Raw genomic sequence first — 57671 nt, 5'->3', positions numbered from 1 at the left:
GTTCGTCGCTGCGCCATTGCCATCGGTGCCCAGGCCCGACAGACCGGTCCAGACCTCTTTGATCAGGCCCGTCGAGGTTACGTTGTTACCGGCGACATTCAGCGTTGGCGCATCCGCCACCGGGGTGATGTCGACTTTCAGGGTCGCTTCAGTGCCCTGATTGAAGCCGTCGATAGGCTTGAACTGAATCTGTGCGTAATCCGACGCTTTGTTACCTACGCCGGTTCCGCCGAAACCATCGGCGCCTGATTCATTGGCGGCGGGCACAAAGGTCAGTTTGCCCAGCGCGATATCCGCCTGGCTGATGGTCTGGCCCAAGGTGACCTGCGCGCCGTTGAACAGCAGGGTGCCACCGCCCGATACCTGGGTAATGGTGATACCCAGAGGGCTGTCGTTATCGAGGTCGGTGACCTTGAAGTCGTTCCAGCTCAAGGTGATGGTCGAATCTTCGAGACCGGCGACAGCACCGCCGGCAGACACAGGCGCGTGGTCGTTGTCGGTGATGGTGACGCTGGTCTTGTCGGCGCTCAGTACCAGGTTTTCGAAGGTGTTGGTGCCCGAGACGCCCGTCAGTTGATTAACCACCGTCACCGGCTGGTTGACGTAGTGGTTGTCCTGGGTGGTCACCACGGTGCTGCCGCTGGTTTGGTTGGCCGCGACCTTGACCACGGTGCCGTCAGTCAACGTAAAGGACAGGTCGCCATGGTTATTGACCGGCAGGCCATCGGCGTTGGTCAGGGTCACGGTGTAGGTGACTTTGCCGCCTTCGGTGACGCTGGCGTTATCCACCGTCAGTTTGGCGACCACGTCGTTGATCGTGTCAGTGATGTCCGTGGACACCAGCGACTTGTCCGGCACCAGGCTTTCGAATTTGCCGCCGCTGACCTCATCGATGCTGGCGGTGACTTTGCCGGCGTCCAGGTACACGTCGTCTTTCGGTGCGTCCACGCTGACGTGGCCGGACACAGCATCCTTGAGGATGGTGATGATCGCGCCGTTGCTCAGTTTCACGGTCATGTCGCTGCCGGCGGCATGGGACAAGGTCGCGGTGTAGACGATTTGCCCGCCTTCCTGCACCGAACCGCTGGCGCTGAGGGTCAGGCTGGCGGTGTCGGCGGTGTCGGTTACTTTGGTGACGACGGCGGAGCGGTCGGTGTCGAGTTTTTCGAAGTCGCCGCCGGTGCTGTCCGCGATCGCTGCGCGGACAACCGGTGCGCCGGTGTAGACGTCATTCGGCACGGTGTACGGCACCGAACCGCTGGACTCGCCGGCCTTGATATTGATCACCAGGCCGTTGTTCAGCGTCACAGTCATCGCCGTGTCGGCCGGGTGGCTCAGGGTAGCGGTGTAGAGGATCTGGCCACCTTCGCCGACGGTGCTCACGTCTGCGCTGAGCTTCAGCGTCGTGGTGTCGAGGGTGTCATTGACGGTGGTCGTGTGCGTGGTCTGGCTGACGTCGAGCTTCTCAAAGTTGCCGCCGCTGGTGCCGGCGATGCCGACGGTGATCTTGCTGCCGTCCTTGTAGACGTCATCGGCTGGCGCCGGGAGGGTGATGGAACCCGACTTGTCGCCGGCCTTGATCACGACGCTCTCGCCGTTGCTCAACTTGACCGTCATGTCAGTGCCGGCAGCGTTGCTGAGGTTGACGGTGTAAGTGATCGTGCCGCCCTCGACCACGTAGTCGCTGGCGGTCATGGTCACCTTGGTGGTGTCCACGGTATCGCTGACAGCGGTGTCCGCCGGTTTGCTGTCGATGCTAAGTTTTTCGAAGTTACCACCCTTCGCATCATCAATCTTCACGCTCAGCGAACCGCCACCCGCCAGGGCATCGTTCGGTGCGGTGAAGTTCACGCTGGCACTGCTGGCGCCGACCGGAATGGTGATGGTCTGGCCGTTGGACAAGGTCACGACCACTGGCGAACCGGTAACCTCGGCAGACACCGACGCGGTGTAAACCACGGTGCCGCCTTCGGCCACAGTGCCGTTGGCGGTCAGACTGACCGTCGATGTGTTGATCGTGTCGCTCACCTCAGTCACTGCCGCCGTCGGGCTGGTGACCAGGTTTTCGAAGTTGCCGCCGGTGGCGTCCTTGATGGTCGCTTCGACTTTGCCGGCGTCTTTGTACACGTCATCGGCAGGCGCCTTGACGGTCACGGAGCCGCTGGTAGCGTTGGCGGCGATGGTGATTACGGCGCCGTTGCTCAACGTGACGGTCACCGGTGTGCCGGCCGCGTGGGTCAGGTTCGCGGTGTAGACAATCGAACCACCTTCAGCGACCGACTCAGTCGCTCTGAGGCTAACCGTCGTGGTGTCAGTCGTATCGGTAATCGAGGTGTCCGCCGACTTGCTGTTAACTTCCAGCTTCTCGTAGTTACCACCCTTGGCATCATCAATCTTCACGCTCAGCGAACCGCCACCCGCCAGGGCATCGTTCGGTGCGGTGAAGTTCACGCTGGCGCTGCTGGCGCCGACCGGAATGGTGATGGTTTGACCGTTGGACAAGGTCACGACGACCGGTGAACCAGTGACTTCAGCAGACACGGATGCGGTGTAAACCACGGTGCCGCCTTCGGCCACAGAGCCGTTGGCGGTCAGGCTGACTGTCGAGGTGTTGATCGTGTCAGTCACCTCAGTCACTGCCGGAACAGTGCTCGGGACCAGGTTTTCGAAGTTGCCGCCGGTGGCGTCCTTGATGGTCGCTTCGACTTTGCCGGCGTCTTTATAGACGTCGTCTTTCGGTGCGGCCACGCTGACATGGCCGGACACTGCATCCTTGAGGATGGTGATGGTCGCGCCGTTGCTCAGCTTCACGGTCATGTCACTGCCGGCGGCATGGGACAGCGTCGCGGTGTAGACGATCTGCCCACCTTCCTGAACCGAGCCGGTAGCGCTCAAGGTCAGGCTGGTGGTGTCGGCGGTATCGGTGACTTTGGTGACGACGGGCGAGCGATCGGTGTCCAGTTTTTCGAAGTTGCCGCCGGTGGTTTCCTTGATCGCGGTACTGACGTCCGCTGCGCCGGTATAGACGTTATTCGGTGCGGTGTAAGGCGCGGAGCCGCTGGACTCGCCCGCCTTGATGTTGATCACCAGACCGTTATTCAGGGTCACGGTCATCGCCGTGTCCGCTGGGTGGTTCAGTGTCGCGGTGTAGGTAATCTGACCACCTTCGCCGACGGTGCTCACGTCTGCACTGAGTTTCAGTGTGGTGGTATCGACGGTGTCTTTGACGGTGGTGGTGTGAGTGGTTTTGCTGACGTCGAGCTTTTCGAAGTTGCCGCCACTGGTGCTGTCGATGCCGACAGTGATTTTGCTGCCGTCCTTGTAGACGTCATCGGCCGGTGCAGGAACGGTAATGGAGCCCGACTTGTCGCCGGCCTTGATCACAATGCTTTCGCCGTTGCTCAACTTGACGGTCATGTCGGTGCCGGCCGCATTCGTCAGGTTGGCGGTGTAGGTGATGTTGCCGCCTTCAAGCACCTGACCGCTGGCGGTCATGGTCACTTTGGTGGTGTCCAGGGTGTCGCTGATAGCGGTCGAGGTCGAGGTCTTGTCGGCGACCAGGTTCTCGAAGTTGCCGCCGGTCACACCCTTGATGGCGTTGGTCAACGGCTCGTGGCCAACCAATGCGTCATTCGGGGCTTTAACGGTGATCGAGGCCGTGCTTTCACCGACCGGGATGGTGATTTTTTCACCGTTGGCCAGGGTGACAACCACGTCCTTGCCGGTGACCGGCGAGGTCACAGAAGCGGTGTACACCACGTTGCCGCCTTCGGCAGTGGCGGGCGTTGCGATCAGGCTGACCGTCGACGTATTGATCGTGTCAGTCACTGCAGTGACTGCCGCTGCCGGGCTGGTGACCAGGTTCTCGAAGTTGCCGCCGCTGGCGTCCTTGATGGTCGCTTCGACTTTGCCGGCATCTTTGTAGACGTCATCAGCTGGCGCCTTCACGGTCACGGAGCCGACAGTCGCGCCCGCCGCGATGGTGATCACGGCGCCGTTCGACAGGTTCACGGTGACCGGTGTGCCGGCAGCGTGAGTCAGCGTCGCGGAGTAGACAATCGAACCGCCTTCGGCCACGGAACCGGTAGCGGTCAAGCTAACAGTGGTGGTGTCTTTAACGTCGGTCACCGAAGTGACTGCCGGGGTTTGATTCGCCACCAGGTTTTCGTAGTTGCCACCGGTGGTGCCGTCGATTTTTACGCTCAGCGAACCACCGCCAGCCAGTGCATCGTTTGGTGCGGTGAAGTGCACGCTGGCGCTGCTCGAACCGACCGGAATGGTGATGGTCTGGCCGTTGGACAAGGTCACCACAACCGGCGAGCCGGTCACTGGCGCATTGACCGAAGCGGTGTAAACCACGGTGCCGCCTTCGGCCACAGTGCCGTTGGCCGTCAGACTCACCGTCGAGGTGTTGATGGTGTCGGTCACGTCGGTAACCGCTGGCGTCTTGTCGGCCACCAGGTTTTCGAAGTTGCCGCCGGTGGTCTTGGTGATGCTGGCTTCGACTTTGCCGGCGTCGTTGTAGACGTCATCCTTTGGTGCGGCGAAGTTGACCGAACCGGTGGTGGCGCCCTTGGCAATGTGGATCACCGCACCGTTGTTCAGCGTCACGGTCATCGCGGTGCCAGCGGCATTGGTCAGGGTCGCGGTGTAGACGATCGAACCGCCCTCGGCGACCGAGCCGGTGGCGCTCAGGCCCAGGCCGGTAGCGTCTGCCGAATCGGTGACCGTGGTGACCGCCGGCGCATGATCGACGACGACTTTTTCGAAGTTGCCGCCGCTCTGGCTGGCGATCGTAGCCTGAACTTTGCCGCCGTCGATGTACGGGCTGTTGGCCGGTGCGGCGAAGTTGACCGAACCGGTGGTGGCGCCGGCGGCAATGTTGATCACTGCGCCGTTGCTCAACTTCACGGTCATGGCCGTGTCTGTCGGGTTGTTCAGGGTGGCGGTGTAGGTGATCTGGCCACCTTCGCTGACGGTATGGCTGGCCGACAGGGACAGGGACGTCGTGTCGACCGTGTCTTTGACGGTGGTGCTCACTGACGCCTTGCTGATGTCGAGTTTTTCGAAGTTGCCACCGCTGGCATCAGTCATCGTCACGGTGAGCTTGCCGGCATCTTTGTAGACGTCATCGCTTGGCGCTGCGATGGTGACCGAACCGCTGGTTTTGCCGGCTTCGATGGTGATGGTCTCGCCGTTGCTCAGCTTGACGGTCACCGGCGTTTGCGCGGCGTTGGTGAGTGTCGCGGTGTAGGTGATGTGCGAGCCTTCAAGTACAGATTTTTCAGCGCTGAGCGTCAGGTGCGTCGTGTTGGTTGTGTCGGCAACGTTGGTCACGGCCGGGGTTGGGCTGGTGACCAGGTTTTCGAAGTTGCCGCCAGCGGCGTCCTTGATGGTGACTTCCAGTTTGCCGGCGTCCTTGTAGACGTCGTCTTTTGGTGCGTCGACTTTCACGGTGCCGGTGGTTTTACCGGCATCGATGGTGATGGTCGCGCCGTTGCTCAACGTCACGGTCACGGGTGTGCCGGCCGCATGAGTCAGGGTGGCGGTGTAGGTGATCTGGCCACCTTCTTTGACGTTGCCAGTGGCGCTCAGCGACAGGGTGGTCGTGTCGACGGTGTCGGTCACGCTGGTGCTGACCGGGGTTTTATCGGCGACCAGGTTTTCGTAGTTGCCGCCGCTGACTTTGGTGATCGAGTTGGTCAACGGCGCGTGGTCGTTGAGCACGTCGTTGGAGGCCACGGCATTGACCGTGCCGCTGCTTTTGCCAATGCCAATGGTGATGGTCTGACCGTTGGCCAACGTCACGATGACAGGCGAACCGGTGACCGGTGCGCCGACTGAGGCGGTGTAAACCACGGTGCCGCCTTCGGCCACGCTGCTGGTGGCGGTCAGAGTGACCGCCGAGGTGTCGAGGGTGTCGGTGACGGTGGTGACGGCCGCAGCCGGGTCTTTGACCAGGTTTTCAAAGTTGCCACCGGTGGCGTCCTTGATGGTGGCTTCGACTTTGCCGGCGTCTTTGTAGACGTCGTCTTTAGGTGCATCGACGGTGACGGAGCCGCTGGTAGCGTCGGCGGCGATGGTGATCACCGCGCCGTTGCTCAAGGTGACGGTAACTGGAGTCCCGGCAGCGTGGGTCAGGTTCGCGGTGTAAACGATCGAGCCACCTTCAGCAACCGACTCAGTCGCGTTGAGGCTGATAGTCGTGGTGTCCGCCGTGTCCGTAACCGAAGTATTCGCAGGCTTACCGTCGACTTCCAGTTTTTCGAAGTTGCCGCCCTTGGCGTCATCAATCTTGACGCTCAAGGAGCCGCCGCCAGCCAGGGCATCGTTTGGCGCAGTGAAGTTCACACTGGCGCTGCTCGATCCAACCGGAATAGTGATGGTTTGGCCGTTGGACAGTGTCACCACAACCGGCGAACCAGTGACTTCAGCCGACACGGACGCGGTGTAAACCACGGTCCCGCCTTCAGTCACAGTGCCGTCGGCGGTCAGGCTGACTGTCGACGTATTGATCGTGTCAGTCACATCGGTCACTGCCGGGACCGTGCTCGGGACCAGGTTCTCGAAGTTGCCGCCGGTGGCGTCCGTGATGGTCGCTTCGACTTTGCCGGCGTCTTTGTAGACGTCATCGGCAGGTGCCTTGACGGTGACGGAGCCGCTGGTCGCGTCGGCCGCGATGGTGATGACCGCGCCGTTCGAAAGGGTCACGGTGACTGGCGTGCCGGCCGGGTTGGTCAGTGTCGCGGTGTAGGTGATCTGGCCGCCTTCGACGACGGTACCGGTGGCGGTAAGGCTCAGGCCAGTGTTGTCTTTCGAATCGGTGATAGTGGTCAGCGCCGGCTCGGTACTCGGGGTCAACTGCTCGAAATTGCCGCCGGTGGTTCCGGTGATGGTGGTACTGACGGTGCTGCCATTGTTGTAGACATCGTTGGCCGCGGTGTCGACGGTCACGCTGCCAGAGGTCGCGTCGGCAGCAATGGTGATGACCGCGCCGTTCGAAAGGGTCACGGTGACTGGCGTGCCGGCCGGGTTGGTCAGTGTCGCGGTGTAGGTGATCTGGCCGCCTTCGACGACGGTACCGGTGGCGGTGAGACTCAGGCCGGTGTTGTCTTTCGAATCGGTGATGGTGGTCAGCGCTGGCTCGGTGCTTGGGGTCAGCTGCTCGAAATTGCCACCGGTGGTCCCGGTGATGGTGGTGCTGACAGTGCTGCCGTTGTTGTAGACGTCGTTGGCCGCCGTATCGACGGTCACGCTGCCGGTGGTCTTGCCCGCTTCGATGGTGATGACCGAGCCATTGCTCAAGGTCACGGTCATCGGCGTGCCGGCCGGGTTGGTCAGGGTGGCGGTGTAGGTGATCTGGCCGCCTTCGACGACGGTACCGGTGGCGGTGAGACTCAGGCCGGTGTTGTCGACCGAGTCGGTAATGGTGGTGATCGCCGGCGTGGTGCTCGGCATCAGGTTCTCGAAGTTACCGCCGGTGGCGCCCGTGATCGTGGTGCTAACGGTGCTGCCGTTCTGATAAACGTCATTGGCCGGGGTATCGACGTTCACGGAACCACTGGTTTTGCCGGCTTCGATGGTGATGGTCGAACCGTTGGACAGGGTGACCGTGACCGGTGTTTGAGCCGGGTTGGTCAGGGTGGCGGTATACGTGATCTGGCCGCCTTCGGTGACCGTCGAACCCGCCGTCAGCGTGACGGTGGTGGTGTCCGGCGAGTCGGTAATGGTGGTCACGGCCGGAACCGGGTTTGGCACCAGGTTTTCAAAGTTGCCGCCGGTGGCACCGGTAATGGTGGTGGTGACCGTGCTGCCGTTGTTATAGACATCGTTGGCCGGTGTCGGCACGTTCACGCTGCCGGTGGTCTTGCCGGCTTCGATGGTGATGGTCGAGCCGTTGGACAACGTGACGGTGACCGGCGTTTGCGCCGGGTTGGTCAGTGTCGCGGTGTAGGTGATCTGGCCGCCTTCGGTAACGTTGGCGCCGGCAGTCAAGGTGACCGTAGTGGTATCAACGGTGTCAGTGACCTGGGTCACGGCGGGGGTTGTCGGCGGGGTGACGATGATGCCGCTTCCACCCGTGGTGCCGGTGACGGACACGTTGATTTGTGTAGGGTCGTTATAGACAGTGTCATTTGGCGCGAGCGGGACGTTGACGGTACCGGTCAACTGGCCAGCCTGGATCACGATCACCGAGCCATTGGACAACGTGATGGTCAGATCCGTCAGCGGAGCCTGGCTCAACGTCGCGGTGTAAACCAGCACGCCACCGGCCTCGGTGATGGTCGGCGTGGCGCTCAAGCTCAGGGTCGATTCGCGCTGCACGTTGGCGCTGGTATCGGCAGTCTGGCCGCCGATGGTGTTCTGTGCAGCCAAAGCGGCAGTGCCGATGCCCGCAGTCGGGAAACCAATAGTCGGATCGACCCGGCCAGCGGTTGCATCCAGCATCACGAAGCTGTGACCGCCACCTGCCGCGCCGCCTGTACCAGCCGCCGTCGGGCCGGCTGCGGTGGCTTCAAGATCGGTGGTCGGGTCGGCGCCGGCAACGATGGCTTGCTGCAGTTCTTCAACCGATGGCGCGGCTTGTGCAGTGGCTTGTGCAAGGTCAGTGCTGGAATCCGGAGCGCTGCCGCTCCACTGCGTGTCGCGGCCCAGGTCCAGGGTTCGGCCGTCAGCCAGTTCAAGCGTAACGGCGCCCGCCGCGCCGGTGTCTACCTGATCGCCGACAAACAACCGATCGCCTTCAACGAGTACGCGGCGGATGCCCTCTGGGGACACCGCGAAAACCTGACCGACAATGCTTTTGACGATGGCCACAACACTGCTCATTGAAGACTCTCCGGGTGTCGCATTCAGTTGACTTCCATGAACCTGGCGGCGTGTTTGCCAAACAGTCTGGACGTTCTTTCAAACTAATTAGAGGCACAATTTTGACGTGGTTATTCGTCAACAAATTGGCTATATTTTTTCGCTATAAACTTTATGCCAAACTATTGACCTTGTGCCTGCCATCCTAAACACTCGCCCCCCTAATGTCACATTGATATTTCGGTGTCGATCTGTCCCGCAGTGTGTGACGCAGTTCCAAAATTCAAATTTCAGACAAGCGGTCATTCCGGTTGTCATCATCCGATGCAGCGGCACGTTCTGCAGTGATTCAAGACAAGTAAATCCTGGAAACTCCAACCATGCGTTTGCACCTGCTCAAGGTTTTACCCTTCGCCCTTGCCGCCAGTTTTGTTCAGGCGCAGACACTTCCGGAGGCCATGCAACAGGCACTGGATGTCCATCCGGAAATCCAGGCAGGCGTTAACAGTCGATTGGCCGCGGATTATCAGTTAAAGGCAGCTAAAGGGGGATACCTCCCACGGGTCGATCTGCTGGGCGGTTATGGTCGCGAAGGCACTGATAACGTCACCACGCGCGCCGGCGCCACCAACAATCACTGGGAAAACCTGAATCGCAGCGAGTCGAGTGTGCGGTTGTCGCAAATGGTTTTTGACGGGTTTGCGACCTCTAGTGAAGTGGGGCGTCAACAAGCCACCGTTAATTCCCGCGCGTACTCCTTGCTGGGCACGTCCGAACGCACCGCGCTCACCGTCGCCCAGGTGTATCTCGACGTACTGACCCGCCGCGAATTCGTGCGCCTGGCGACTGACAACCTGAAGAGCCACGAACGGATTTTCGACCAGATCAAACTGCGCACTCAGCGCGGCGTGGGCAGCGGCGCCGACCTCGATCAGGCCGAAGCGCGCATGGCTCAGGCCCGCAACAACCTGATCACCGAACAGACGAACCTGGCTGACGCCGAGACCAACTTCCTCAGCGCCGTTGGCCAGATGCCCGATCAACTGGAGCGTCCTTCCGATTTCATGGTGTTGTTGCCGGCCAGCCTGAATGAAGCCCGGGCGCAGATGCTGGAAAACAGCCCGATCCTGCGTTCCGCCGAGTCGGACATCGCCGCTGCCGAGGAACAGTACGCGGCAGCCAAGTCGACCTTCTACCCGCGCTTCGATGCCGAATTGGGTCGCACCGCCGACAACGACATCGACGGCCAGAACGGTCACAGCAACGAATGGCAGGCCATGTTGCGCATGCGCTTCAATCTGTATGCCGGCGGAAGCAACAAGGCGGAACTGGAATCCAAGTCCTACCTGTCCACCCAGGCACTGGATATTCGCAACAATGCCTTGCGCGTGTTGAACGAAGAACTGGGCCTGGCCTGGAATGCCTTGAACAACGCCAATGCCCAAGTGCCGATCGCCCAGCAATATGTCGATCACAGCACCAGCGTGCGCACCGCGTACCAGAAGCAGTTCAGTCTGGGCGAGCGCACGTTGCTCGACCTGCTCGACAGTGAAAACGAGCTGTTCTCGGCTTCTCGTCGCCTGGCGGAGATCAAGAACATTCAGTTATTTACTCAGTACCGAATCAAGGCGACCATGGGCGAGTTGCTCAAGAGCCAGGGAGTGGTCGCACCGTTGGCATCCGTCGTGCAAAACGACGTGAAGCCCAAGGTTCAACTGCCCGGTATGAACTGAGCAGAACCTTCATTGTTCAATTGTTAGCCAAGAGTGCCGAGCGTGGAATCAGAAGTCAGTCGAGTTCAACTCATTCATGATCCACGCGCGCTGCACGACGATCCATTGCTGGACGGCTTGCTGGCTCTTTGCACCCTGCATCAAAAACCGGCCAGCGCCGCGATGTTGACCACCGGCCTGCCGTTGCCCAAGCAGCGCCTGAGTGTTGAATTGCTGCCCCGCGCGGCCGCTCGCGCCGGCCTGCAAGGGCGGGTGCTGGTCCGCAAACTGGAACAGATCCCGGCGATTGCCATGCCGGCGCTGTTGTTGCTCAAGGATGGTCGCAGTGCCGTCCTGCTCGGTTGGCAAGGTGACGATCAGGCGCGCCTGCTGCTCAGCGAAAGCGATGGCGGCGAAAGTGTCGTCAGCCGCGAACTGCTGGCCGATGACTACATCGGCAAAGTGTTCTTCGCTCAACCCCAGCACAAATTCGACGTCAATCACGGCACGCTGATCCCGCGTGCGCGCTCGTGGTTCCGCGACACCCTCAAGCGTTCGCGCTGGCTGTACGCCGACGCCATCGCCGCCAGTTTCCTGATCAACATCATTGCCATGGCCGCGCCGCTGTTCGTGATGAACGTCTATGACCGCGTCGTGCCGAACCAGGCCGAATCCACCCTGTGGGTGTTGGCCATCGGCATCACCGGGGCTTATCTTTTTGACCTGATCCTCAAGAGCCTGCGCAGCCTCTGCCTGGACCTGGCCGGGAAGAAAACCGACCTGATCATCTCGGCCACGTTGTTCGAGCGCATCGTCGGCATGGCCATGAAGTACCGCCCCGCCCGGGTCGGCAGCTTCGCCCAGAACATCCATGAGTTTCAGAGCCTGCGGGACTTTCTTGCTTCGCTGACCCTGACCAGCCTGATCGACCTGCCGTTTACGCTGTTGATCTTCATGGTCATCGCCATTCTTGGCGGGCATCTGGTGTGGATTCCGGTGCTGGCGTTCCCGATTGCCCTGCTGATCGGCTATGCCTTGCAGAAGCCACTGGTGGCGACCATGGAGCGGACCATGGCCCTGGGCGCCGAGCGTCAGTCGAGCCTGATCGAAACCCTCGCCGGCCTCGATGCAGTGAAGGTCAACAACGCCGAAAGCGAGCGCCAATATCAGTGGGAACAGACCATCGGCACCCTCAGCCGCCTCGAGTTGCGGGTGAAAATGCTCTCCGGTCTGGCGATGAACATCACCTTGCTGATCCAGCAACTGGCCGGGGTGATCATGATCGTCTTCGGCGTGTACCAGATCATCGACGGTCACCTGAGCATGGGCGGTTTGATTGCCTGCTACATGCTCAGCGGTCGCGCGCTCAGCCCGCTGGCGTCGTTGTCCGGCCTGCTGACGCGTTACCAGCAAGCGCGGGTGACCATGACCTCGGTCGATCAGATGATGGAGCTGCCGCAAGAGCGCAATTTCGAAGAGCGTCCACTGAGCCGCAAAGTGCTGCAAGGCGCCATCGAATGCCGGCAGATGAACTTCACCTACCCGAACCAACAGAACGCGGCGCTGAAGAACATCAACCTGATCATCAAGCCTGGCGAGAAGATCGGCATCATCGGGCGCAGCGGCTCGGGGAAAAGCTCTCTGGCCAAACTGCTCGTCGGCCTCTACCAGCCGGACGATGGCGCCCTGTTGGTGGATGGCGTCGATATCCGTCAGATCGACGTCAGCGAATTGCGCCACAACATTGGCTACGTGGCCCAGGACATCCAGCTGCTGGCCGGCACCCTGCGCGACAACCTCGTGTCGGGCGCGCGTTATGTCGAAGACGAAATGGTGCTGCAAGCTGCCGAACTGGCCGGCGTCCACGAATTCGCCCGCCTGCATCCGCAGGGTTATGAGCTGCAAGTCGGCGAGCGTGGGCAGAACCTGTCTGGCGGTCAGCGTCAGAACGTCGCCCTGGCCCGTGCGTTGTTGCTCAACCCGCCGATCCTGCTGCTCGATGAACCGACCAGCGCCATGGACAACACCGGCGAAGAACGCCTCAAGCAACGCCTCGCGGCGGTGGTTGAAAACAAAACCGTGGTGCTGGTGACGCACCGGGCTTCGCTGTTGTCGCTGGTGGATCGTCTGATCGTCATCGACCGCGGGCAGGTTCTCGCCGACGGCCCGAAAGCCGCGGTGATGGAAGCGTTGAAGAAGGGGCAGATCAGTGTTGCTTAAGTCGGGTTTCAAGAATTCGATCGGCCGTTATTTCAAAGGCTCCGATTCGCTGCATGGCCAGCCACTGCCCGAGGTCAACAAAGCGCTGATCGAAGACGCCCCACGGGTGGTGCGGCTGACCATCTGGGCGATCATCGGCTTCTTCGTGTTCCTGATGCTCTGGGCCAACTTCGCCGTGATCGACGAAGTCACCAAGGGTGACGGCAAGGCGATTCCCTCGTCCAAGATCCAGAAAATCCAGAACCTTGAGGGCGGCATCGTCTCCGAGTTGTTCGTGACCGAAGGGCAGATCGTCGAAGCCGGCGCGCCGCTGATTCGCCTGGACGACACGCGATTCGCCTCCAACGTCGGCGAAACCGAAGCCGATCGACGCTCGATGCTGTTGCGAGTAGAACGCTTGAGCGCGGAAGTCGACGACCGTCCGCTGAATTTTCCGGCTGACGTGCTCAAGGCCGTGCCCGGTCAGGCCGCCAGCGAGGAGTCGCTGTACATCAGCCGCCGCCAGCAGTTGCACGATGAAATTGGCGGTTTGGAGGAGCAGTTGATCCAGCGTCAGCAAGAGCTGCGCGAGTTCACTTCCAAGCAGTCGCAGTACCGTAGCGGTCTCGCGTTGCAGCGTCAGGAAATCAACATGTCCGAGCCGTTGGTGGCCCAGGGCGCGGTATCGCCGGTTGAAGTGTTGCGACTCAAGCGTGCCGAGGTTGAAACCCGCGGGCAACTGGACGCGACCACCCTGGCCATTCCTCGCGCCCAATCGGCGATCAAGGAAGTGCAGCGCAAGATCGACGAGACTCGCGGCAAATTCCGCAGTGAAGCACTGACTCAACTCAATGAAGCACGCACTGATCTGAACAAGGCCCAAGCCACCGGCAAAGCCCTGGAGGACCGGGTCAGCCGGACGCTGGTCACCTCGCCGGTGCGCGGCATCGTCAACAAGTTGCTGGTGAATACCATTGGCGGCGTGATCCAGCCGGGCAGCGACCTGGTGGAAATCGTGCCGCTGGACGACACCTTGCTGGTGGAAGCGAAAGTTCGCCCGCAAGACATCGCCTTCCTGCATCCGGGGCAGGAAGCGACGGTGAAGTTCACGGCGTATGACTACACCATTTATGGTGGGCTCAAAGCCAAGCTTGAGCAGATCGGTGCTGACACCATTACCGATGAAGACAAGAAAACCACTTACTACATCATCAAACTGCGCACTGATCGCAGTCACCTGGGGACGGATGAAAAGCCGTTGTTGATCATCCCGGGGATGGTGGCTTCGGTGGATATCATCACGGGCAAGAAGACCATTCTCAGCTACCTGCTCAAGCCGATCATTCGCGCCCGCGCCGAAGCGCTGCACGAGCGGTAGATCTCGAGCGCGACTGAAGGCCTCTTCGCGAGCAGGCTCGCTCCCACATGGGTTCTGTGTCGGTCACAAAACCCATGTGGGAGCGAGCCTGCTCGCGAAGGCGGCCTTGAGACCGGCAAAAATCAAAAGCCATATCTTTATTCTCTAACGGTATTTAAATTTCAGTTCTTATATCTATAAAGTCACTCTCCTGCGTACCTGCCGACCAATCGGCGCGCCGCACGACACGAACCAACACGGGACCTCCGTGAGTTTCTTGATCGACGCGCGCGCCCTTGAGCGTGCCGTGCGTGGGAGTGATTTATGTCTGCAGCAACGGTTTCCCCAAGCGCCGCGAACATCGCGCCGCAAACCTTCGACATCCGCCCGTTCAGCGGCGCTGTCGGTGCCGAAATCATCGGCCTCGACCTGTCCCACCCGATCAATGATCAGGACTTCGCCCGCATCCACCGCGCGCACCTGGATCATCACGTCGTGGTGTTCCGCGACCAGCGCATTACCCCCGAGCAACACATTGCCTTCAGCCGCCGTTTCGGTGTGTTGCAGATCCACGTGCTCAAGCAATTCCTGCTGGCCGGGCATCCGGAAATTCTCATCGTTTCCAACATCATCGAAAACGGCCAGTCCATCGGCCTCGGCGATGCCGGAAAATTCTGGCATTCCGACCTTTCCTATAAAGAACTGCCAAGCCTGGGCTCGATGCTGCACGCCCAGGAGCTGCCGTCCGAGGGCGGCGACACGCTGTTCGCCGACATGCACAAAGCCTGGGACAACCTGCCCGAAGCGCTGCGCAAAGCCGTCGAAGGTCGCTCGGCCGCGCACTCCTACACGGCGCGTTACAGCGAGACCAAATTCGAAGGCAACTGGCGCCCGACGCTGACGCCCGAGCAACTGGCTCAGGTCGCCGAAGTGGTTCATCCAATCGTCCGCACGCACCCGGAAAACGGTCGCAAGGCATTGTTCGTCAGTGAGGGTTTCACCACCCGCATCGTTGGTTTGCCGGAAGACGAGAGCAAGCAACTGCTCGACGAGCTCTACGCCCACAGCGTGCTGCCGCAAAACATCTACCGCCATCAATGGCAGGCCCACGACCTGGTGTTCTGGGACAACCGTTCGCTGATTCATCTCGCCGCCGGATGCCCGAGCTACCTGCGCCGCAAGTTGTATCGCACCACCATCCAGGGCGACGCGCCTTTCTGATTTGTCGGAGAAACTCTCATGTCCAAACGTCTTCCCTTTGCACCGCTGGCCGCGGCCATCGGCCTGGGTTTCAGCCTGATCGCCGGCAGCCTGGTGGCGCCGACCGTGGCCCACGCTGAAGGTGAAATCCGCATCGCCGAGCAGTTCGGCATTGTTTACCTGTTGCTCAATGTGGTGCGCGATCAAAACCTGATCGAGAAGTACGGCAAGCAGGAAGGCATCGACATCAAGGTCGACTGGACCCAGCTCTCCGGTGGTGCCGCGGTCAACGATGCGTTGCTCTCCGGTTCCATCGACATTGCAGGCGCCGGCGTCGGTCCGCTGCTGACCATCTGGGACCGCACCCACGGCAAGCAGAACGTCAAAGCCGTCGCCTCCCTCGGCAACTTCCCGTACTACCTGGTGAGCAACAATCCCAAGGTTAAAACCATCGCCGACTTCACCGAGAAGGACCGCATCGCGGTGCCGGCGGTCGGCGTGTCGGTGCAGTCGCGCATCCTGCAATACGCGGCCGCCAAGCAGTGGGGCGACAAGGAATTCAATCGCCTCGACAAATACACCATCGCCGTTCCGCACCCCGACGCCACGGCGGCGCTGATTGCCGGCGGCACCGAGTTGACCGGGCACTTTTCCAACCCGCCATTCCAGGATCAAGAGCTGGCCAACCCTAACGTCCACGTTGTGCTGAATTCCAATGACGTGCTCGGCCCGAACTCGCCGACAGTACTGTTCGCTACCGAGAAATTCCGCGACGAGAACCCGAAAACTTATAAGGCGTTCGTCCAGGCGCTGACTGAGGCGGCCGAGTTTGCCCAGAACGATAAAGGCGCGGCGGCGGACACGTACATCCGTGTCACCAAGGCCAAAATCGACCGTGCCGCGCTGCTGAAAATCATCGATAACCCGCAGTTCGAATTCAGCGTCACACCGAAAAATACTTACCCGCTGGCCGAGTTCCTCTACCGCGTCGGCGCGATCAAAAACAAACCGGATTCGTGGAAGGACTACTTCTTCCAGGACGCCAAACCGCTGCAAGGGAGCTGACCGAGATGAACGCCCCTTTGCAAGGCCACACGGTCAGCAAACCGATCGCGGCAGCCCAAGCGCTGCTGTCGGTCGACAACGTCAGTCTCGAATACCGCACGCCACAGCGTGTGGTTCGTGCGACCCATCAGGTCAGTTTTGAAATCGATCCGGCAGACCGCTTTGTGCTGCTCGGTCCGTCCGGTTGCGGCAAATCAACGTTGCTCAAGGCGGTCGCCGGGTTCATCCAGCCGTGTGAAGGGGAAATCCGTCTTCAGGGGCAAACCGTTCATGCCCCTGGGCCGGACCGGATCGTGGTGTTCCAGGAATTCGATCAACTGCCACCGTGGAAAACCGTCAAACAGAACGTGATGTTTCCGCTGCTTGCCTCGAAAACCCTCAAACGCAAAGAGGCCGAGGAGCGAGCGCTGCACTACCTGGACAAGGTCGGTCTGGCGGCGTTTGCCGACGCTTACCCGCATACCTTGTCCGGCGGCATGAAAGCGCGGGTGGCGATTGCTCGGGCGCTGGCGATGCAGCCGAAAATCCTCTTGATGGACGAACCCTTCGCCGCCCTCGATGCGCTGACCCGTCGCAAGATGCAGGAAGAATTGCTGCTGCTCTGGGAAGAAGTGCGCTTCACGCTGCTGTTCGTCACGCACTCCATCGAAGAAGCGCTGGTGGTGGGCAATCGAATCCTGCTGCTGTCGCCGCATCCGGGGCGGGTGCGGGCGGAAGTCCACAGCCATCAATACGACTTGCACAGCCTCGGCGGCGTGGCCTTTCAGGAGTCGGCGCGGCGCATTCATCGGTTGTTGTTCGATGAAGGTCAGTCCCTGCAAACCGAGCGTGAGCTGGATTTCTCCGACATCCGCATCGCTTATTGAGCCATTGAGAGGAGTGCCCGATGAGCCTTTTATCATCCCCGCGTGAAGAATTTGAAACAGTGTTGCAGCCACTGACGAGTGTGCCGCTGGAGCGTGAATTGCCGCTCGGGCAGCGCCTGTGGCAACAAGGCTGGTTACGCAAAAGCCTGATCCTGATGTTGCTCGCGGTCCTGTGGGAGGTGGTTGCCCGTGTTCAGGACAACGACCTGCTGCTGCCGAGTTTTCTGCAAACCGGGAGCGCGCTGTATGGCGGCTTGCTCAGTGGCGAGTTGCTGGGCAAAGTCTGGATTTCGCTGGTGGTGTTGCTCAAGGGTTACCTGATCGGCATCGTCCTGGCGTTTGCCCTGACCACGCTGGCGGTGTCGACACAGTTCGGTCGCGACCTATTGAGTACGTTGACCTCGATGTTCAACCCGCTGCCGGCGATTGCGTTGTTGCCGTTGGCGCTGCTGTGGTTTGGCCTGGGGCAGAACAGCCTTATTTTTGTGTTGGTGCATTCGGTGCTCTGGGCCTTGGCGCTGAATACCTATGCCGGGTTTCTTGGCGTTTCGGAAACCCTGCGCATGGCCGGACGCAATTACGGCCTCAAAGGCATGCGCTTCGTGCTGTTCATCCTGATCCCGGCAGCGCTGCCATCGATTCTCGCCGGACTGAAAATCGGCTGGGCCTTCGCCTGGCGCACGCTGATCGCCGCCGAACTGGTGTTCGGTGCCACCAGCGGCAAGGGCGGCTTGGGCTGGTACATCTTCCAGAACCGCAATGAGCTGTACACCGACAAGGTGTTTGCCGGGTTGGCGGTGGTGATCCTGATCGGCTTGCTGGTGGAAAACCTGGTGTTCAGCACGTTGGAGCGGGTCACGGTGAAGCGTTGGGGGATGCAGCGGTAAAGTTCTATGGTGTCTGGTCTGGCCCCTTCGCGAGCAGGCTCGCTCCCACAGGTTTTGTGTCGAAAACAAAATCTGTATCCGCTCAAGATCCACTGTGGGAGCGAGCCTGCTCGCGAAGGGGCCAGGCCAGTCAACACCCAACCAAGGGATGTTTGCTAGCATTGCGTCTGCATCAATCCAGATCAGACACGAGTGCTCAGTATGCAACTCCCGGACATGAACTTGTTGGTCGCCCTCGATGCGTTGCTCGACGAGGGCAGTGTGGTGGGGGCCGCACGGCGGATGAACCTCAGCCCGGCGGCGATGAGCCGGACGCTGACGCGCATTCGCGAGGCCATCGGCGATCCGATCCTGGTGCGCGCCGGTCGTGGCCTGGTGCCGACGCCCAAGGCGCTGGCGTTGCGCGAGCAGGTGCGTGACGTGGTGGAACAGGCCGCGCTGTTGTTTCGCTCGGCCGATGCGGTGGAGCTGGGCACGTTGCGCCGTCGGTTCAGTATTCGCGCCAATGACTTTTTCGTCGGCGTTTACGGCGGAAAGCTGTTCGACACTCTGGATCGTCAGGCGCCGCACTGCGAACTGCGTTTTGTGCCGGAAGGCGATGGCGATGACGAAGCGCTGCGCGAAGGGCGGATCGACCTGAGCATCAGCAATACCCGGCCGTTGACCCCGGAAGTGAAGATTCAGAATCTGTTCTCTACTCATTTTGTCGGCCTGGTTCGCGAAGACCATCCGCTGTTCGACGAGGAGATCACGGCCGAACGTTTCGCCGGGTTTTCCCATATCAGCATGTCCCGTCGCGGCATCGCCCGTGGCCCGATCGATACCGCGCTCAACGCCTTGGGGCTGGAACGGCGGGTGGCGGTGATTGCGCCGAGTTTCCATGCGGCGATGTTTGCCTTGCCTGATTCCGATTTGATTCTGCCGGTACCCAAGGAGGCATTGCTGAGCGTCCAGCGCCTGGGTCTGAAGCTGCGGTCCTTCACGCTGCCGATTCCCTTGCCCACCCTGATGCTGACCCAGGCCTGGCACCCGCGCTTCGACAAAGACCCGGCCCATCGCTGGCTGCGCGAAACCCTAAAAGCCTGTTGCGACGCGACGTGGCTGGCCGCACAACCCGCGTGAAATTGAACGCTGTCCCCCCTGTGGGAGCGAGCCTGCTCGCGAAGGGGCCATCACTTTCAACATCACGTTGACTGACACACCACATTCGCGAGCAGGCTCGCTCCCACAGGGTTCTGTATTGCTGCGTCTGGCGCACTTATAAGCTGCCAATAAGTCAATTTTCGTAAGGTCCCGCGCTTCTTAAAATGCTTCGGTATTCAAACCCCGGAGCTTGCAGTACATGACTTCCCTCACGGTCACGGCGCCTCTCGCCGCGGCCAGCCCGGCTGCCGTTACGCCACCGGCCTTTGGTCCACGGATCATCATCGGCCTGGTGGGCGTGTTATTGGCGGTGCTGGTGTCGGGCCTGAACGAAATGGTGACCAAGGTTGCCCTGGCCGACATCCGCGGCGCGTTGGCCATCGGCTACGACGAAGGCACTTGGCTGGTTGCCAGTTACACCGCGACTTCGGTGGCGGCCATGGCTTTCGCGCCGTGGTGCGCGGTGACGTTCTCGCTGCGGCGGTTCACCCTCTGCGCCATCAGCGCATTCACCCTGTTGGGTGTGTTGTGCCCGTTCGCTCCAAACTATGAAAGCCTGCTGGTCATGCGCACCTTGCAAGGCCTGGCGGGCGGTGCGTTGCCGCCGATGCTGATGACCGTGGCGCTGCGCTTTTTGCCGGCCAACGTGAAGCTTTATGGTCTGGCCGGTTATGCCCTGACCGCTACGTTCGGCCCGGGGCTCGGCACCCCACTGGCCGGGTTGTGGACCGAACACGTCGGATGGCAATGGACCTTCTGGCAAATCATCGCACCGTGCCTGATCGCCATGGTCGCGGTGGCGTATGGCTTGCCCCAGGACCCGTTGCGCCTGGAGCGCTTCAAACAATTCAACTGGCGCGGCGTGCTGCTGGGTTTTCCGGCGATCTGCATGCTGGTGATCGGTATTTTGCAAGGCAATCGGCTGGACTGGTTCGAGTCGAGCCTGATCTGCGGATTGCTCGGCGGTGGGTTGCTGCTGTTGGTGCTGTTCCTGATCAACGAATGGTCGCAACCAATGCCGTTTTTCAAGCTGCAGATGCTCGGCATCCGCAACCTGTCGTTCGCCTTGCTGACCCTGGCCGGAGTGCTGGTGGTGCTGCTGGCGGTGATCATCATTCCGTCCAGCTACCTGGCGCAGGTGCAGGGTTATCGCCCGGTTCAGACCGCGCCGATCATGTTGCTGGCGGCGTTGCCGCAGTTGATCGCGCTGCCGTTGGTGGCGGCACTGTGCAACCTGCGCTGGGTCGATTGCCGTTGGGTGCTGGGGATCGGCCTGAGCATGCTGACGCTGTCCTGCATCGGTGGGTCGCAGCTGACGTCGGTGTGGATACGCGACGACTTCTACGTGCTGCAACTGCTGCAAATCTTCGGTCAGCCGATGGCGGTGCTGCCGCTGTTGATGCTTTCCACCGGCAGCATCAGCCCGATGGAAGGGCCCTTCGCTTCAGCCTGGTTCAACACCGTAAAAGGCCTGGCGGCGGTGATCGCCACCGGTGTGCTGGAGGCGTTGACCACCTCAAGGCTGCATTTCCACTCGGTGATGCTGGTGGACAACCTCGGCAACTCACCCCTGGTCGACACCGACAGCGCGGGCCTTGCCCACCGGCTGCATGAGCAGGCCGTGGTGCTGACGGCATCGGATCTTTATCTGTGCATGGCCGGCGTCGCACTGGCGCTGATCCTGCTGATTTTCTGGCTGCCGACGCGGATCTATCCGCCGCGCGCGCCGACTTGAATGCTTCGCTGAAACAGAAGGTTTTTATGACGACTCAATCAAAGCAAAAAGTGGCTGTTGGCGTCGCCGTGGTGGTGGCGCTCGGTGTGCTGGTGTATTGGCTGGCGCCCGGCCTGTTCGGCAAGCGCACGCAACAGAACACCAATGACGCCTTTGTCTCGGCGGACTTCACGCTGGTGGTGCCGCGCGTGGCCGGGTTCATCAAGGAAGTGCTGGTGGAGGACAACCAGCAGGTCAAGGCCGGGCAGCTGCTGGCGTTGATTGATGACCGGGATTTGCGTGCCGCCGCCCAAGCGGCAGACGCTGAAACCCTGGTGGCCAGGGCGCAACTGCAAAATGCCCGTGCGACCCTTGAACGCCAGGCTTCGGTGATCGCTCAAGCCCAGGCCACGGTCGTGTCGGCCAAGGCTGAAATGGCCTTCGCCGAGCATGAATTGAACCGCTACAACCATCTCGCCGGAGTGGGCGCGGGCACGGTGCAGAACGCCCAACAAGCGCGTACTCGCATCGATCAGGCCACCGCGCGGCTGGCTAACGTGACGGCGGTGCTGGCGGCGGAACGCAAACAGGTGGAGATCCTCACCGCCCAGCGTGACGCGGCGGAAGGTGGGCTGAAACGGGCGCAAGCGGCGCTGGAAATGGCCAGCTACGAGCTGTCCTACACACGCATCGTTGCACCTCAGGACGGTATGGTCGGCGAGCGCGCCGTTCGGGTCGGCGCCTATGTCACGCCGGGGAGCAAAATCCTCGCGGTGGTGCCGCTTGCGCAGGCCTATGTGGTCGCCAATTTTCAGGAGACTCAACTGACCGACGTGCAGCCGGGGCAGGACGTGCAAGTGCGTGTCGACAGCCTCGGCGGTGAGGCCCTGAGCGGTCGAGTCGAGAGCATCGCACCGGCCACGGGTGTGACGTTCGCCTCGGTCAAGCCGGACAACGCCACCGGCAACTTCACCAAGGTGGTGCAGCGGATTCCGGTGAAAATCGTCCTTGATCCGGGTCAGGCATTGGCCGAACGGTTGCGAGTGGGGATGTCAGTTGAGGCGAGTATTGATACGGCAAGTGCCGGACACACTTCGCGCGAGGTCACTCAGCGATGAAGATCTTGGTCGACTGTTCTGACTCCTTCGCGAGCAGGCTCGCTCCCACATTGAATCGGTTCAATGCACACAATCTCTGTACAAAAGGAGATCCCCTGTGGGAGCGAGCCTGCTCGCGAAGAGGCCGGCTGCCTCAACTCACCCTTTGTGCCTTGCTCGTTATGGGCCTTTCAGCCTGCACCGTCGGCCCGGACTTTCAAAAGCCTCAGGCACAGCCAATCGCCGAGTGGTCGACACCGTCCAGGTCTGCCGCCAGCCAAGCCGTCGCCGAGACCATGGACGAACGCTGGTGGGAAGTTTTCCACGACCCGAAACTTTCAGCCCTGACTCAGCGAGCCCTGACCGACAACCTCGACCTGAAACTCGCCAGCAGCCGCTTGCAGCAAAGCCGCGCTGTGCGTCAGGTGATCACCGCCGACCGTTACCCAAATACCGCCGCCACTGGCAGCTACGGGCGTAAACGCAACAGCGGCGAAGGCTTGAACGATCCGTCGGGACACAACGGCGACTCGGCGTACAACCTGTGGGACGCAGGCTTCTCCGCGTCCTGGGAACTGGATTTCTGGGGTCGTGTGCGTCGCGAAACCGAAGCCGCCGACGCCACCCTGGAAGTCGCGGAAAACGACCGGCGCGGTGTGCTGCTGTCGGTGCTCGCCGAGACCGCTCAGGACTACATTCAGCTGCGCGGTGTGCAAAGTACGCGAGCCGTCACCGAGGAGAACCTCGACGTCGCCCGCCACAGCCTGAAACTCTCGCAGCTGCGCCTGGCCGACGGTGTCGCCACCGACCTGGATGTCGCCGAAGCCGCCGCCCAGGTAGCGGCCATCGAATCGCGTCTGCCCGCGCTGGAGCAGCGTCAGTCGCAACTGATCAACGCCTTGAGCCTGTTGATGGGCGAGCCGCCGCAAGCGCTGTCTGCCGAGTTATCCACAGACGCCCCGGTGCCGCAAACCCCGCGTCAGGTTGCTATCGGTCTGCCGTCGCAACTGGCCGAACGCCGCCCGGACATCCGCCAGGCCGAAGCCCGCCTGCATGCCGCGACCGCGAGCATCGGTGTGGCCAAGGGTGATTTCTATCCGCGGATCACCCTGTCGGGCAACATCGGATCGCAAGCCATGCAGCTCAGCGATTTCGGCTCCTGGGGCTCGCGTTCCTTCGGTATCGGCCCGCAATTCAGCCTGCCGCTGTTTGACGGCGGTCGCCTGCGCGGCGTACTGCACTTGCGCGAAGCCCAACAACAGGAAGCCGCCATCGCCTACCAGCAAACCGTGCTGCGCGCCTGGCATGAAATCGACGATCAACTGACGGCCTACAACGCCAGCCAACTGCGTCGCGACAGCCTTGCCGAAGCCGTCCGCCAAAACCAGATCGCCCTGCGAACCGCGCAACAGCAATATGTGGAAGGGGTAGTGGATTTCGTTAACGTGCTGACGGTGCAAGGTGCGTTGTTGGCGACTCAGGAGCAGTTTGTGGAGAGTACGACCGGGGTGTCGCTGGCGATGGTCGGGTTGTACAAGGCGTTGGGTGGGGGGTGGGAGTCGGTGTATCCGCTGCAGGAGTCGGCGCAGCGTTGACTTGCTTGTATGAATCAAAACAGCTTTTCCAACGTACTGGGAACCAGCCGTCTGACTCGTAGGATCGGTCCTGATTTTTTTGTGTGGGATTTGGCCTCCCAAAACGGGCATTACTATTTCGCCCAATATGACTACCAAGCCTGATCACTTCATGACTCCAGACCCTTATGCCCCACCGATTGCAGACTGCGTTTTGGGTAACGACACGCTGTCCGCCTTCTACGTCGTGTCTAAACGCAAGCTCGCGATCTTGTTTATCGCGACCTCCGGTTTGTACACCCTGTACTGGTCGTATCGAAACTGGAAACTTTACCGGTCAGCTACTGCAACAAAGGTCATGCCGCTTGCGCGCGCAGCTATGGGGGTTTGGTTTGTCTATGCACTGTTCAGGAGGGTTGATCGTCGCATGTATGCCATGGGGCATCGATACAAGTGGTATCCGCGGTTTCTGGCGCTCGCCTTCATTCTGTTCAGTGCCTTGCAATCCACACGCATCTGGCTTCTGGATTTGCACCTCAGCCTAGTGATGCTGACAACCCTTATGGCCCTTCAAGTCAGTTGCCTGTTGCGCGTACAGGCTGCGGTCAATCATTTGGCGGGTGATAGTGCTGGCCGACAAAATTCGACACTCAGCCCGATGAACTGGTTGTGGATAGTGTTGGGGCTGTGCTGGTGGGGCATTTTGTTTGCAGTAGTTTTAACGGGAATTGCGGGGAGTGATCCGGTCGCTGCTTGACGCCCCTCCACCCTGTCATAGACTCCGCTCATCCCTCAGGTTAGTTGTCTGGCGCGAGACGCGGGTGGCCCGGGTATTCCGGGCAGACCTTTGTGATCAGCCGATTCCTTTCATCTCCGTGGCTAAGTCACGCAATGCCAGAGCGTAGACCCGGATCCGCATGGCCGCCGAATGTCGTTGGTCGCAAAGCCAGCATCGACGACGGCGCTGTCGCTGTCCTACAGTGGTTGCAAGCATCAAGGTTTTTTACCGGCAGTCTGAGGGGAGGCAATGGAGGCACGTAGAGAAACACCGCTTGATGGCACCCAAGGCCCCCACGCGTCACCCGGCACCTGGGCGAGTGTTCAACGCTTGCTTCGATGGGTGCGCGAGCATTGGCTGCTGCCGATCCTGGCATTGGCCACGCTGGTGCGTTTTTATGACCTGACCGCGGCGGCGGTCTGGGGCGATGAAGGTTCCAGTCTGCTGCTGAGCCAGTATTCGCTGGCCGAGATCTGGACGCATGCCGCCCATGATGTGCATCCGCCGCTGTATTTCATGCTGCTGCATGGCTGGATCGAGCTGTTCGGCAATGGCATTTTTTCGATTCGAAGCCTGAGCGCGCTACCGGGGATTGCAACTGTTGCGCTGGGCGTCTGGTTGGTGGACCTGCTCGCCACTCGCCGCGCCGCGTTGTTGGCTGGCGTCCTGTTGGCGCTGCTGCCTACCGCCGTGCGTTACAGCCAGGAAGTACGTATGTATTCGTTGCTGGGGTTGTGGCTGATCGGTGCCACGATTGCCCTGGTTTACTGGATCAAACACCCCGAGCGTGTGCGCTATCTGGTGATTTACGCACTGCTGATGAGCTTGGCGTTCTACACCCATTACTTCACCGCCCTGTGCGTGCTGTGTCACTGGCTGTATCTGGGGCTGATCCGTGTACAGCCTGGTTATCGCTTGCGGCATATCCAGCAGCCCGGCTGGTGGTGGGCGAACGTGGCGATTGTGTTGGTTTACTTGCCGTGGGTGCCCAGCCTGATCGATCTGATGCAGCACATGGACCAGCTCAAAGCCAATGGTGATGTGGGATGGGAGACACCGGTCACGTTCGCCTCGTTGCCTTCGATGATCTTGTCGTTCCTGATCCAGGACGATGGCGAGAACCTGCCCACATGGATTTTCATCACGTTGCCTTTGGCGTCGCTGGCCTTGGTGTGGGTGGCGCTGGCGCGGGATCGCAGTGTCATTCGTGGCAGTGCATTAGTGGTGATCTACACGGTTTTGCCATTGTTGCTGGTGTTTTCGGTGTCGTTTATCTCGCCGGTGTTCATCGAGCGTTACCTCACCACGTATGCCCTCGGCCTGCCGATGATTGCCGCGCTGGCCATTGATCGCCTGTACGCGGTCTTCCGGGTGCTGGCCGTGACGGTGCTGGTGTTGTTTATCGGCGTCGAACTGGTGGGCCTGAACAACAACGCCACGGTCGATACCAACGATCAAATCAGCGTCATGGTCGACTACGTGAACCAGCATTTCGTTGCCGGTGACCAGATCGTCACCAGCGACATGCTCTGGTACCTCAGTTACGTCTATTACAACCGCACCGACGCCAAACCGCTGCTGTACACCCCGCCGTCGGCCAAGGGTGTTTCGAGTCGGCCGAATGCCTATGGTTTTGGCACGCTGGTGTCCCAGGATATTTACCTCGACAGCCTCGGCGATTTGCCCAAAGGCACCGGCCGGGTGTGGTTGATCGGCACCGTCGATATGCCGAACGAATTCGCGCCGTTACCCGCAGGCTGGCAGAACGTTGGCGTAACGCAGGCGGGAGGCGCCAACGCGCGCTTGTTCGTGTTGCATTGAGTTTGTAACCGGAGCCTTCGCGAGCAGGTTAGCTCGCGATGGCGGCGGTCAATGCACCACAAATCTACCCGGCTAAACCTTGACCCGAGCCTGCATGATCTCCGATGCCTCCCAATGATCCAGCGCTCGCTCTACAAGCAACTGCACACCATCGGCCATGCGGCTGAGCGCCAGGGCTACCGAGCGCCGTGTCCCGTCCACTTCGTCTGCCAGATTGGCAGCGATGGCGCTGATGGACAGCAGGTCTTCGGCGGCGTTGGCCAGAAGGGTTTCAGTGTTGACCTCGGGGGCGACGGTGAAGAGGTTGCCTTTGCGGTGCCTGGGCGGCTTTTCGGTGGTCGGGGGGAAGTAGTGGGCGAAGGCGCGTTCGGCGGCTTCTTTGAGTTTTTCGGTTTCGAGGAGATCTTCGGACGGGGTGCCAGAGTTGTCTGGCGGATTTGGCGTTACCTTGAACATATAAAACTCCCTAAACAGTAAATTGGAACCGCCACCGTTCGTTTGCACGCGAATAGGGTGGCGGCCGTGCGCAGGTGTGCAAGACCGGGACTGTTTAGGACACCCAGCAGATCCGAGGATCTCCTGCGCGCAGCCGCCATAAAGCAGTGAGCCATGGCAATTGCGACCTAAACAGTTTCGTCGGACTTGCACGTCCGTGTCACCGTTTTTTCAGTGACAAGGCCAGACTAGACCTGGGTTCGGACCGGAACAAGTTCACCAACACCGCTACAACTTGAAGGAAATCTCCGATGGGATGACCGGACGTTGGTGTCTGTAGGAAAGGTCAGGGCTTGGACGACAAATCCGCCATCCCCTTGAGCAACTCAATCGGCAACGGAAAGACAATCGTCGAACTCTTGTCCCCGGCAATCGAACTCAGCGTCTGCATATACCGCAGCTGCATGGCCCCAGGCTGGCGCCCGAGCATTTCGGCGGCCTGCATGAGTTTTTCCGAGGCCTGCAATTCGCCTTCGGCGTGAATCACCTTGGCCCGGCGTTCCCGTTCGGCTTCGGCCTGTTTGGCGATGGCGCGGATCATCGATTCGTTGAGGTCCACGTGCTTGATCTCGACGTTGGCGACCTTGATGCCCCAGGCGTCGGTCTGGGCGTCGAGCACTTGCTGGATGTCGATGTTCAACCGCTCCCGTTCGGCCAGCAGTTCATCGAGTTCGTGTTTACCGAGCACTGCCCGCAACGTGGTCTGAGCCAATTGGCTGGTGGCCATGAGAAAGTCTTCAACCTGAATAATCGCTTTCTGCGGATCGAGGACGCGGAAATACAGCACCGCGTTGACCTTGACCGAGACGTTGTCGCGGGTGATCACGTCTTGTGGCGGCACGTCGAGGACCACGGTGCGCAAATCGACGCGAACCATTTGCTGCACCACCGGAATCAGCAGGATCAGGCCAGGGCCTTTGACCTGCCAGAAGCGCCCGAGCTGGAAGACCACCCCGCGCTCGTATTCGCGCAGGATGCGGAAGGTCGACCCCGCCAGTGCAATCACCAGTAAGAGCAGCGCGGCAAAACCCAGTTGCAGGCCCATGGTTATTCTCCACCCGGCGCCGCGTCAGCCGCGGCCACTTGCAGCAATAATCCCTTGCGTGCCACCACCCGGACCTGTTGCCCGGGTCGCAGTGGCGTGGCGCTGAGTACTTGCCACTGTTCTCCCTGCAGGTGCACCCAGCCGTTACAGGCGTTGCCGGCTTGTAACGACATCACCGGGGTCACGCTGCCAATGAGTTCGGCATCACCACTGACGTTGTGGCGCGGTCGGGTTTTCAGGGCACGGATCAGCAGGAAAATCAGCAGCAGGGCACTGACAAGTCCCAGGCCGATCATCAACGGAACCGGCACCTCGGTGTTGGTCAGAATCACCGCACCGATCACGAACATCACAATGCCGCCCAGACCGATCACGCCGTAATTGGGCAAGGCCGCCTCGGCGATCAGAAACGCGATGCCGAACGTGATCAGCCAGATCCCGACGGGGTTGGGCATCAGCAGGACGACGGTGTCCGCCGCGAAAACCGATCCGCTCAAGGCCAACAGCAACGCAACTGCACAACAACGAGTGTTCACGTGACCCTCCAGGAGAGTCATTGATGGTTCTTTATACAGTCTAGCTGAGCCCTGGGTTGTACGAATTTTGATCAGTTGTTGACCGTGTTCCGGCGGGCAGATTTCCCGCGCGATTGCGCCAGCGGGCCTAGACTTTTTAGTGGAGAGAAAAAGTTTAACCATCGTCCGCGAACAGTTGTTGCGGACACCGAGGTGCATCATGCGTATGGCAAGAACAGTGCAGGACAGCCTGAATAAGGCTCACTGCGAATTTGACGTCGTCACCCATCCGCACTCGGCCAGCAGCCTTGAAACGGCGCGGGTCGCAGGCATTCCTGCCGAACGGGTGGCCAAATCGGTGATCCTCGACGACCACCACGGCCATTACCTGATGGCTGTGCTGCCAGCGAGCCGTCACCTGGACCTGAGCAAAGTACGTGGCAGCAGCGAATGGCAGATCACCCGGGAAAGCACCCTGGCGCATCTGTTCCAGGATTGCGAACGCGGCGCCGTGCCTGCGTTGGGCGAATCCTATGGCATGGACATGGTCATCGACCCACTACTGACCCGGCAGAAAGACATTTACCTGGAGGCTGGTAACCACAACAACCTGGTACACATGAGCGTGCCGGAATATCTGAAAATGGTGCCGCATGCTGAAGTGTGCGAGTTGAGTCAGTAGTTTTGCGGCGTCAGTTACATCGCCATCGCGAGCAGGCTCGCTCCCATAGTTGAGTGAGCGCGATTCTATGTGGGAGCGAGCCTGCTCGCGATTGACTGCGCAGCAGTCACCCAATCATTTGCCATGAAAAAGGAGCCCACCATGGAATCCCCAACCCACAGCCTCCCCTCCCTGTTCAAACAACTCGGCCTGCCTGATGACGCCGAAAGCATCGATAAATTCATCGCCACCCATTCACCGCTCAAACCTGAATTGCATTTGGCTGATGCGTTTTTCTGGAGCGAGAGCCAGGCGGAGCTTCTGCGTGACGAAATTCTGGATGACGCCGATTGGGCGGAGGTGGTGGATCAGTTGGATGTGCTGCTGCGGAAGGGGCGGGGGGTGTAAAAAAATCTGAGTGAAAATGGCGATATGTAAAAAAAACTGGTGAGTGGTAAAAAAATCTGGGCTTTAATCGCCCAAGTGAATTTTTTCTGTGGACGCTCACCATGCCTGTTGTTGGATACGCCTACCTGCGTGATGCGCTGAGCCTTAAGGCTTTCGCACCCAAACGCGCTGCGATGATCAAGCCAGTCACTCGTATCACATTGATTGGTGATTGCTTGGCCGTTCCCCAGTCAGTCGCACCTGCTCAGGGTTCGATGCTTGAGCATATTCTCTTTGCCCTCAAGCACGAAGGCGTCAACCTCTGCATCCTTGCCCAGGCGCTTGAAGCTGTTTCTGCTGAGCAACTGCTGGATGATTTGGCCAAATCCCCGAATGGCGTGTTCATCCGCAAAGCCTGCTTCTTGTGGGAGAGCTTCACCGGGCAACAACTTGAGTATTCGATGCCGGTTCGGGGCAGTGTTGTTCCACTATTTGATCCCAAACGCTATGTAACCGGCCCAGCCCTGCGCAATAGTCGCTGGCGCGTCGATTTTAACGGCTTGGGTTCTATGCGCAACTGCGCCACCGTAGAACGAACGCCTGAACTCGAAGCCTTGCTCAGTCTCGACATTCTCGGCCGAGCTAAAGCCTTTATGGCGACATTGCCGCCCGAAATGATGGACCGCGCCACCAACTGGGCTTACCTGCACGAAACCCGTGATTCCTTCGCCATCGAGAAAGAAGAACCCAGCGAAGAAAAATCTCGCCGCTTTGTTCAACTGCTGCGCCAGGCCCATGAAGGGCGCGAGTTGAGTGAAGACTATCTGGTCGAATTGCAGAACAGCACGGTTTCCAATCCTTTCGACAAAGCTGTCCTGTTTCGCCACGAACAGAATCATCTGCATAACGGTTTGCGTGGCGCCGCTGGCGTCAGCTATGTCCCGCCTGCACCGGACCTGTGTCGTGAACTGATGGACGAGTTGATGAACTTCGCCAATCAGTCTTCAAGGCAAGTCGACCCACTGGTGGCGGCGGCTGTGACCGCTTTCGGATTTGTCTTCCTTCATCCGTTCATGGATGGCAATGGTCGACTTTCACGTTTCTTGATTCATCAGACCCTTTGCCATTCCGGAGCCTTGGAAAATGGCTTGCTGCTGCCCGTGTCCGTGGCTATGAAACACGAAGAGGCGAATTACCTGGAAGCGCTGAAGGACTTCTCAAAACCTGCTCGTGATTTTTGGAATGTCACTTGGCTGGACGCTGATCAGATGGTTTTCGAGTTCATCGGCCACCCATCCATTTATCGCTACTGGGACGCCACCCGCTGCGTCGAATTCACATTGCAGATGGCGCGACGCGCGCTGGAAATCGAACTGCGTGAGGAAACCGAGTTTCTGGACCGTTACGACCGTGTAGTCAAAGCGGTAAATCAGCGTTTCGATGTGCGGGGCAGTGACCTGTCGAAGCTGGTGATGATGTGCCTGGACAACGACGGCAAGGTCTCGAAGCACCGACGCAAGCAGTTTCAGTACAGCGTGCCGGAGGAGGTTTTAGATTTTATTGAGGGAGAAGCGGGAAGATTGTTGAGTGATGTCTAAGGGGGCAAGCATTCGTCTGATAATTGAATTGTTTCAAAACTTGACCAACTTTCCCCTCCAATGCCATATTGATAGTTAGCAAACTAACAGTGTGTGTTTCCCCTCGTGCCGAAAAACCTCGACGCTCTCCAGATGAACATCAGCAGCTCCATGGTGGTGGCCGCCAGGCATTGGCGGAAGATCTGCCAGACCACGCTGGTCAACTATGGAATCTCCGAAGCCTGCGCCGTTCCGTTGTTGATGATCGGGCGTTTGGGCGAGGGTGTGCGGCAGGTGACGGTGGCGCAGGCGGCCGGGATGGAGAGCCCATCCCTGGTGCGCCTGCTGGATCAGCTGTGTCATGCCGGCTACGTCTGCCGCACCGAAGACGCCCATGACCGGCGCGCCAAATGCCTGAGCCTGACCGAGACCGGTCGTGAGTTGGTGCAAGCCGTCGAAGTCGAGCTGGTGCGTTTGCGCCATGAGGTGCTCGAAGGGATCGATCAGAGTGATCTGGAAGCAGCGTTGCGGGTGCTGAGGGCTTTTGAATCGGCCAATCATCTGCCGGTGATTAGCCCTTGAGCGGATTTTTTACCGGCATGCCCCCGGCGCGGGACTGGTTCTACGGTGTGCGAACGTTCGCGGCATCGATGATCGCGTTGTACATCGCCATGCTCATGCAAATGCCCCGGCCTTACTGGGCGATGGCCACGGTCTACATCGTTTCCAGTCCGTTTCTCGGCCCTACCAGTTCCAAGGCGCTGTACCGCGCGGTCGGCACCCTTCTCGGTGCCGCGGCTGCGGTTTTTTTCGTGCCGATGTTCGTCCAGAGCCCCTATGTGCTGGTGGTGGTCATCGCGCTGTGGACCGGGATTCTGCTGTTTCTGTCGCTGCACCTGCGCACGGCCAACAGCTACGCGCTGATGCTCGCCGGTTACACCTTGCCGCTGATCGCCCTGCCGGTGGTGGATAACCCGTTGGGGGTGTGGGACGTGGCCGAAGCGCGGACGGAAGAAATCTTCCTCGGCATCGCCGTGGCCGCGGTGGTCGGCGCCATGTTCTGGCCTCGGCGGCTGGCGCCGGTGTTCAACGATTCGGTGAACAAATGGTTTGCCGATGCCTCGACTTACAGCCTGCGTTTCCTCAGCCGCAACGTGCAGCCAGACGAAGTGAGCGCGCTGCGTTCGTCGATGGTCGCGACCTTCAACACGCTGGAATTGATGATCGGCCAGTTGCCCCACGAAGGCGCACGGCCGCAAACGGTGCGCAACACCAAGGAACTGCGCGGGCGAATGATTCATTTGCTGCCGGTGATTGATGCTCTTGATGACGCGCTCTATGCCCTTGAACGGCGCACGCCGGAGCTTGTGGATAAGTTCGCGCCGCTGCTGGCGGCGACCACCGAATGGCTCGACCACAAAGACGCCGACCTCGCCCGCTGGCAAGCGCTGAAAGATCAACTCGAAGCGCTGCAACCGTCCGCCGAAGCGCTGGATGATCGCAAACAGCTGCTGTTCTCCAACGCCCTGTATCGCCTCGGCGAGTGGATCGATGTGTGGCAGGACTGCCGCAGCCTGCAGTACGCCATCCAGTGCGAAAGCCAGGACAGCTGGCGCGCGGTCTATAGGCACTGGCGGCTCGGTCGGCTGTCGCCGTTTCTCGACCGTGGGCTGATGCTCTATTCGGCGGCGTCCACGGTCGCCGCCATCATCGTTGCTTCGGTGCTGTGGATTCTGCTCGGCTGGACCGACGGCGGCGCCGCGGTGATTCTGGCGGCGGTGGCGTGCAGCTTTTTCGCCTCGATGGACGACCCGGCACCGCAGATTTTCAGATTCTTTTTCTGGACGGCGATGTCGGTGTTGTTCGCCAGTCTTTATCTGTTTCTGGTCCTGCCCAACCTGCATGACTTCCCGATGCTGGTGCTGGCGTTTGCCGTGCCGTTTATCTGCATCGGCACCCTGACGGTAAAACCGCAGTTCTATCTGGGCATGCTGCTGACCCTCGTCAACACGTCATCGTTCATCAGTATTCAGGGCGCCTACGACGCGGATTTCCTCAGCTTCGCCAACTCCAACCTGGCCGGTCCCGTGGGCTTGTTGTTCGCCTTCGTCTGGACCCTGATCGCCCGGCCGTTCGGCGCCGAACTGGCGGCCAAGCGCCTGACCCGTTTCGCCTGGCGCGACATTGTCAGCCTCACTGAACCGGCTTCGCTGGCCGATCACCGGCACCTCGGCGTGCAGATGCTCGATCGCCTGATGCAGCATTTGCCGCGCCTGGCCATGACCGGCCAGGACACTGGCATCGCCCTGCGGGAAGTGCGCGTGGCGCTGAACCTGCTGGATTTGCTCGCCTATACGCCGCGAGTACTCGGCATACCGCAAGTGCTGTTGCACCAGGTGGTGGCCGAGGTTGGCGAGTATTTCAAGGCCTGCCTCAAGGCTGGCGAACGGTTGCCGGCGCCGAGCCCGTTGCTGATGACCCTGGATCGCACCCGCCGTGCCCTCAACACGGAGTGCGATGAAGGTGCGCGTCTGCATCTGCTGCACGCCTTGAGCGGCCTGCGTTTGTCGCTGCTGCCAGGGGTGGAATTCGTCGGCGCCGGCGAGCTCGAAGAACCGCTTCCCCATGGCATCGATGGAGCGCCTTTATGATCGGTGACCTGGATATCAGCGGGGTGTTTCTGCCCACGCTGCTGGTGCTGATGGGCATTACGTATGTGTTGTTCCTGCTGGTGCACGGGTTGCTGACGCGTCTGCACTTTTACCGTCTGGTCTGGCACCGGGCATTGTTTAACGTGGCTCTCTACGCTGTGCTGCTCGGCGCCGTGGACTCACTCAGTCGATACCTGATGACATGAAAAAACCTTTTTTGACCATCGGTCGCGTGGTGCTGACGCTGCTGATCGTGACCTTCGCCGTTGTCGTGGTCTGGCGCATGGTGATGTATTACATGTTCGCGCCCTGGACCCGCGACGGCCACATTCGTGCCGACATCGTGCAGATCGCGCCGGACGTGTCCGGGCTGATCCAGCGAGTCGACGTGCGTGACAACCAATTAGTCAAACGTGGCCAAGTGCTGTTCAGCATTGACCAGGACCGTTTCAAACTGGCCCTGCGTCAGGCCAAGGCGGCAGTCGCCGACCGGCAGGAAACCCTGGCGCAGGCGCAACGCGAAGCCAAGCGTAACCGTGGCCTCGGCAATCTGGTGCCCGGTGAGCAACTGGAAGAGAGCCAGTCCCGGGTGGCCCGCGCCGAAGTGGCGTTGATGGAAGCTCAGGTGGCGGTGGACAGCGCCCAGCTCAACCTTGACCGCTCGACCATCCGCAGCCCGGTGGATGGCTACGTCAACGACCGTGCACCGCGCAACCAGGAATTCGTCACCGCCGGGCGTCCGGTGTTGTCGGTGGTGGACAGCAATTCGTTCCACATCGACGGTTATTTTGAAGAAACCAAACTGGACGGCATCCATGTCGGCCAGAGCGTCGATATTCGGGTGATCGGCGATCGGGCTCGCCTGCGCGGGCATGTGGAAAGCATCGTCGCCGGCATCGAAGACCGCGACCGCAGCAGCGGCAGCAACTTGCTGCCCAACGTCAACCCGGCGTTCAGCTGGGTACGGCTGGCCCAGCGGATTCCGGTGCGGATCGCCTTCGACGATGTGCCGGCGGATTTCCGCATGATTGCCGGTCGTACGGCGACGGTTTCTATTATGGATGACCGCCAGCAGGAGCCCGCGAAATGAGCAGGGCCTCGGGTTTGGCTATCGCCGGATTAGGCCTGTTGCTGTCGGCCTGTCAGGTGGTCGGGCCGGATTATCACTTGCCGGACGAGGCCGCCGTACGCCGTGAAGATTTGCAGGGCGACTTGGCAGTGAACGGCAAAAATGTCGTCTCGGCGCCGGTGCCCAGCGATTGGTGGCGCTTGTATCAAGATCCGCGCCTCGATCAATTGGTCGAGCAGGCCATGGCCTCCAACACCGATTTACGCGTGGCAGCGGCGAACCTTTCCCGAGCGCGCGCGCAGGTCGATGAAGCTCAAGCGGCCGGTGGCTGGAGCGGCGGGGTGAAGATGGGCGCCCAGCGTTTGCAGGAGTCCGGCGAAGCATTCCTGCTGCCGGAGAAAGTGCCGGTGGCCAACGTCGGCGACATTGGCATTACCACCTCGTATCAGTTCGACCTGTTTGGCACGTTGCAACGCGGCATCGAAGCGGCCAAGGCTAATGCCGATGCGACGCAAGCCGCGGCGGATACCGCACGAATCACCTTGGTAGCCGATGTGGTTCGGGCCTACACCCAAGTCTGCGCCGCCAACGAAGAGCAGGAAATCGCCCAGCATTCCCTCGACTTGCAAGCCCAGAGCACCACGCTGATCCAACGTCTGCGTGACGCTGGTCGCGGTGACGAAACTCAGGTGACCCGCTCACAAACCCAATTCAAATCCTTGCGCGCCGACATGCCGCGTTATGAGGCGGCCCGTCAGGCCGGGTTGTTCCGCTTGTCGATGCTGTTGGCCAAACCGCTGGAGCAACTGCCAGCCGGCACCGACCGCTGCGCGGAGCTGCCAAAGATTGCGCAATTATTACCGGTCGGTGACGGCGCAACGTTGCTCAAGCGCCGTCCTGATGTGCGGCAGGCCGAGCGACGACTGGCTGCCGCGACCGCTGGCATCGGCATCGCCACCGGCGAGTTGTACCCGGACATCAGCATCGGCGCGACCGTCGGTACCGTCGGCATCCTGGAAAACCTCGGCAAACCGGCGACCAATCGCTGGGGCTTCGGGCCGCTGCTGACCTGGACCGTGCCGTCCAACGGCTCCCGGGCGCGAATCCGCGAGGCCGAAGCCTCCACCCAAGGCGCGCTGGCACATTTCGATGGCGTGGTGCTCAACGCCATCCGCGAAACCCAAACCGGTCTGGCCCAGTACTCCGCGTTGCTGCAACGTCGCGACGCGCTGGCCGACGCCGAGCAGTCGGCGCAATTGGCCGCAGACCAGACCCACCGCTTCTTCCAGGCTGGCCGCGCATCGTTCCTGGCGGACTTGCAAGCGACCCGCACCTACACCGACGTGCGGGCGCAACTGGCTTCCGCCAGCACGCAGGTTGCCATGAGCCAGATCGATTTGTTCCTGGCATTGGGCGGCGGCTGGGAAAGCGGACGAACGCAAGGCACGAACTCCGGCAAACCCTGAGGCCGTTGCTATGCTTTGATTTGATGAGGTCGCGCGTCGAACTCATCAATCAAGGCTCGCGTTGGTCATGGGGATTCCAATAATGAAAAACCCTTATGCTCCCGGCTTCTGGTGCGCTATAGCGGCATTGGTGTTGCTGTCGGCCACCTATTTCTACGGCATCATGCTGGCCAACCAGATCGACAAGGCGCTGGTGTTCCTCGACAGCGCCGCGGCATTGATTGCCGTGATGGCAATCGTGGTGGTGGCCTGGGCGTCGGTCCAGGGTCAGCGCATCAAAAAAAGACAGCTTGAACAAGGCAAGACCCTGGTGCTGATCTGGGACACCAAGGTCGCGCTGCGCCGTGTCGAAACGGTATTCGATCGGTATTTCTGGGGCAGTTACTGGCAACCGGGGCGTACGTTCCAGGAAGTCATGGGCGAACTCACCGGCACACCGCTGGAAAAAAGCCTCGAAACCCTGAAAAAACAATGCCAGGCGCTGGACAAGCAAGTGTCCGAGGAGGGCTGGCACTGGCTCAATAACGCCCGTGAACTCTCCGATGTCGCCACTGCCATGGCCCGCGAACGTTATCAGCTGGATTTTTGCGACCCACGCTCGGAATCCCCAAGCGGCACGGCGGTGATCAATCGTGACTTCGAAGTGCTGGTCTATACATGGACCGCACGGCTCAAGAGCTTTGATCATCAGCTTGATGAGATCGAGGTTCAGTATTCCTGATCTGTGTTTGCAGGGCTGACGCCATCGCGAGCAGGCTCACTCCCACATGGGGTATGTGTCGATCACAACACCCTGTGGGAGCGAGCCTGCTCGCGATGGCGATTTCATATCCGCCGAAACTCTCGCCCCCTGCCAGTTGTCCACAAGCAGTGACACTCCATAGACACTCTTTCACCTTTAATCATTGGGTCGCCTGGTGCGCCTGATGCTAATCTCCATCGCACTTTTATCGCAGTCGTGACCGTAACCCGTCGGGTTCAGGGAAGACGACCACACCTTCAAACAACGGACATTGATCGGGTCATTCATGAATAAATCAGCAGGCGTGCTTCTTGGAATCGTCGTTGCCATCGGTGCAATCAGCGCCGGCGGGGCCTGGTACACCGGCACCAAACTCGAAGGTGTGCTGAACACCTCGATCGCCGACGCCAACAAAGAGTTGCAAGCCGCGCTGGTCGGTTCCAACGGCACGGCGTCGCTGGAGCTGGTGTCGCTGGAGCGCCATGTGTTCAGCAGCACCGCACACTACCGCCTCAAGGGCGAAGGCGAGATGTTCGGTGAAGCACCGGTGGAGTTGCTGTTCGTCGATCGCATCGAACACGGTCCGCTGCCGTTTTCGCGCCTGGTGTCGCTGAAGTGGCTGCCGGTCCTGGCGACCAGTCACTACGAACTGGAAAGAACCCCGACCACCGAGAAATGGTTCGTCGCTGCCAAGGACAAATCGCCACTCACGGGCGTGGTCAACATTGGTTACGACAATGCGACCAACGGCACCCTGCAATTACTGCCGCTGGACGTCGCGCTTGACGACAAGTCCAGCCTGACATTCTCCGGGCTGAACCTCGATGTCGCCGCCAGCGCACAAGCGCAGAAGCTCAAGGCCGACGGTTACATGGACAGCCTGACACTGAGCACGGTGGCTGAAGATCAGACGCCGGTGAAGGTCGAACTGAACGGTCTGACCCTGGCCAGCAACCTGACAAAAAGTACCTACGGCTACTACACCGGCGAGAACACCGTTGAGCTGACTGACAGCAAGACCACCTTCGGCGCCAAGCAGTCGATCTTGGGTTTCAAGAAATTTGAAATGAAGAACCAGACCGAGGAATCCGGCACCAGCGCTTCGGGGCGTGCCGATTACAAGGTGGGTGAAGTGACTCTGAACGGGAAGGCTGTCGGGTCTGCGCAGATGGCCATGAGCCTGAAGAACCTCGACATCCCGGCAACCATGTCGTTGATGCAGATTTACCAGACCAAACTGCAACCGTACGAGAGGGCCGCCGCTGAGGCCGTGGCTGCGGGTGAACCGGCGCCAGAGCTGGTCCTGACCCCGGCCGAAGAGGCGCAGGTCAAAACAGGCCTGGAGAAACTGCTGGCCGCCGGCCCGCAGGTCGCCCTGGAGAATCTGTCGTTCAACACCCCCAATGGCGAAAGCCGCGCCAACCTGGTGCTCGACCTGACCAAACCACAATCCATGGACCTACCGCCCGACCAACTGACCCAACAGCTGATCGCACTGCTGGACGTCAACGTGAAAGTGTCCAAGCCAATGCTCGTCGACCTGCTGAGCGTGCAGTCGCAAATCGACGGTCAGACCGACGCCAAGCTCATCGCCGATCAGGCCACGGCTACCGCCGACATGTTTGGCAGCATGGCAATCGGTACGCAGTTGGCAAAACTGGATGGCAACAACATCGTTTCCAAACTGCACTACGCCAATAATCAGGTGGAATTCAACGGCCAGAAGATGACCGTCGAAGAGTTTGTCGGGTTTGTCATGAGCAAATTCGGCGGGAATGTCACCGTCGAGTAAAACCAGGGCTTACACACCGACGCCCGGCCTCTGCACAACGCAGACGCCGGGCGTTTTGCTGTCTGGCGTTTGAAATGGGGGGAACAGCCGTCAATTCAGGTCCCTAATCAGCCGCCACGCCTCGTCCACCGTCAACGGCTGTTTCATCCGTTCGGCGAGCATCGCTATCGCACGTTCTTCATCGCATGCCACTGCGGCGACCACCAATCCCTCCTTGCCGAACAGGCCGATAAAGGGTGGATGGTCAGGGTCGCCTTTGAACTCGACCTCATCCCAGGTCGCGGCGTGGCCAAGGTAGTCGTAGTTTTTACCGAAGTGCCAGGTCCAGAAATAGGGCACGTCGAGGTAATGCTCGTCGCCGCCGAGCATGTTCATCGCCGCGATCCGTGCCTGTTGTTGTGCCAGGCGCCAATGTTCGATTCGTTGGGGCTGGCCGTTGAGCGGGAAGGTCGCGATATCGCCGGCGGCCCAAAGCCCATCGGTCACGCGCATCCCGCCGTCGACCTTCAGCGACTGGTCTTTTTCCAGGGGAAGGCCAGTCAATGCGCCGGTTGCCGGACTGACGCCAATGCCGACCAACACCAGATCCGCCGGTAAACGTTGACCGTTGTCCAGGCGTACCGCTTCAACCTTGGTCGTTCCTTCGACGTGCGTTGCGTTGCCATCCGTATGAAACACCACGCCGTTGGCCTCGTGCAGGGCACGAATCGCCTTGCCGACGGCCTCGCCAAACTGTTTGGCAAAAGGCACTGCATGGCGGGCCAGAACGGTGACGTCCAGACCGTATTGACGCAGGGAGGACGCGGATTCCATGGCAATAAAACTGTCGCCGATGATCACCGCTCGTTGGCCTGGTTGTGCCGAGCGCAGAATCCGCTGCGCCTGATCCTTCGAACGCAGCACGAACACCTGCGGCAGGTCGGCGCCAGGCAGCGTCAGCGGGTTGGGTGTGCCACCGGTGGCGAGCAGGGCAGCGTCGTAGCTCAGCGATTGACCATCAGCCAGGTGCAAGGTCTTGTTCGCGGCGTCCAGGCTCTTCACTTCAGCGTTTATCCGCTCAATGCGCTGTTCGCGGTAAAAGTCTTCATCACGCAGCGGCGGGACTTCTTCCGGCGGCATCTCCCCGGCAATCACGAATTTACTCAAGACCGTGCGGTCGTAACCGGCGTCGGTTTCACGGTCGATCAACAGCACCCGCCCACCGAAGCCCTTTTCGCGCAATGCTGCCGCGCACGCCGTGCCTGCCGCACCGGCACCGATGATCACAAACGTTCGCTCGTCGTCCGCTGGTGGGGTGTGAGCGTCGGACATCGGCTGATCGTCGACCCAGACCTCGCCATCGCGCACTTCCAGCGGATAGCGCTTGAGACTGTCCAGGGCCGGCGGTTCGCACAGCGCACCGTCCTCGATTCGATACGCGGCCTTGTGCCAGGGGCAGATCAAACGTCCGTGGCACAGAGCGCCTTCAGCCAGCGGCGCCCCGGCATGGGGGCATTCGCCCTGAAAAGCGCGCAAATGATCGCCCACCCGCAGCAGGACAATTTTCGTGTCCGCGATCTGGACCTCAAGGCCCCGGTTTTCGGACACATCGGCGAAACGGGCGACGCGGTGCAGTGCCATGATCACTCTCCAGGCAAGCGTTTCACTTAAGAGTTTGGCGCTTATCTTGAGGTTCAGCCAATTCTCAGTGCCAGCGAGTGAACGGTCCGGCTATAGTTTGCACGCCGACGACGGCCCCACCCGCACAAGGTGCTCCGGTATGACCCGATTGACCTCTCTGAAACCTTGGCTGGCGGCCGTTGCAGTCGCCCTTTGCGTGCAATTTCCGGCGCAGGCCCAGGAGCGTTTCACCCTGAACATCCCAGGTGTCACCGATGATCGATTGTTTACCTCGGCTGCCGCCAGCGATGCGCCCAATTGTGGTGGGCACAACCAGTCACCGGCCTTGAACTGGAACGCCGGCCCGGCGGGCACCCTGAGTTACGCCATTGTCATGCACGATCCTGACGGCCAAAAGGGCCAAGGCGTCGATCACTGGGTGCATTACGGCATCAAAGCCACGACTCATCAGATTGCCGCCGGCGTCGGCGCAAAATCCGCCCTTGAAGGTGTCAGTGGCACCAACAGCAAAGGCACCACAGGTTATATGGGCCCTTGCCCGCCGGTCGGTGACAGTGCGCATCACTACATCATCCAGCTCTACGCCCTGGATCTGGCGCCGGACGCTTTGCCCGCGGGCCTGACGCGCGCGCAGCTACTGGAAAAAATCAAAGGCCATGTGCTGAAAAACAGCAGTGTGGTGCGGCGTTATCACCGCTGAAATTAATTTCGGCCGGTTTAACCCGAAGCTGAAGAGGGGCTCGTCTCAGAGGATGAATGGATCAATTTCCTCCTGAGGTCAGCCCCCATGTCCCTCCCTCTGCATTTCCTCCGCCCGGCCGCCCAGGGTTTCGCCGCCGGGTTGCTGCTGGCGATTACTGGTTGCGGCGTTTCATCCAAGCCTGATTCCGCCTCGGCTCCGCCACCGGCTCAAGGTGCGCTGCCGGCTGAAGTACTGGTGCGCAGCGAGGCTGTCATGGCGGACACCTCGATGGCCAAGCGCAGCGTTCGTCCGGCGCCGACGGCGAGCTATGCGCCGCTGCCCGCGGGCGAGGCTTATCCGCAGGGATATCGGGATGAGCAACGGGAGCAGTATCAAGCGCTGGCGGATAACCCGATTCACAGCGTGGCCGAAGCGCCCGTCTCGACCTTCAGCGCCGACGTCGATACCGGCGCTTACGCCAACGTCCGCCGCTTGCTCAATCAGGGGCGCTTGCCACCGGAAGGTGCGGTGCGACTGGAGGAAATGGTCAATTACTTTCCCTACGATTACGCATTGCCCACCGATGGCTCGCCCTTCGGCGTGACCACCGAGCTGGCGCCGTCGCCGTGGAACCCGCATACCCGGTTGCTGCGCATCGGCATCAAGGCCTCGGACCGCGCGGTCGCGGAACTGGCCCCGGCGAACCTGGTGTTTCTGGTGGACGTGTCCGGCTCGATGGACCGGCGCGAGGGTTTGCCGCTGGTCAAAAGCACCCTGAAATTGCTGGTCGATCAATTGCGCGAGCAGGACCGGGTTTCATTGGTCGTCTATGCCGGTGATTCGCGTGTGGTGCTGGAGCCGACCTCCGGACGCGACAAAGCGAAAATTCGTACGGCCATCGATCAATTAACCGCCGGCGGATCGACCGCAGGAGCGTCAGGTATCGAACTGGCTTATCAAATGGCGCAGCAGGCGTTTATTCCCAAGGGCATCAACCGCATCCTGCTGGCCACCGACGGTGACTTCAACGTCGGTATCAGCGACTTCGACAGCCTCAAGCAAATGGCTGTGGATAAACGCAAGACCGGCGTTTCCCTGACCACATTGGGTTTTGGTGTGGATAACTACAATGAACACCTGATGGAACAGTTGGCCGATGCCGGCGACGGCAACTATGCCTACATCGACAACCTGCGCGAGGCGCGCAAGGTGCTGGTGGATCAGCTCGGTTCGACCCTCGCGGTCGTGGCGAAAAATGTGAAGCTGCAAGTGGAGTTCAACCCGGCACAGGTCAGTGAATATCGGCTGTTGGGGTATGAGAATCGCGCGTTGAAACGTGAAGACTTCAGCAACGACAAGGTCGATGCCGGTGAAATCGGTGCAGGGCATACGGTGACGGCGTTGTACGAAATTGTGCCCAAGGGTGAGAAGGGCTGGCTGGAGCCGCTGCGGTATGGCAACTCCGGAGCAGTTGCTTCCGGGAAATCTGGGGAAATGGCCATGCTGCGCGTGAGATATCAGTTGCCCGAAGGTGGGAACAGTCGCTTGATTGAGCGGCCGATCACTGACAATGCTGCGCCAGCCAGTGAAGACCTGCGATTTGCGGCGGCCGTGGCGGCGTTTTCCCAGCAACTGAAGGATGGGCGCTATACCGGTGATTTCAGCCTGAAGGATACCGAGGCGTTGGCGCGCGGTGCGCGGGGCGAAGATCGATTTGGTCTGCGGGCAGAGTTCGTGCAATTGGTGGAGTTGGCGCAAAGTCTGCGAACCACGACCGCATCGAATAGTGAGCCGCTTAAAGGAGGCTACAACTGAAATGTCAGCTCCTGAATCGAGCGACGAATCGCTGCTGGCCCGTTATCGCGCAGGCGACGGGCCGGCGTTCGAGATTCTGTACGCCCGCCACCGCCAAGGGCTCTACCGATTCCTGCTCGGCCTGAGCGGCAAGTCCGAGCTGGCCGAAGAGGTTTACCAGGAAACCTGGTTGAGCCTGATCCGCAGCACCAGTCAGCCACAAGGCCGGGCGAATTTTCGTACCTGGCTTTACCAGATTGCCCGCAATCGACTGATCGATCACTGGCGCAAACACGGAATCCACAACCCCTTGCACGACAGCTATGACGAACAAATCCACGCGCTGAGCGATGACGCTGCCGATCCCGAACAACTGCTGAGCCTGAGCCGCGACAACCAGCGCCTCGAAGCGGCCCTGCAAAACCTGCCCGCTGATCAGCGCGAAGTGTTCCTGCTGCGCGCCCATGGCGATCTCGACCTGCCGCAGATCGCCACCCTCACCGAAACACCGCTGGAAACCGTCAAAAGCCGCTTGCGCTACGCCCAGCAAAAACTGCGTCGGCTGCTGGCCGAGGAGGTACTGACATGACTGACGCCCGTCCTACGCCAGAAGATGAAGTGTTGAAGCACTATCGTGAACACGCGACCAGCGAACCGCCGGCCCATCTCGACAAGTTCCTCCTGGCTGCCGCACAGCGCGAAGTGCCTGTGCAGAAGCCTGGTCTATGGAAACGCTGGGTCCAGGCCTGCCAGAAACCCCGTTGGCAGGTCGCATTTGCCAGCCTTGTCGGAGTGGCCCTGATGCTGGCACTGGTACAGCGCACGGAGGAGCAACCGCCGAGTTACGACTTCGCGCCTGCACCCAAAGCGTCTGCACCGGCCGCCAAAAAAGAAGCACCGTCATCGGTTGCGCGTTCTCTGGCTGCCCCGGCCGGTGCGATGTCCGCCCCCGCGCCTGCGGCGCCAATGGCCGATCTTGCCGCCCCCGCGCAGAGCGAATCGATCAATGCCGAAATAGCCGATGAAGCGAAGGTCAGCAAACGCCCGGCGATAGCTCCGGCAACGTTTATCGACGATCAATTAAGGGAAGTGATCCGCCTGCAAAAGGCTGGTCAGGCTCAAGCGGCCGCTGACCTGATGGCGACATTGCATAAACGCTTTCCCAAGGAAAATCTCACGGACAGACTCAAGGATTTGCAGAAAAACTGAAGGACACAACGGTCGCCAATTTGGCATCGACACCCGAAAGCGCGCACTATCGGCCCATAGCCGATGCGTTGGAGGTAGCCATGGCGAAAAAAATCGACCGCATCGCCCAAATGCTCAACTGCCCGGTGAAGGGTCAGGAATTACGGCGCGCGGTGACTGAGAGTCGTAAGGAGTTTCTGCTGGCGAAGCAGGCAGAAGAAGCGTTTGAGGAAGACGTTCTTGATGATGAAGTGGTCGAGGACGAAGAGGATGATGAATACGACGAGTTTGATTGGACGACTGAATGAAAAAACCACTTCGGCGGTTTTTTGTGTGCGCTCAGACGGCCCGTTCCTTGATAATCGAGCAACTATAAAGTGTAAAAGCTCAGACTTGATCTGACAGTTACCGTGTTTTCTGTTGTGACTGTCAGATCAAGTCGAGCTTTCCATATCTCACAGGCGATTTTTTTGTGAAATGCTGCGTAGTGCCTCAATGCCCAAACCTTCACCCTCCGCTTCCTTCAGGCTCCGGCGCTGCTCGGCATAGCGTTCATACTCCGCCCGCGCTTTTTCTTCAGCTTCCTGTTTACTGATCTTTCCCGCACCTTGCAGAACTTCACGGCTGTTGAATTCTAGAAATTGGTCCAGCTTCTCCTGCCAGTCCCGTAGAAAAACCTGCTTGCGCATCAATGCCTGATCTTCTGCGAAATCCAGCCACATGGTGACGATGCGATTTAGCGCGCTGATTTCTTCTTGATTAAGATAGTTCTTGGCGATGGTGACATCGCTTTTGCGCACCTCATCTCCTTTGAAGCCGGTTAACCCCATGTTCAGCTTGGTAGCGTCAACGCGATGAGCAATCAACTCGGCTGCCGTCAGGCCGGTGCTAGCGAAATGCAGCTTATTTTGAATGATCTGGAAAAACGCGGTGGTCTCTTTGTTTGTTGGCGCATAGTCCGCAGCCATCGCGAAGATATCCCTTACCCTTAAATAAACCCGCCGCTCGCTGGCCCGGATATCGCGTATGCGTTCCAACATTTCGTCGAAATAATCGGGTACCAGTGAATGCCCTACAGGAGGATTTCTCAACCTTTCGTCATCCATCACGAAACCCTTGATCAGGTACTCCTGCAGAGTTTGCGTAGCCCACTGACGGAACTGGGTACCGCGTTTAGAGCGGACTCGGTAACCCACTGCGAGAATCAGCGGAAGGCTGAAGTATTTGACGTTGTAAGGTTTGTTGTCAGCGGCAGTTGTTCGGTAAAACCGAACAACTGAATCTTCCACTAACTCGCCCTCCGCGAGGATGTGGCTGATGTGCTCGCTGATGGTGGCTTTGGCCTTACCATACAATTCGCAGATCATCGCCTGGGAGAGCCAAAGCGTATCGGCTCCGAAGCGACACTCAAGGCGGACCTGACCATCAGCGCTTTGAAACAGCAGAAGTTCGCCTTGTGGTGCAGAAGGAAGGTCGTTGCCTTTTTGATCAATCATCTGGGTGCTCCACAATCAGCCCCGGTTTGTCATTGAGATGGTTGGAACAGGGTCCCCACCGTTGGCACAGTTGAACACTCGAGCCGCAAATCCACCACCATCGTTAACTTGGGCGTCGTCAGTTTTTGTTTCAGACAAAACTGCTTTATTCATTTCATGACATCCACAAAAAAGCCCCAGACCCTAAGATCTGAGGCTTTTTCGTTTCTACGTATGGTGCACCAGGCGGGATTCGAACCCACGACCACTGCCTTCGGAGGGCAGTACTCTATCCAGCTGAGCTACTGGTGCAATGCGGGCGCCATGATACTCATATGCACTGCGGGCGTCCATGCTGCTGAATCGCCTGCGGTTTTCCAAAGCGTAACCTGTGTTTGCTACGTTGATCAGAAAAATTAGGCAAATGCGGCGTTTTCGTTCTTTTTTTCGAACAGGCTATTGTCCTTTACCCCCTTTGATCCTAGGATTCGTTTGAGATTTCAAACGCTCTTGTCTGGGTGCTGAACCGCACGAGTTTCAATCAGTGCGCTATTTATGTGCTTCAGCCCGGTGAATGATTTCCCTGACGGCAGCCTATAAGGCGCCTTTCTACAATCATAATTCGCTCCGCGCTTGCCGCGGTGCTGTTAAGGAAAGCCGACATGCAGCTTAAAGACACCCAGTTGTTCCGCCAGCAAGCCTTTATCGATGGCGCTTGGGTTGATGCGGACAATGGTCAGACGATCAAGGTCAACAACCCGGCAACGGGCGAAATTCTGGGCACCGTGCCGAAAATGGGCGCTGCCGAAACCCGCCGTGCGATCGAAGCCGCTGACAAAGCGCTGCCGGCCTGGCGTGCACTGACCGCCAAGGACCGCGCCAACAAGCTGCGTCGCTGGTTCGAACTGATCATCGAGAACCAGGACGACCTGGCTCGCCTGATGACCCTGGAACAAGGCAAGCCATTGGCCGAAGCCAAGGGTGAAATCGTTTACGCCGCTTCCTTTATCGAGTGGTTCGCCGAAGAAGCCAAGCGCGTCTACGGTGACGTGATTCCAGGTCACCAGCCAGACAAGCGCCTGATCGTGATCAAGCAGCCAATCGGCGTGACCGCTGCAATCACCCCGTGGAACTTCCCGGCCGCGATGATCACCCGTAAAGCCGGCCCGGCCCTGGCCGCCGGTTGCACCATGGTGCTCAAGCCTGCTTCGCAAACTCCGTTTTCCGCATTCGCTCTGGCTGACCTGGCCCAGCGTGCCGGCATTCCAGCCGGTGTGTTCAGCGTTGTGTCCGGCAGTGCCGGCGACATCGGCAGCGAGCTGACCAGCAACCCGATCGTGCGTAAATTGTCCTTCACCGGCTCGACCGAAATCGGTCGTCAGCTGATGGCTGAATGCGCCAAGGACATCAAGAAAGTGTCCCTGGAATTGGGCGGCAACGCGCCGTTCATCGTGTTCGACGACGCGGACCTGGATAAGGCCGTCGAAGGCGCGATCATTTCCAAGTACCGCAACAACGGCCAGACCTGCGTCTGCGCCAACCGTTTGTACATTCAGGATTCGGTCTACGACGCGTTCGCCGAGAAGCTGAAAGTGGCCGTGGCCAAACTCAAGATCGGTAACGGTCTGGAAGAAGGCACCACCACTGGCCCGCTGATCGACGAAAAAGCCGTGGCCAAGGTTCAAGAGCATATTGCTGACGCGATCAGCAAAGGCGCAACCGTTCTGGCAGGTGGCAAGGTCATGGAAGGCAACTTCTTCGAGCCGACCATCCTGACCAACGTGCCGAAAAACGCTGCCGTGGCCAAGGAAGAAACCTTCGGTCCATTGGCTCCACTGTTCCGCTTCAAAGACGAAGCCGAAGTGATCGCGATGTCCAACGACACCGAGTTCGGTCTGGCCTCGTACTTCTATGCTCGCGACCTGGGTCGTGTGTTCCGTGTGGCTGAAGCCCTGGAATACGGCATGGTTGGCGTCAACACCGGGTTGATCTCCAACGAAGTCGCGCCGTTCGGCGGCATCAAGGCGTCGGGCCTGGGCCGTGAAGGCTCCAAGTACGGCATCGAAGATTACCTGGAAATCAAATACCTCTGCCTGGGCATCTAAGCCCGGCTAGGCATTGCTTCAAGCGGAAAGGGCACGAGAGCGCTGTCCCTTTCTGCGCTTCAAACGGAATTTTCTCTGTGGCCGGGAAAGCTGTGGCAGTCGATCATCGCATGCTGCCGTAGTTGCCTCCCCGCCGCATTTTCCTTGAACCACGCCGCCCGATGAGCGGTGAATGAGGACTTTATGAGCAAGACTAACGCATCCCTGATGAAACGCCGCGAAGCCGCTGTACCACGCGGTGTTGGCCAGATTCACCCGATCTTCGCCGAGTCCGCGAAGAACGCCACCGTGACCGACGTTGAAGGTCGCGAGTTCATCGACTTCGCCGGCGGTATCGCCGTGCTGAACACCGGTCACCTGCACCCGAAAATCATCGCCGCCGTGACCGCGCAGCTGAACAAGCTGACTCACACTTGCTTCCAGGTACTGGCTTACGAACCGTATGTAGAGCTGTGCGAAAAAATCAACGCCAAGGTGCCTGGTGATTTCGCCAAGAAAACCCTGCTGGTGACCACCGGTTCCGAAGCGGTAGAAAACGCCGTGAAAATCGCCCGTGCCGCCACTGGCCGTGCCGGCGTGATTGCCTTCACCGGCGCTTACCACGGCCGCACCATGATGACCCTGGGCCTGACCGGTAAAGTCGTGCCTTACTCGGCCGGCATGGGCCTGATGCCAGGCGGCATTTTCCGCGCGCTGTACCCGAACGAACTGCACGGTGTGAGCATCGACGATTCGATCGCCAGCATCGAACGTATCTTCAAGAACGACGCCGAGCCGCGTGACATCGCTGCAATCATCATCGAGCCGGTTCAGGGCGAAGGTGGTTTCTACGTCGCGCCTAAAGAGTTCATGAAGCGTCTGCGCGCGCTGTGCGACCAGCACGGCATCCTGCTGATCGCTGACGAAGTACAAACCGGCGCTGGTCGTACCGGTACGTTCTTCGCCATGGAACAGATGGGCGTTGCTGCCGACCTGACCACCTTCGCCAAATCCATCGCTGGCGGCTTCCCGTTGGCCGGTGTGTGCGGCAAGGCCGAATACATGGACGCCATCGCTCCAGGCGGCCTGGGCGGCACCTACGCCGGTAGCCCGATCGCTTGCGCCGCGGCGCTGGCCGTGATGGAAGTGTTCGAAGAAGAGCACCTGCTGGACCGCTGCAAGGCTGTCGGCGAGCGTCTGGTCACTGGCCTCAAAGCCATCCAGGCCAAATACCCGGTGATCGGCGAAGTCCGTGCCCTGGGCGCGATGATCGCGGTCGAGCTGTTCGTTGACGGCGACAGCCACAAGCCAAACGCTCCAGCAGTAGCCGCGGTTGTGGCCAAGGCGCGCGACAAGGGTCTGATCCTGCTGTCCTGCGGCACTTACGGCAACGTTCTGCGCGTCCTGGTACCACTGACTTCGCCGGACGAGCAACTGGACAAAGGTCTGGCAATCATCGAAGAGTGCTTCTCTGAGCTTTGATTTAAAGTGCTCCGATGAATGTGTGAACTGATCGACAGAAAAACCCGCTTCGGCGGGTTTTTTTGTGTCCCCGGAACACATCAATGGCAAATGCGCTGTATCGAATGGCCGGCATTGACTAAGGTGCAAGCACTACTTTGGAGTGTGTAGATGACTGCTGTGGTGTTACCCGCTGCACCGCGTGTGCTGATTGCCGAGGCCGATCCCTGGTCCCGCGACCTGCTCAAGCAGGTTTTGTTGAATGTGCGCTGCGACGCGCGGCTGGATCTGTGTGCCGATGGACAGGAAGCGCTGCACCTGTTGGCGGAAAATCCTTACGACTTGGTGATCGTCGACTGGGAGCTGCCCGGCATCGATGGTTTGAATGTCTTGCGCAATGTCCGCCAACGCAAACGGAATCCACCGCTGCCATTCATTCTGATGAGCAGCCGCAACGACAGTGCCAGTGTGCGCGAAGTCTTGCCCCTGGCGCCTGCTGCGTACCTGACCAAACCCCTGAACATGGAAAGCCTGACTCTGCGTCTGCAGGATCTGCTGCTCAATGCCGGTGAGGAAGTGTCTTGCGAGGTGCCTTCATTGGCGCCGGGCATGACCTTGTCGGCGTACCTGGAGCGTCGTCGCGAGTTTGCTGATGGCGCACCTTTGATGACCGACGTGCAGTTGGCGGTCAAACGCAGCCTCAATCCCAACGGCCTCGATTTGACCGTGCTGGAAGACGAGATCCGCACCGATCCGCAGGTGACCGCCGTGCTGATCGCCGCTGCCAATAGCGCGGCCCAGCACCATGGCGCTGCCGTACAAACCCTGTCCCAGGCGCTGCACCGCCTCGGCACCGGGCAAAGCATGAACCTGATTCTGGGGCTGGCCCTCAAGCGCAGTGCCCGACTCAGCGATCCGTGTCTGGCCGACTATGCCGAGCGCTATTGGGAGCTGTCGCTGCGCACCGCCGAATATGGCCGGACCCTGGCGCGCTTGCTGGATCTGGATCAGGAGCGTTGTTATTGCGCCGGTATGCTGCATCGCCTCGGTGACCTTGCGCTGTTGCGGTGTTTGCAGGAATGGAAGCAGGCCGGTGGCGAGCTGGATGAATGGGAGGAGGTTGGCGAGGCGCTGGCTGAATTCGGCGCGGCCTATGGTTCAGCGCTTCGCACTCGCTGGCGCCTGCCGCTGGAGTTGCGAGAGCTGATTGCGGCGGTCTACCAGCTCGGTGGCGGGGTTTACTCACGCGAAGCGCTGGTGATGAACATGGCTGCGCAACTGGCGCGTCTGACCGAGCATGAGGGCATTGAGGACCTGGCGAAGAGCCGGACGGCGCGGTTGCTCAAGATCGGGTTGCCGGAATTGATGCGTTTGCGCAAGAAATAGGCATCACACAGCGCCTCCCTGTGGGAGCGAGCCTGCTCGCGAAAGTGGTCTGTCAGGCAATATCAATGGGACTGGCAGCCCGCCTTCGCGAGCAGGCTCGCTCCCACATTGGTTTTGTATTGGGTCCACTAGTCGGAAATGATGCGATTCTTGCCCTGGTGTTTGGCTTTGTACATTGCCGCATCCGCGCGGGCAAACAGGCTGTCGACGCTTTCGTCCTCGGCAGTGAGGCTGGTCAGGCCCTGGCTGACGGTGATGCCGAACGTCTGGTCGCCATGGCTGAAACTCAATCGCTGAATCTCCCGTTGCAGGCGCTCAGCCACCTGCATGGCCTCGTCTGGCGCACAGCCGGGAAATACCGCTGCGAATTCCTCACCGCCAACTCGCCCGAACACATCGCCGCGACGCAACGCCGCGCGACCGCTCTCGGCGATTCGTTGCAGCACGTTGTCGCCTTCCTGGTGGCCGTAAGAATCGTTGATCACTTTGAAGTCATCGATGTCCAGCAGCAGGAATGCCAGCGGCGTGCCTTGGTGCCGTGCCTGTTCGAATTCACGGTGGGCGCATTCGAAGAAGTGTCGGCGGTTGCTGCTCTGGGTCAGCACGTCGGTGGTGGCCAAGCGTTGCAGCTCGGTTTCCATCTGCTTTTTGTCAGTAATGTCTTCGGCAATGCCAACGATGATCACCGGTTGCCCCGGCTCGGCCTGACGGTTGATGAAGCACTTGTCACTGAGCCAGCGAACCTGGCCGTCGGCGGCAATGATTCGGTATTCACGGTCTTCAACGGCGCCTTTGACCAATACTTCGGCCAGGCTGCGTTCGGCATAGTCCAGATCGTCGGGGTAAATGCTGTCGCGCCAATGGTTGTAGTCGGACAGCAACAAGCCTGCAGAGCGGCCGAAAATCCGTTCATACGCGGGGCTGACATAGAGTACCCGACGGGATTCCCAGTCGAATGCCCAGAGTACCGCGTTGACGCTCACCAGCAGAGCGCTGAACAGCTGCTCGCGTTCACTCAGGCGCGCCACTTCGCCTTGTGCATGCATTAGCGCCAGCAGCGTTTGCGCGGCCTCGGGCCACAGCGGGAGGGATGAGTCTTGTAGGCTTTTATTGACCATCGACACAAAATCTCAAAGGGCGTGTGCCGCTCGAGGTTCGAAAGCGGCCAATACCAGAGCCCGCCTGGATGGCGAAGTGTCTTTGAGATAGGGGATTTGGAGCTTAGTTCCGAAGGGTGCGCCCACGAACGGGGCGCACCGATCAACGGCGTCAGACAGCGGCGGGGCGCAGGGAGTAGGTTTTCAACTGATCGGCGAAGTCGCGCAGGGATTGAATCCCGCTGGCTTCGGCTTCGTGTACCCAATCCTTGATGGCGGCCAGCATGTCGTGACCATTTGAGCTGGTCTTGACCCAGATCTGCTGCAAGGCCAGGCGTTTCTCGTAAATTACCTTCAGCGCCTGACTGTGCTCGAGCATGGTCTGGATGCGAACGTGGTGTTTGTCATCCAGAAGGCTGGTTTCCCGCGAGAGCAGGCGCTTGGCGCGGTGGAACTGGTGACGGACCGAGTGATCGACCTTTTCCAGTTCTTGTTTGACCAGCGGTGCGATCACCAATTTGCGGTACTGGGCCATGATCTGGAAGCGGTTGTTGAGGATCGCCATGGCGGTGTCCATGTCCAGGTTGCCTTTGCCTTCGACCCGATGGGCGATTGGCGCGACCCGCTGAACCTTGGCCAGGCGCAGGAAGCTGAAGACCTGGATCCAGGCCCAGCCGAGATCGAATTCCCACTTCTTTACCGACAGTTTTGCCGAATTAGGGTAGGTGTGATGGTTGTTATGCAGTTCTTCGCCGCCGATCAGGATGCCCCACGGCACCAGATTGGTCGCCGCATCGCGGCATTCGAAGTTGCGGTAGCCGATGGCATGGCCCAGGCCATTGACCACACCGGCGGCCCAGACCGGGATCCACATCATCTGGATCGCCCAGATGGTGATGCCGATGGTGCCGAACAGCAGCAGGTCGATGACGCCCATGATCGCCACGCCCAGCAGCGGAAAACGGCTGTACAGGTTGCGTTCGATCCAGTCTTCGGGGCAGTTCTTGCCGTAGATGCGCAGGGTCTCGGGGTTTTCCGCCTCGGCACGGTACAGCTCGGCGCCTTTGCGCAGAACGGTGGACAGGCCCTTGATGACCGGGCTGTGCGGGTCATCGACGGTTTCGCATTTGGCGTGGTGCTTGCGGTGGATAGCGGTCCACTCGCGGGTGTTCTGTGCCGTGGTCAGCCACAGCCAGAAGCGGAAGAAATGTTTCAGGCCAGCATTGAGCTCAAGCGAGCGATGGGCTGAATAACGATGCAGATAGACCGTGACGCCGATGATCGTCACGTGGGTCATCAGCAGGGTGACTGCCACCAGTGACCAGGGCGACAAGCCGAGAAAACCTTCGTACCACATAGGCTATTGGGCCCTCGATAAAGAAAAAAACAGCCGTTGCATTATCACTTAGCCCACAGATAAAACCAGTCGCCCTTTCAGATAAGAGTGGCTGGATGTTTCTTTAAACTATAGTTCCATCCTTTTTGAAGGGACATGGATAGCCGAATGTCTGCCACCTATCGCGATGCTTTGCGTGCTGCACTGCTTTACCTTCTGGTTTCTATAGGTTGGCTGCTGTTCAGCGGTTATTTATTGAACAGTTTCTTCGATAGCTCTGCTGAGCTAATGCGATGGCAACTGATCAACGGTTATGCCTGGGTGGTATTCAGTGCCGGTCTGATTTTCCTCGCCCGGGCGCGATTGTTCCGTTGTTTGGGGATCGGCGCAAAATTGCGTGAGCGCACTGAAGACCGCGAGCGTTTGCGTCAGGCGGCCGCGGTGTTCGATTGCACGCGTGAAGGGGTGCTGGTTACCGACAACAAAGGGTTGATCGTCCATGTAAACCGGGCCTTCATGGCAATTACCGGCTATCAGAGCGAGGAGGTGCTCGGCCAGCGCCCCAGTCTGTTCAAGTCCGGTCATCATCCGCCGGCTTTCTACCAGACGATGTTCGCGACACTCAACAGCACCGGCGAGTGGAGCGGGGAAATCTGGAACCGCCGCAAAAGCGGCGAGATCTACCCGCAATGGCAGACCATCCGCGTCATTGACGACGAGAGGGGGCGGCGCAGCCATTACGTGGCAGTGTTTTCCGACATCAGCGCAATCAAAAACTCCGAGCATGAACTGACGCGTCTGGCTCACTACGATCCGCTGACCGATCTGCCCAACCGCTTGCTGTTCACCGACCGTGCCGAGCAGGCCCTGGCTTCGGCGCACGTCCACAAGCGCGGCTGCGCGTTACTGATGATCGATCTTGATCACTTCAAGATGATCAACGACAGCCTCGGGCATAGCATTGGGGACCAGTTGCTCAAGGGCGTGGCCGAGCGTTTGAAAGCGATGGTCGGTCCGGGAATCACCCTGGCGCGCCTCGGCGGTGACGAGTTCGTCGTGCTGGCTGAAAGCTGTCCGCAAATGGTGCACGCGGCGGCGCTGGCTCAGCGGATCATCGATGGCCTCAAAGAGCCGTTTCAGATCGACGGGCATCAGTTGTTCGTCAATATCAGCGTCGGCATCAGCCTGTTCCCCGGCGACGCCTTGAGCGCAGAGCAGTTGTTGCGCAATTCCGACTCGGCGCTGTTCAAGGCCAAGAGCGCCGGGCGTAACGGCTACGCCCTCTATACCGAAGAATTGACCGTCCATGCCCAGCAACGGGTCGAGACTGCATTCGAATTGCGCCGTGCGCTGGAGCAGCAGGAGTTGCGGGTTTATTACCAGCCGGTTCACGACCTCAAGACCAGCCGCCTGATCGGCGTCGAGGCATTGGTGCGCTGGGAGCATCCACAGCGAGGGTTGGTGTCGCCGGCAGAATTCATTCCCATTGCCGAGCGCACCGGTCTGATCGCCGAAATTGATGCCTGGGTGATGCGCCAGGCCTGTGAGCAGATGTGCCAGTGGCAGCAGGCCGGGGTGGTGTTGTCGTTTGTCGCGGTGAATGTTTCTTCTCGATTGTTCGCCCGCCGTGAGCTGTTTGGGCAGGTGGCGAAGGTGCTGAACGAAACCGGGCTGGATCCTGCCTGTCTGGAGCTGGAAGTTACCGAGAGCGCTGTGATGGATGACCCGGAAGTCGCGCTGGAGCAGATGCACAGGTTGCGTGAATTAGGCGTTCGGCTGGCCATCGATGACTTCGGTACAGGCTATTCGTCGTTGCTGCGCCTCAAGCGAATGCCGGTACAGAAACTCAAGATCGATCAGGGCTTCGTTGCCGGGTTGCCGTGGGATGAGGATGACGCGGCGATTGTGCGGGTGATCATTGCGCTGGCCCAGAGCATGGGGATGCAGGTTCATGCCGAGGGGATCGAGCAGGTCGAGCAGGCGAGTTTCCTGCTCGAACACGGCTGCGATCTGGGGCAGGGTTACTGGTTTGGACGGCCGGTGCCGGCGCCGCAGCTGGATTGGGAGCGGGCACCGCTGATTCAGCAGCACTGATCGTTCCCACGCTCCCGCGTGGGAATGCCGCCCGGGACGCTCTGCGTCCCTGCCCCAGTTCTCTATCGGTTTTTTGGTTATATTAAAATTCTTAAATAGTCTTTTTAAGAATATCAGCGCTTATCTACTATTGGTCTCACGCCGCAAGCAGTCTCGCCACTGCCAGGCAACCTCTAGTTGAAGGAGCAGCATCATGAGCGCATCCCTACGTAGCGTTGACGGCCAGGACGAAGCAACCATTTTGCGTGAGATCCAGAGCGCCTTGCGCGATCTGCGTTTTGGCGCAGTGGAAATCACCGTGCACAACGCCCAGGTGGTCCAGATCGAACGCAAAGAGAAATTCCGGTTGCAGAACCCAAGCAACAAACCGAGCTGAAACAAAGATCAAAAGATCGCAGCCTGCGGCAGCTCCTACGGGGGCTTTGTGTAGGAGCTGCCGAAGGCTGCGATCTTTGACAGGCAACCCCGATTCCAGACCATAAAAAGCCAACACAATCAGAATTCCAGGAGCTTTCACCATGTCGTCGATTCGTCATTTCGCTTTGGCCGCCCTGGCCAGTGCCCTTTTTGCTGGTTCCGCGGTTGCCAAGGATTACGAACTGCTTAACGTATCGTACGACCCGACTCGCGAGCTGTATCAGGACTACAACGCCGAATTCGTCAAGTTCTGGCAGAAAGACCACGCTGGCGACACCGTGAAAATCCAGCAGTCCCACGGTGGTTCGGGCAAACAGGGCCGAGCGGTGATCGACGGTCTGCGCGCCGACGTGGTGACCCTGGCCCTGGCCGGTGACATCGATGAAATCGCCAAACTCGGCAAGACCCTGCCAGCGGATTGGCAGACGCGTCTGCCGGAAGCGAGCACGCCTTACACCTCGACCATCGTGTTCCTGGTGCGCAAGGGCAACCCTAAAGGCATCAAGGACTGGGGCGATCTGACCAAGAACGGCGTGGAAGTCATCACTCCGAACCCGAAAACCTCCGGTGGTGCACGCTGGAACTTCCTCGCGGCATGGGCCTATGGCCTGAAAGCCAATGGTGGTAACGAAGCGAAAGCCAAGGAATACGTGCAAACCCTGTTCAAGCACGTGCCTGTGCTGGACACCGGTGCTCGCGGTTCGACCATTACCTTCGTCAACAACGGTCAGGGTGACGTGTTGCTGGCCTGGGAAAACGAAGCCTTCCTGGCCTTGAAAGAAGATGGCGGCGCTGACAAGTTCGACATTGTCGTGCCTTCGCTGTCGATCCTTGCCGAGCCTCCGGTCGCCGTGGTCGACAAGAACGCCGAGAAAAAGGGCAACACCGAGATCGCCGAAGCGTACCTCAAGCACCTGTACAGCCCGGCCGGCCAGGAAATTGCGGCGAAAAACTTCTATCGTCCACGTGACAAGGATGTTGCCGCCAAGTACGCCAAACAGTTCCCGACACTGGACCTGGTGACCATCGACAAGGACTTCGGCGGCTGGAAAACCGCACAGCCGAAATTCTTTAATGATGGTGGCGTGTTCGACCAGATTTATCAGGCGCAATAACCTGAAATAAGCCACACAACGAGCCTTAAGCTTGGGCGCGGAACATGTGGGAGCGAGCCTGCTCGCGAAGGCGGTGTTTCAGACGACGTAATTGTTGACTGATGCTCCTTCTTCGCGAGCAGGCTCGCTCCCACATGGATGCGTTGAGCTGATTGATTTTTTCAACCAAGGACTTTTATGTCGCGTCGTATTTCCCCCGTCATACCCGGCTTCGGGCTGACGCTGGGCTACACCTTGGTGTACCTCAGCCTGATTGTGCTCATTCCACTGGCGGCGATGTTCGTGCATGCCGCTCAACTCACCTGGGACCAGTTCTGGGCGATTATCTCGGCGCCACGGGTGCTGGCGGCGTTGAAGCTCAGCTTCGGCACCGCGCTCTATGCCGCGATCATCAACGGCATCATCGGCACGCTGCTGGCCTGGGTGCTGGTGCGCTATACCTTCCCTGGACGCAAAGTCATCGATGCGATGATCGACTTACCCTTCGCATTGCCCACCGCCGTGGCCGGTATCGCGCTGACTGCGCTATACGCGCCCAATGGTTGGGTGGGTCAGTTTGCAGCGGACCTGGGTTTCAAGATCGCGTATACCCCCCTCGGCATCACCCTTGCCCTCACTTTTGTGACACTTCCATTCGTAGTACGTACCGTACAGCCAGTATTGGCTGATATCCCTCGGGAAGTGGAAGAAGCGGCGGCGTGCCTGGGTGCGAAACCGTTGCAGGTTTTCCGCCATATTCTGGTCCCCGCGCTGCTGCCAGCCTGGCTGACCGGTTTCGCGTTGGCCTTTGCCCGCGGGGTCGGTGAGTACGGTTCGGTGATTTTCATTGCCGGCAACATGCCGATGAAAACCGAGATCCTGCCGCTGCTGATCATGGTCAAACTCGACCAGTACGATTACACCGGCGCCACATCCATTGGTGTACTGATGCTGGTGGTTTCCTTCGTCCTGTTGCTGCTGATCAACTTGCTGCAACGACGCATCGAAACCCCATAAGGAGGCGCAGAAATGTCCCAATCGTCTATTGCTGCTGCTTCCTCGAACGCCGCCCGCCGTGGCAGTGCTTCATCGCGGCGAATCCTGATCGGCCTTGGCTGGCTGGTGTTCACCCTGTTCCTGTTGCTGCCGCTGGTGATCGTGGTGTCTCAGGGCCTGAAGCTCGGAATCGGTGCGTTCTTCACCGCGATCTTCGAACCCGACGCTTTGTCGGCCCTGAAACTCACGGTGATCGCCGTGCTGATTTCAGTGCCGCTGAACCTGGTGTTCGGTGTCAGTGCCGCATGGTGCGTGAGCAAGTACTC

General features: G+C 59.8%; 44 protein-coding genes and 1 tRNA gene (2 of these 45 running past the window's edge). 36 read left to right on the top strand and 9 right to left on the bottom strand.

Annotation, left to right across the window (positions count from 1 at the left end; genetic code table 11):
- Positions 1–8829: the 5' portion of a retention module-containing protein gene (locus JFU47_RS16540; RefSeq protein WP_201184390.1), read on the bottom strand. It extends 6957 nt beyond the left edge of the window; only the first 8829 of its 15786 coding nucleotides appear in the window; its start codon is at positions 8827–8829; its stop codon lies off the left edge, out of view.
- Between the two features lie 359 nt (positions 8830–9188).
- Between JFU47_RS16540 and JFU47_RS16535 the strand changes: the two genes are divergently transcribed.
- The 13 genes from JFU47_RS16535 to JFU47_RS16475 all read left to right on the top strand — a co-directional run bounded on the left by JFU47_RS16535 (position 9189) and on the right by JFU47_RS16475 (position 26221).
- The gene (locus JFU47_RS16535; RefSeq protein WP_201184388.1) at positions 9189–10541 is read left to right on the top strand and encodes a TolC family outer membrane protein; all 1353 of its coding nucleotides are present in this window, start codon (positions 9189–9191) and stop codon (positions 10539–10541) included.
- 42 nt (positions 10542–10583) lie between these two features.
- Positions 10584–12740 carry a type I secretion system permease/ATPase gene (locus tag JFU47_RS16530; RefSeq protein WP_201184385.1) on the top strand — a complete coding sequence of 719 codons (2157 nt, stop codon included), beginning with the start codon at positions 10584–10586 and terminating at the stop codon, positions 12738–12740.
- On the top strand, positions 12730–14097 hold the full coding sequence (locus JFU47_RS16525; RefSeq protein ID WP_201184382.1) for an HlyD family type I secretion periplasmic adaptor subunit: 1368 nt from the start codon (positions 12730–12732) through the stop codon (positions 14095–14097). Before JFU47_RS16530 ends, JFU47_RS16525 begins: the two co-directional genes overlap by 11 nt.
- Positions 14098–14400: 303 nt before the next feature.
- Complete coding sequence (locus tag JFU47_RS16520) at positions 14401–15297, top strand: TauD/TfdA dioxygenase family protein (protein WP_201184379.1); 897 nt, start codon at positions 14401–14403, stop codon at positions 15295–15297.
- 18 nt (positions 15298–15315) lie between these two features.
- Entirely contained in the window at positions 15316–16341 is a 1026-nt protein-coding gene (locus tag JFU47_RS16515; RefSeq protein ID WP_046047244.1) for an ABC transporter substrate-binding protein, read from the top strand.
- 5 nt (positions 16342–16346) lie between these two features.
- Positions 16347–17207: an ABC transporter ATP-binding protein gene (locus JFU47_RS16510; protein WP_201184376.1), complete on the top strand. Its 861-nt coding sequence runs from the start codon at positions 16347–16349 to the stop codon at positions 17205–17207.
- 20 nt (positions 17208–17227) lie between these two features.
- Positions 17228–18094, top strand: a complete 867-nt coding sequence (locus JFU47_RS16505) for an ABC transporter permease (RefSeq protein ID WP_201184374.1) — start codon at positions 17228–17230, stop codon at positions 18092–18094.
- 201 nt (positions 18095–18295) lie between these two features.
- Positions 18296–19216 (top strand): LysR family transcriptional regulator, encoded by a 921-nt coding sequence (locus tag JFU47_RS16500; RefSeq protein WP_201184371.1) that lies wholly within the window; start codon positions 18296–18298, stop codon positions 19214–19216.
- A 220-nt stretch (positions 19217–19436) separates the two neighbouring features.
- Positions 19437–20972: an MFS transporter gene (locus JFU47_RS16495; RefSeq protein ID WP_201184368.1), complete on the top strand. Its 1536-nt coding sequence runs from the start codon at positions 19437–19439 to the stop codon at positions 20970–20972.
- Positions 20973–20998: 26 nt separating this feature from the next.
- A complete protein-coding gene (locus JFU47_RS16490) occupies positions 20999–22069 on the top strand; it encodes an HlyD family secretion protein (RefSeq protein ID WP_201184365.1) in 1071 nt (356 codons plus the stop codon).
- Entirely contained in the window at positions 22066–23643 is a 1578-nt protein-coding gene (locus JFU47_RS16485) for an efflux transporter outer membrane subunit (RefSeq protein WP_201184362.1), read from the top strand. Before JFU47_RS16490 ends, JFU47_RS16485 begins: the two co-directional genes overlap by 4 nt.
- 151 nt (positions 23644–23794) lie before the next feature.
- A complete protein-coding gene (locus JFU47_RS16480) occupies positions 23795–24379 on the top strand; it encodes a hypothetical protein (protein ID WP_201184359.1) in 585 nt (194 codons plus the stop codon).
- A gap of 270 nt (positions 24380–24649) precedes the next feature.
- A complete protein-coding gene (locus JFU47_RS16475) occupies positions 24650–26221 on the top strand; it encodes a glycosyltransferase family 39 protein (RefSeq protein WP_201184356.1) in 1572 nt (523 codons plus the stop codon).
- 72 nt (positions 26222–26293) lie between these two features.
- Here the strand turns inward: JFU47_RS16475 and JFU47_RS16470 are convergent, their stop codons facing one another.
- From JFU47_RS16470 to JFU47_RS16460, 3 genes are all read right to left on the bottom strand, one after another.
- Entirely contained in the window at positions 26294–26677 is a 384-nt protein-coding gene (locus tag JFU47_RS16470; protein ID WP_201184354.1) for a DUF6124 family protein, read from the bottom strand.
- 325 nt (positions 26678–27002) lie between these two features.
- Positions 27003–27761, bottom strand: a complete 759-nt coding sequence (locus tag JFU47_RS16465) for a slipin family protein (protein ID WP_129439535.1) — start codon at positions 27759–27761, stop codon at positions 27003–27005.
- 2 nt (positions 27762–27763) lie between these two features.
- Entirely contained in the window at positions 27764–28297 is a 534-nt protein-coding gene (locus tag JFU47_RS16460; protein WP_201184351.1) for an NfeD family protein, read from the bottom strand.
- A 199-nt stretch (positions 28298–28496) separates the two neighbouring features.
- Between JFU47_RS16460 and JFU47_RS16455 the strand changes: the two genes are divergently transcribed.
- The 10 genes from JFU47_RS16455 to JFU47_RS16410 all read left to right on the top strand — a co-directional run bounded on the left by JFU47_RS16455 (position 28497) and on the right by JFU47_RS16410 (position 38621).
- On the top strand, positions 28497–28958 hold the full coding sequence (locus JFU47_RS16455) for an aminoacyl-tRNA deacylase (protein WP_201184349.1): 462 nt from the start codon (positions 28497–28499) through the stop codon (positions 28956–28958).
- A 141-nt stretch (positions 28959–29099) separates the two neighbouring features.
- Complete coding sequence (locus tag JFU47_RS16450) at positions 29100–29345, top strand: DUF2789 domain-containing protein (protein ID WP_140680347.1); 246 nt, start codon at positions 29100–29102, stop codon at positions 29343–29345.
- 101 nt (positions 29346–29446) lie between these two features.
- Entirely contained in the window at positions 29447–30922 is a 1476-nt protein-coding gene (locus tag JFU47_RS16445; protein ID WP_201184345.1) for a Fic family protein, read from the top strand.
- A gap of 132 nt (positions 30923–31054) precedes the next feature.
- Positions 31055–31483: a MarR family winged helix-turn-helix transcriptional regulator gene (locus JFU47_RS16440; RefSeq protein ID WP_201184342.1), complete on the top strand. Its 429-nt coding sequence runs from the start codon at positions 31055–31057 to the stop codon at positions 31481–31483.
- Complete coding sequence (locus tag JFU47_RS16435; protein WP_201184339.1) at positions 31480–33552, top strand: FUSC family protein; 2073 nt, start codon at positions 31480–31482, stop codon at positions 33550–33552. Before JFU47_RS16440 ends, JFU47_RS16435 begins: the two co-directional genes overlap by 4 nt.
- Positions 33549–33758: a DUF1656 domain-containing protein gene (locus JFU47_RS16430; protein ID WP_033058629.1), complete on the top strand. Its 210-nt coding sequence runs from the start codon at positions 33549–33551 to the stop codon at positions 33756–33758. The genes JFU47_RS16435 and JFU47_RS16430 overlap by 4 nt, the downstream gene beginning before the upstream one ends.
- Entirely contained in the window at positions 33755–34642 is an 888-nt protein-coding gene (locus JFU47_RS16425; protein WP_201184336.1) for an efflux RND transporter periplasmic adaptor subunit, read from the top strand. The genes JFU47_RS16430 and JFU47_RS16425 overlap by 4 nt, the downstream gene beginning before the upstream one ends.
- The gene (locus JFU47_RS16420) at positions 34639–36087 is read left to right on the top strand and encodes an efflux transporter outer membrane subunit (RefSeq protein WP_201184333.1); all 1449 of its coding nucleotides are present in this window, start codon (positions 34639–34641) and stop codon (positions 36085–36087) included. The genes JFU47_RS16425 and JFU47_RS16420 overlap by 4 nt, the downstream gene beginning before the upstream one ends.
- An 82-nt stretch (positions 36088–36169) precedes the next feature.
- The gene (locus JFU47_RS16415; protein WP_140680352.1) at positions 36170–36808 is read left to right on the top strand and encodes an NADH:ubiquinone oxidoreductase subunit N; all 639 of its coding nucleotides are present in this window, start codon (positions 36170–36172) and stop codon (positions 36806–36808) included.
- Between the two features lie 307 nt (positions 36809–37115).
- A complete protein-coding gene (locus JFU47_RS16410; protein ID WP_201184329.1) occupies positions 37116–38621 on the top strand; it encodes a YdgA family protein in 1506 nt (501 codons plus the stop codon).
- A 90-nt stretch (positions 38622–38711) separates the two neighbouring features.
- On the opposite strand, the gene JFU47_RS16405 is transcribed toward JFU47_RS16410, so the two are convergent.
- A complete protein-coding gene (locus tag JFU47_RS16405) occupies positions 38712–40241 on the bottom strand; it encodes an apoptosis inducing factor family protein (protein WP_201184326.1) in 1530 nt (509 codons plus the stop codon).
- Positions 40242–40380: 139 nt separating this feature from the next.
- Here JFU47_RS16405 and JFU47_RS16400 point away from each other — a divergent pair, with 139 nt between their 5' ends.
- The 5 genes from JFU47_RS16400 (at position 40381) to JFU47_RS16380 (ending at position 44213) form a co-directional block, all read left to right on the top strand.
- Positions 40381–40941: a YbhB/YbcL family Raf kinase inhibitor-like protein gene (locus JFU47_RS16400; protein ID WP_201184324.1), complete on the top strand. Its 561-nt coding sequence runs from the start codon at positions 40381–40383 to the stop codon at positions 40939–40941.
- Positions 40942–41028: 87 nt separating this feature from the next.
- Positions 41029–42738 carry a vWA domain-containing protein gene (locus JFU47_RS16395; RefSeq protein WP_201184323.1) on the top strand — a complete coding sequence of 570 codons (1710 nt, stop codon included), beginning with the start codon at positions 41029–41031 and terminating at the stop codon, positions 42736–42738.
- A 1-nt stretch (position 42739) separates the two neighbouring features.
- Positions 42740–43306, top strand: a complete 567-nt coding sequence (locus tag JFU47_RS16390) for an RNA polymerase sigma factor (protein ID WP_201184319.1) — start codon at positions 42740–42742, stop codon at positions 43304–43306.
- Complete coding sequence (locus JFU47_RS16385; protein WP_201184315.1) at positions 43303–43926, top strand: hypothetical protein; 624 nt, start codon at positions 43303–43305, stop codon at positions 43924–43926. Before JFU47_RS16390 ends, JFU47_RS16385 begins: the two co-directional genes overlap by 4 nt.
- 20 nt (positions 43927–43946) lie before the next feature.
- A complete protein-coding gene (locus JFU47_RS16380) occupies positions 43947–44213 on the top strand; it encodes a hypothetical protein (RefSeq protein ID WP_242485125.1) in 267 nt (88 codons plus the stop codon).
- 147 nt (positions 44214–44360) lie between these two features.
- Here the strand turns inward: JFU47_RS16380 and JFU47_RS16375 are convergent, their stop codons facing one another.
- Both JFU47_RS16375 and JFU47_RS16370 read right to left on the bottom strand, forming a co-directional pair.
- Positions 44361–45401 carry a virulence RhuM family protein gene (locus JFU47_RS16375; RefSeq protein ID WP_201184311.1) on the bottom strand — a complete coding sequence of 347 codons (1041 nt, stop codon included), beginning with the start codon at positions 45399–45401 and terminating at the stop codon, positions 44361–44363.
- 214 nt (positions 45402–45615) lie between these two features.
- Positions 45616–45692, bottom strand: a tRNA-Arg gene (locus tag JFU47_RS16370).
- A 350-nt stretch (positions 45693–46042) separates the two neighbouring features.
- Here JFU47_RS16370 and gabD point away from each other — a divergent pair.
- The 3 genes from gabD (at position 46043) to JFU47_RS16355 (ending at position 50311) form a co-directional block, all read left to right on the top strand.
- On the top strand, positions 46043–47485 hold the full coding sequence (gene gabD, locus JFU47_RS16365; protein ID WP_201184307.1) for an NADP-dependent succinate-semialdehyde dehydrogenase: 1443 nt from the start codon (positions 46043–46045) through the stop codon (positions 47483–47485).
- A gap of 183 nt (positions 47486–47668) precedes the next feature.
- A complete protein-coding gene (gene gabT, locus JFU47_RS16360; protein ID WP_134419251.1) occupies positions 47669–48946 on the top strand; it encodes a 4-aminobutyrate--2-oxoglutarate transaminase in 1278 nt (425 codons plus the stop codon).
- 150 nt (positions 48947–49096) lie between these two features.
- Positions 49097–50311 carry a response regulator gene (locus tag JFU47_RS16355; RefSeq protein ID WP_201184304.1) on the top strand — a complete coding sequence of 405 codons (1215 nt, stop codon included), beginning with the start codon at positions 49097–49099 and terminating at the stop codon, positions 50309–50311.
- Positions 50312–50439: 128 nt separating this feature from the next.
- On the opposite strand, the gene JFU47_RS16350 is transcribed toward JFU47_RS16355, so the two are convergent.
- Together JFU47_RS16350 and desA are read right to left on the bottom strand one after the other, a co-directional pair.
- Positions 50440–51429, bottom strand: coding sequence for a sensor domain-containing diguanylate cyclase (locus tag JFU47_RS16350; RefSeq protein WP_201184299.1), 990 nt, complete (start codon positions 51427–51429; stop codon positions 50440–50442).
- A gap of 151 nt (positions 51430–51580) precedes the next feature.
- Entirely contained in the window at positions 51581–52765 is a 1185-nt protein-coding gene (gene desA, locus JFU47_RS16345) for a delta-9 fatty acid desaturase DesA (protein WP_123367102.1), read from the bottom strand.
- Positions 52766–52912: 147 nt separating this feature from the next.
- Between desA and dibA the strand changes: the two genes are divergently transcribed.
- The 5 genes from dibA to cysW all read left to right on the top strand — a co-directional run.
- On the top strand, positions 52913–54838 hold the full coding sequence (gene dibA, locus JFU47_RS16340) for a phosphodiesterase DibA (protein WP_201184294.1): 1926 nt from the start codon (positions 52913–52915) through the stop codon (positions 54836–54838).
- A 193-nt stretch (positions 54839–55031) separates the two neighbouring features.
- Positions 55032–55214, top strand: a complete 183-nt coding sequence (oscA, locus tag JFU47_RS16335) for a sulfur starvation response protein OscA (RefSeq protein ID WP_007945260.1) — start codon at positions 55032–55034, stop codon at positions 55212–55214.
- Between the two features lie 142 nt (positions 55215–55356).
- On the top strand, positions 55357–56370 hold the full coding sequence (locus tag JFU47_RS16330; RefSeq protein ID WP_201184290.1) for a sulfate ABC transporter substrate-binding protein: 1014 nt from the start codon (positions 55357–55359) through the stop codon (positions 56368–56370).
- 177 nt (positions 56371–56547) lie between these two features.
- Positions 56548–57366, top strand: a complete 819-nt coding sequence (gene cysT / locus JFU47_RS16325; protein WP_007899634.1) for a sulfate ABC transporter permease subunit CysT — start codon at positions 56548–56550, stop codon at positions 57364–57366.
- A gap of 12 nt (positions 57367–57378) precedes the next feature.
- Positions 57379–57671 carry the 5' end (the start) of a sulfate ABC transporter permease subunit CysW gene (gene cysW / locus JFU47_RS16320; protein WP_111449511.1) on the top strand. Its footprint extends 577 nt past the window's final position, so 293 of the gene's 870 nt are visible here — the first part of the coding sequence; it begins with the start codon at positions 57379–57381; its stop codon lies off the right edge, out of view.

Origin of the sequence: Pseudomonas sp. TH39(2020) (assembly GCF_016650715.1) — a bacterium.
GTDB classification, from domain to species: domain Bacteria; phylum Pseudomonadota; class Gammaproteobacteria; order Pseudomonadales; family Pseudomonadaceae; genus Aquipseudomonas; species Aquipseudomonas mandelii_C.
Note: the sequence above shows the minus strand (reverse complement) of the source record. Positions and strands in the feature narration are given on the sequence as shown.

Bases quoted from the DNA above. Each gene is read 5' to 3' on its own strand.
- JFU47_RS16535 (WP_201184388.1), top strand. From the start codon at position 9,189: ATGCGTTTGCACCTGCTCAAGGTTTTACCCTTCGCCCTTGCCGCCAGT.
- JFU47_RS16520 (WP_201184379.1), top strand. From the start codon at position 14,401: ATGTCTGCAGCAACGGTTTCCCCAAGCGCCGCGAACATCGCGCCGCAA.
- JFU47_RS16515 (WP_046047244.1), top strand. From the start codon at position 15,316: ATGTCCAAACGTCTTCCCTTTGCACCGCTGGCCGCGGCCATCGGCCTG.
- JFU47_RS16510 (WP_201184376.1), top strand. From the start codon at position 16,347: ATGAACGCCCCTTTGCAAGGCCACACGGTCAGCAAACCGATCGCGGCA.
- JFU47_RS16505 (WP_201184374.1), top strand. From the start codon at position 17,228: ATGAGCCTTTTATCATCCCCGCGTGAAGAATTTGAAACAGTGTTGCAG.
- JFU47_RS16500 (WP_201184371.1), top strand. From the start codon at position 18,296: ATGCAACTCCCGGACATGAACTTGTTGGTCGCCCTCGATGCGTTGCTC.
- JFU47_RS16495 (WP_201184368.1), top strand. From the start codon at position 19,437: ATGACTTCCCTCACGGTCACGGCGCCTCTCGCCGCGGCCAGCCCGGCT.
- JFU47_RS16490 (WP_201184365.1), top strand. From the start codon at position 20,999: ATGACGACTCAATCAAAGCAAAAAGTGGCTGTTGGCGTCGCCGTGGTG.
- JFU47_RS16485 (WP_201184362.1), top strand. From the start codon at position 22,066: ATGAAGATCTTGGTCGACTGTTCTGACTCCTTCGCGAGCAGGCTCGCT.
- JFU47_RS16480 (WP_201184359.1), top strand. From the start codon at position 23,795: ATGACTCCAGACCCTTATGCCCCACCGATTGCAGACTGCGTTTTGGGT.
- JFU47_RS16475 (WP_201184356.1), top strand. From the start codon at position 24,650: ATGGAGGCACGTAGAGAAACACCGCTTGATGGCACCCAAGGCCCCCAC.
- JFU47_RS16470 (WP_201184354.1), bottom strand. From the start codon at position 26,677: ATGTTCAAGGTAACGCCAAATCCGCCAGACAACTCTGGCACCCCGTCC.
- JFU47_RS16465 (WP_129439535.1), bottom strand. From the start codon at position 27,761: ATGGGCCTGCAACTGGGTTTTGCCGCGCTGCTCTTACTGGTGATTGCA.
- JFU47_RS16455 (WP_201184349.1), top strand. From the start codon at position 28,497: ATGCGTATGGCAAGAACAGTGCAGGACAGCCTGAATAAGGCTCACTGC.
- JFU47_RS16450 (WP_140680347.1), top strand. From the start codon at position 29,100: ATGGAATCCCCAACCCACAGCCTCCCCTCCCTGTTCAAACAACTCGGC.
- JFU47_RS16445 (WP_201184345.1), top strand. From the start codon at position 29,447: ATGCCTGTTGTTGGATACGCCTACCTGCGTGATGCGCTGAGCCTTAAG.
- JFU47_RS16440 (WP_201184342.1), top strand. From the start codon at position 31,055: ATGAACATCAGCAGCTCCATGGTGGTGGCCGCCAGGCATTGGCGGAAG.
- JFU47_RS16430 (WP_033058629.1), top strand. From the start codon at position 33,549: ATGATCGGTGACCTGGATATCAGCGGGGTGTTTCTGCCCACGCTGCTG.
- JFU47_RS16425 (WP_201184336.1), top strand. From the start codon at position 33,755: ATGAAAAAACCTTTTTTGACCATCGGTCGCGTGGTGCTGACGCTGCTG.
- JFU47_RS16420 (WP_201184333.1), top strand. From the start codon at position 34,639: ATGAGCAGGGCCTCGGGTTTGGCTATCGCCGGATTAGGCCTGTTGCTG.
- JFU47_RS16415 (WP_140680352.1), top strand. From the start codon at position 36,170: ATGAAAAACCCTTATGCTCCCGGCTTCTGGTGCGCTATAGCGGCATTG.
- JFU47_RS16410 (WP_201184329.1), top strand. From the start codon at position 37,116: ATGAATAAATCAGCAGGCGTGCTTCTTGGAATCGTCGTTGCCATCGGT.
- JFU47_RS16405 (WP_201184326.1), bottom strand. From the start codon at position 40,241: ATGGCACTGCACCGCGTCGCCCGTTTCGCCGATGTGTCCGAAAACCGG.
- JFU47_RS16400 (WP_201184324.1), top strand. From the start codon at position 40,381: ATGACCCGATTGACCTCTCTGAAACCTTGGCTGGCGGCCGTTGCAGTC.
- JFU47_RS16395 (WP_201184323.1), top strand. From the start codon at position 41,029: ATGTCCCTCCCTCTGCATTTCCTCCGCCCGGCCGCCCAGGGTTTCGCC.
- JFU47_RS16390 (WP_201184319.1), top strand. From the start codon at position 42,740: ATGTCAGCTCCTGAATCGAGCGACGAATCGCTGCTGGCCCGTTATCGC.
- JFU47_RS16385 (WP_201184315.1), top strand. From the start codon at position 43,303: ATGACTGACGCCCGTCCTACGCCAGAAGATGAAGTGTTGAAGCACTAT.
- JFU47_RS16375 (WP_201184311.1), bottom strand. From the start codon at position 45,401: ATGATTGATCAAAAAGGCAACGACCTTCCTTCTGCACCACAAGGCGAA.
- gabD (WP_201184307.1), top strand. From the start codon at position 46,043: ATGCAGCTTAAAGACACCCAGTTGTTCCGCCAGCAAGCCTTTATCGAT.
- gabT (WP_134419251.1), top strand. From the start codon at position 47,669: ATGAGCAAGACTAACGCATCCCTGATGAAACGCCGCGAAGCCGCTGTA.
- JFU47_RS16355 (WP_201184304.1), top strand. From the start codon at position 49,097: ATGACTGCTGTGGTGTTACCCGCTGCACCGCGTGTGCTGATTGCCGAG.
- JFU47_RS16350 (WP_201184299.1), bottom strand. From the start codon at position 51,429: ATGGTCAATAAAAGCCTACAAGACTCATCCCTCCCGCTGTGGCCCGAG.
- desA (WP_123367102.1), bottom strand. From the start codon at position 52,765: ATGTGGTACGAAGGTTTTCTCGGCTTGTCGCCCTGGTCACTGGTGGCA.
- dibA (WP_201184294.1), top strand. From the start codon at position 52,913: ATGTCTGCCACCTATCGCGATGCTTTGCGTGCTGCACTGCTTTACCTT.
- oscA (WP_007945260.1), top strand. From the start codon at position 55,032: ATGAGCGCATCCCTACGTAGCGTTGACGGCCAGGACGAAGCAACCATT.
- JFU47_RS16330 (WP_201184290.1), top strand. From the start codon at position 55,357: ATGTCGTCGATTCGTCATTTCGCTTTGGCCGCCCTGGCCAGTGCCCTT.
- cysT (WP_007899634.1), top strand. From the start codon at position 56,548: ATGTCGCGTCGTATTTCCCCCGTCATACCCGGCTTCGGGCTGACGCTG.